General features: G+C 70.1%; 52 protein-coding genes and 1 pseudogene (2 of these 53 only partly in view). 30 read left to right on the top strand and 23 right to left on the bottom strand.

The annotated features are described in order from the left end of the window. The 3 genes in view from DEJ35_RS07435 to DEJ35_RS07425 are tightly spaced (at most 6 nt apart) and all read left to right on the top strand, a layout consistent with a single transcriptional unit that may run on beyond the window. Nucleotides 1–427: the final stretch of an RNA polymerase sigma factor gene (locus tag DEJ35_RS07435; protein ID WP_027465462.1), read on the top strand. It extends 833 nt beyond the left edge of the window; 427 of the gene's 1260 nt are visible here — the last part of the coding sequence; the start codon falls outside the window, past its left edge; it ends in the stop codon at nucleotides 425–427. A 6-nt stretch (nucleotides 428–433) separates the two neighbouring features. After that, entirely contained in the window at nucleotides 434–1693 is a 1260-nt protein-coding gene (locus DEJ35_RS07430; protein WP_111090885.1) for a MurT ligase domain-containing protein, read from the top strand. Further along, nucleotides 1690–2463 (top strand): type 1 glutamine amidotransferase, encoded by a 774-nt coding sequence (locus tag DEJ35_RS07425; RefSeq protein WP_111090884.1) that lies wholly within the window; start codon nucleotides 1690–1692, stop codon nucleotides 2461–2463. Before DEJ35_RS07430 ends, DEJ35_RS07425 begins: the two co-directional genes overlap by 4 nt. Before the next feature lie 94 nt (nucleotides 2464–2557). On the opposite strand, the gene DEJ35_RS07420 is transcribed toward DEJ35_RS07425, so the two are convergent. Beyond that, on the bottom strand, nucleotides 2558–2782 hold the full coding sequence (locus DEJ35_RS07420; protein ID WP_017886093.1) for a hypothetical protein: 225 nt from the start codon (nucleotides 2780–2782) through the stop codon (nucleotides 2558–2560). A 167-nt stretch (nucleotides 2783–2949) separates the two neighbouring features. Between DEJ35_RS07420 and DEJ35_RS07415 the strand changes: the two genes are divergently transcribed. Continuing rightward, nucleotides 2950–5076, top strand: coding sequence for a type IIA DNA topoisomerase subunit B (locus tag DEJ35_RS07415; protein ID WP_110859578.1), 2127 nt, complete (start codon nucleotides 2950–2952; stop codon nucleotides 5074–5076). Between the two features lie 311 nt (nucleotides 5077–5387). Here DEJ35_RS07415 and DEJ35_RS07410 read toward each other — a convergent pair whose 3' ends face one another. Then, a complete protein-coding gene (locus DEJ35_RS07410; RefSeq protein WP_110859579.1) occupies nucleotides 5388–7874 on the bottom strand; it encodes a DNA topoisomerase (ATP-hydrolyzing) subunit A in 2487 nt (828 codons plus the stop codon). A gap of 43 nt (nucleotides 7875–7917) precedes the next feature. Here DEJ35_RS07410 and DEJ35_RS07405 point away from each other — a divergent pair, with 43 nt between their 5' ends. Next, a complete protein-coding gene (locus tag DEJ35_RS07405) occupies nucleotides 7918–9084 on the top strand; it encodes an alkaline phosphatase family protein (RefSeq protein ID WP_181430135.1) in 1167 nt (388 codons plus the stop codon). Between the two features lie 33 nt (nucleotides 9085–9117). Here DEJ35_RS07405 and sepH read toward each other — a convergent pair whose 3' ends face one another. After that, complete coding sequence (sepH, locus tag DEJ35_RS07400) at nucleotides 9118–10146, bottom strand: septation protein SepH (protein ID WP_181430134.1); 1029 nt, start codon at nucleotides 10144–10146, stop codon at nucleotides 9118–9120. 298 nt (nucleotides 10147–10444) lie between these two features. Here sepH and DEJ35_RS07395 point away from each other — a divergent pair, with 298 nt between their 5' ends. Next, on the top strand, nucleotides 10445–10744 hold the full coding sequence (locus DEJ35_RS07395; protein ID WP_017886098.1) for a DUF4193 domain-containing protein: 300 nt from the start codon (nucleotides 10445–10447) through the stop codon (nucleotides 10742–10744). A gap of 105 nt (nucleotides 10745–10849) precedes the next feature. Here DEJ35_RS07395 and DEJ35_RS07390 read toward each other — a convergent pair whose 3' ends face one another. Further along, the gene (locus DEJ35_RS07390; RefSeq protein WP_110859581.1) at nucleotides 10850–11281 is read right to left on the bottom strand and encodes a DUF3093 domain-containing protein; all 432 of its coding nucleotides are present in this window, start codon (nucleotides 11279–11281) and stop codon (nucleotides 10850–10852) included. 63 nt (nucleotides 11282–11344) lie between these two features. Between DEJ35_RS07390 and dut the strand changes: the two genes are divergently transcribed. The 5 genes from dut to dxs all read left to right on the top strand — a co-directional run bounded on the left by dut (nucleotide 11345) and on the right by dxs (nucleotide 18506). Further along, a complete protein-coding gene (gene dut / locus DEJ35_RS07385) occupies nucleotides 11345–11836 on the top strand; it encodes a dUTP diphosphatase (protein ID WP_071403948.1) in 492 nt (163 codons plus the stop codon). Then, nucleotides 11833–12555: a DUF3710 domain-containing protein gene (locus DEJ35_RS07380; RefSeq protein ID WP_232536646.1), complete on the top strand. Its 723-nt coding sequence runs from the start codon at nucleotides 11833–11835 to the stop codon at nucleotides 12553–12555. Before dut ends, DEJ35_RS07380 begins: the two co-directional genes overlap by 4 nt. Nucleotides 12556–12698: 143 nt before the next feature. Beyond that, on the top strand, nucleotides 12699–13403 hold the full coding sequence (locus tag DEJ35_RS07375) for a DUF3159 domain-containing protein (RefSeq protein WP_258370793.1): 705 nt from the start codon (nucleotides 12699–12701) through the stop codon (nucleotides 13401–13403). Between the two features lie 128 nt (nucleotides 13404–13531). After that, on the top strand, nucleotides 13532–16369 hold the full coding sequence (locus DEJ35_RS07370) for an aconitate hydratase (RefSeq protein ID WP_111192450.1): 2838 nt from the start codon (nucleotides 13532–13534) through the stop codon (nucleotides 16367–16369). A 199-nt stretch (nucleotides 16370–16568) separates the two neighbouring features. Then, on the top strand, nucleotides 16569–18506 hold the full coding sequence (gene dxs, locus DEJ35_RS07365; protein ID WP_111192448.1) for a 1-deoxy-D-xylulose-5-phosphate synthase: 1938 nt from the start codon (nucleotides 16569–16571) through the stop codon (nucleotides 18504–18506). Nucleotides 18507–18621: 115 nt separating this feature from the next. Here the strand turns inward: dxs and DEJ35_RS07360 are convergent, their stop codons facing one another. The 4 genes from DEJ35_RS07360 to DEJ35_RS07345 all read right to left on the bottom strand — a co-directional run bounded on the left by DEJ35_RS07360 (nucleotide 18622) and on the right by DEJ35_RS07345 (nucleotide 23979). After that, a complete protein-coding gene (locus DEJ35_RS07360) occupies nucleotides 18622–20760 on the bottom strand; it encodes a 3-hydroxyacyl-CoA dehydrogenase NAD-binding domain-containing protein (protein WP_111192446.1) in 2139 nt (712 codons plus the stop codon). Between the two features lie 2 nt (nucleotides 20761–20762). Further along, entirely contained in the window at nucleotides 20763–21980 is a 1218-nt protein-coding gene (locus tag DEJ35_RS07355; RefSeq protein ID WP_110859586.1) for a thiolase family protein, read from the bottom strand. Nucleotides 21981–22108: 128 nt separating this feature from the next. Further along, entirely contained in the window at nucleotides 22109–23398 is a 1290-nt protein-coding gene (locus DEJ35_RS07350) for an HRDC domain-containing protein (RefSeq protein ID WP_375342436.1), read from the bottom strand. Further along, nucleotides 23395–23979 (bottom strand): DUF3000 domain-containing protein, encoded by a 585-nt coding sequence (locus DEJ35_RS07345; protein ID WP_181435540.1) that lies wholly within the window; start codon nucleotides 23977–23979, stop codon nucleotides 23395–23397. Before DEJ35_RS07345 ends, DEJ35_RS07350 begins: the two co-directional genes overlap by 4 nt. Before the next feature lie 23 nt (nucleotides 23980–24002). Between DEJ35_RS07345 and DEJ35_RS07340 the strand changes: the two genes are divergently transcribed. Then, nucleotides 24003–25226 carry an alpha/beta fold hydrolase gene (locus DEJ35_RS07340; protein WP_181435539.1) on the top strand — a complete coding sequence of 408 codons (1224 nt, stop codon included), beginning with the start codon at nucleotides 24003–24005 and terminating at the stop codon, nucleotides 25224–25226. A gap of 129 nt (nucleotides 25227–25355) precedes the next feature. Here the strand turns inward: DEJ35_RS07340 and DEJ35_RS07335 are convergent, their stop codons facing one another. The 8 genes from DEJ35_RS07335 to DEJ35_RS07300 all read right to left on the bottom strand — a co-directional run bounded on the left by DEJ35_RS07335 (nucleotide 25356) and on the right by DEJ35_RS07300 (nucleotide 34980). Next, on the bottom strand, nucleotides 25356–25889 hold the full coding sequence (locus tag DEJ35_RS07335) for a hypothetical protein (RefSeq protein WP_111192444.1): 534 nt from the start codon (nucleotides 25887–25889) through the stop codon (nucleotides 25356–25358). Further along, nucleotides 25886–26611: a hypothetical protein gene (locus DEJ35_RS07330; RefSeq protein ID WP_111123046.1), complete on the bottom strand. Its 726-nt coding sequence runs from the start codon at nucleotides 26609–26611 to the stop codon at nucleotides 25886–25888. Before DEJ35_RS07330 ends, DEJ35_RS07335 begins: the two co-directional genes overlap by 4 nt. Continuing rightward, complete coding sequence (locus DEJ35_RS07325) at nucleotides 26608–27024, bottom strand: DUF6188 family protein (RefSeq protein ID WP_111090875.1); 417 nt, start codon at nucleotides 27022–27024, stop codon at nucleotides 26608–26610. The genes DEJ35_RS07330 and DEJ35_RS07325 overlap by 4 nt, the downstream gene beginning before the upstream one ends. Next, complete coding sequence (locus DEJ35_RS07320; RefSeq protein ID WP_111090874.1) at nucleotides 27021–27431, bottom strand: DUF6188 family protein; 411 nt, start codon at nucleotides 27429–27431, stop codon at nucleotides 27021–27023. Before DEJ35_RS07320 ends, DEJ35_RS07325 begins: the two co-directional genes overlap by 4 nt. A gap of 165 nt (nucleotides 27432–27596) precedes the next feature. Continuing rightward, nucleotides 27597–28121, bottom strand: a complete 525-nt coding sequence (locus tag DEJ35_RS07315; protein ID WP_110859592.1) for an Imm26 family immunity protein — start codon at nucleotides 28119–28121, stop codon at nucleotides 27597–27599. After that, a complete protein-coding gene (locus DEJ35_RS07310) occupies nucleotides 28118–33466 on the bottom strand; it encodes a DUF6531 domain-containing protein (RefSeq protein WP_111192442.1) in 5349 nt (1782 codons plus the stop codon). The genes DEJ35_RS07315 and DEJ35_RS07310 overlap by 4 nt, the downstream gene beginning before the upstream one ends. A 147-nt stretch (nucleotides 33467–33613) precedes the next feature. Beyond that, nucleotides 33614–34072, bottom strand: coding sequence for a SufE family protein (locus DEJ35_RS07305; RefSeq protein ID WP_111090872.1), 459 nt, complete (start codon nucleotides 34070–34072; stop codon nucleotides 33614–33616). After that, entirely contained in the window at nucleotides 34069–34980 is a 912-nt protein-coding gene (locus DEJ35_RS07300; RefSeq protein WP_111090871.1) for a sulfurtransferase, read from the bottom strand. The genes DEJ35_RS07305 and DEJ35_RS07300 overlap by 4 nt, the downstream gene beginning before the upstream one ends. A 140-nt stretch (nucleotides 34981–35120) precedes the next feature. Here DEJ35_RS07300 and zapE point away from each other — a divergent pair, with 140 nt between their 5' ends. The 12 genes and pseudogenes from zapE to DEJ35_RS07255 all read left to right on the top strand — a co-directional run. Continuing rightward, a complete protein-coding gene (gene zapE / locus DEJ35_RS07295; RefSeq protein ID WP_111192440.1) occupies nucleotides 35121–36143 on the top strand; it encodes a cell division protein ZapE in 1023 nt (340 codons plus the stop codon). A 210-nt stretch (nucleotides 36144–36353) separates the two neighbouring features. After that, entirely contained in the window at nucleotides 36354–37628 is a 1275-nt protein-coding gene (locus DEJ35_RS07290; RefSeq protein ID WP_110859596.1) for an ammonium transporter, read from the top strand. 97 nt (nucleotides 37629–37725) lie between these two features. Then, on the top strand, nucleotides 37726–38787 hold the full coding sequence (locus DEJ35_RS07285) for a DUF6177 family protein (RefSeq protein WP_111192438.1): 1062 nt from the start codon (nucleotides 37726–37728) through the stop codon (nucleotides 38785–38787). After that, nucleotides 38784–39140: a hypothetical protein gene (locus DEJ35_RS07280; RefSeq protein ID WP_110859598.1), complete on the top strand. Its 357-nt coding sequence runs from the start codon at nucleotides 38784–38786 to the stop codon at nucleotides 39138–39140. Before DEJ35_RS07285 ends, DEJ35_RS07280 begins: the two co-directional genes overlap by 4 nt. Before the next feature lie 45 nt (nucleotides 39141–39185). Beyond that, entirely contained in the window at nucleotides 39186–39545 is a 360-nt protein-coding gene (locus tag DEJ35_RS07275; RefSeq protein ID WP_111192436.1) for a DUF6507 family protein, read from the top strand. Continuing rightward, on the top strand, nucleotides 39542–41542 hold the full coding sequence (locus DEJ35_RS07270; protein WP_111090867.1) for a hypothetical protein: 2001 nt from the start codon (nucleotides 39542–39544) through the stop codon (nucleotides 41540–41542). Before DEJ35_RS07275 ends, DEJ35_RS07270 begins: the two co-directional genes overlap by 4 nt. A 16-nt stretch (nucleotides 41543–41558) precedes the next feature. Beyond that, on the top strand, nucleotides 41559–42308 hold the full coding sequence (locus DEJ35_RS07265; protein WP_111090866.1) for a hypothetical protein: 750 nt from the start codon (nucleotides 41559–41561) through the stop codon (nucleotides 42306–42308). A 500-nt stretch (nucleotides 42309–42808) separates the two neighbouring features. Next, nucleotides 42809–43648 carry a hypothetical protein gene (locus DEJ35_RS17025; RefSeq protein ID WP_146238512.1) on the top strand — a complete coding sequence of 280 codons (840 nt, stop codon included), beginning with the start codon at nucleotides 42809–42811 and terminating at the stop codon, nucleotides 43646–43648. Nucleotides 43649–43981: 333 nt separating this feature from the next. Next, nucleotides 43982–44239: a hypothetical protein gene (locus DEJ35_RS17020; protein WP_146238513.1), complete on the top strand. Its 258-nt coding sequence runs from the start codon at nucleotides 43982–43984 to the stop codon at nucleotides 44237–44239. Nucleotides 44240–44241: 2 nt separating this feature from the next. After that, on the top strand, nucleotides 44242–44730 hold the full coding sequence (locus DEJ35_RS17015; RefSeq protein WP_146244683.1) for a hypothetical protein: 489 nt from the start codon (nucleotides 44242–44244) through the stop codon (nucleotides 44728–44730). A gap of 221 nt (nucleotides 44731–44951) precedes the next feature. Then, complete coding sequence (locus DEJ35_RS17010; RefSeq protein WP_146238515.1) at nucleotides 44952–45299, top strand: hypothetical protein; 348 nt, start codon at nucleotides 44952–44954, stop codon at nucleotides 45297–45299. 137 nt (nucleotides 45300–45436) lie between these two features. Continuing rightward, nucleotides 45437–45544, top strand: a pseudogene (locus DEJ35_RS07255) (hypothetical protein); the annotation flags it as partial. 119 nt (nucleotides 45545–45663) lie between these two features. Here DEJ35_RS07255 and DEJ35_RS07250 read toward each other — a convergent pair. Beyond that, the gene (locus DEJ35_RS07250) at nucleotides 45664–46635 is read right to left on the bottom strand and encodes an aldo/keto reductase (RefSeq protein WP_111046145.1); all 972 of its coding nucleotides are present in this window, start codon (nucleotides 46633–46635) and stop codon (nucleotides 45664–45666) included. A 133-nt stretch (nucleotides 46636–46768) separates the two neighbouring features. Here DEJ35_RS07250 and DEJ35_RS07245 point away from each other — a divergent pair, with 133 nt between their 5' ends. Both DEJ35_RS07245 and DEJ35_RS07240 read left to right on the top strand, forming a co-directional pair. Next, entirely contained in the window at nucleotides 46769–47161 is a 393-nt protein-coding gene (locus DEJ35_RS07245; protein WP_111090864.1) for a ChaB family protein, read from the top strand. A gap of 69 nt (nucleotides 47162–47230) precedes the next feature. Beyond that, nucleotides 47231–48199, top strand: a complete 969-nt coding sequence (locus tag DEJ35_RS07240) for a beta-ketoacyl-ACP synthase III (RefSeq protein WP_027465501.1) — start codon at nucleotides 47231–47233, stop codon at nucleotides 48197–48199. A gap of 92 nt (nucleotides 48200–48291) precedes the next feature. Here the strand turns inward: DEJ35_RS07240 and DEJ35_RS07235 are convergent, their stop codons facing one another. Next, on the bottom strand, nucleotides 48292–49164 hold the full coding sequence (locus tag DEJ35_RS07235; RefSeq protein WP_181435538.1) for a hypothetical protein: 873 nt from the start codon (nucleotides 49162–49164) through the stop codon (nucleotides 48292–48294). 38 nt (nucleotides 49165–49202) lie between these two features. On the opposite strand from DEJ35_RS07235, the gene DEJ35_RS07230 reads away from it, so the two are divergent. Continuing rightward, nucleotides 49203–49850: a hypothetical protein gene (locus DEJ35_RS07230; protein WP_110859606.1), complete on the top strand. Its 648-nt coding sequence runs from the start codon at nucleotides 49203–49205 to the stop codon at nucleotides 49848–49850. Between the two features lie 17 nt (nucleotides 49851–49867). Here the strand turns inward: DEJ35_RS07230 and DEJ35_RS07225 are convergent, their stop codons facing one another. The 5 genes from DEJ35_RS07225 to DEJ35_RS07205 all read right to left on the bottom strand — a co-directional run bounded on the left by DEJ35_RS07225 (nucleotide 49868) and on the right by DEJ35_RS07205 (nucleotide 54244). Further along, a complete protein-coding gene (locus DEJ35_RS07225) occupies nucleotides 49868–50788 on the bottom strand; it encodes a hypothetical protein (RefSeq protein WP_110859607.1) in 921 nt (306 codons plus the stop codon). Nucleotides 50789–51083: 295 nt separating this feature from the next. Continuing rightward, the gene (gene fliW / locus DEJ35_RS07220) at nucleotides 51084–51452 is read right to left on the bottom strand and encodes a flagellar assembly protein FliW (RefSeq protein WP_111090863.1); all 369 of its coding nucleotides are present in this window, start codon (nucleotides 51450–51452) and stop codon (nucleotides 51084–51086) included. Then, nucleotides 51449–52330, bottom strand: coding sequence for a flagellin (locus DEJ35_RS07215; RefSeq protein WP_111192434.1), 882 nt, complete (start codon nucleotides 52328–52330; stop codon nucleotides 51449–51451). The genes fliW and DEJ35_RS07215 overlap by 4 nt, the downstream gene beginning before the upstream one ends. A 2-nt stretch (nucleotides 52331–52332) precedes the next feature. Then, on the bottom strand, nucleotides 52333–53754 hold the full coding sequence (flgK, locus tag DEJ35_RS07210) for a flagellar hook-associated protein FlgK (RefSeq protein WP_111123035.1): 1422 nt from the start codon (nucleotides 53752–53754) through the stop codon (nucleotides 52333–52335). Between the two features lie 4 nt (nucleotides 53755–53758). Then, nucleotides 53759–54244 (bottom strand): flagellar protein FlgN, encoded by a 486-nt coding sequence (locus tag DEJ35_RS07205; protein WP_111192432.1) that lies wholly within the window; start codon nucleotides 54242–54244, stop codon nucleotides 53759–53761. A gap of 443 nt (nucleotides 54245–54687) precedes the next feature. Here DEJ35_RS07205 and DEJ35_RS07200 point away from each other — a divergent pair, with 443 nt between their 5' ends. The 3 genes from DEJ35_RS07200 to fliD form a co-directional block, all read left to right on the top strand. Beyond that, a complete protein-coding gene (locus DEJ35_RS07200) occupies nucleotides 54688–55503 on the top strand; it encodes a sigma-70 family RNA polymerase sigma factor (RefSeq protein ID WP_111090861.1) in 816 nt (271 codons plus the stop codon). A 118-nt stretch (nucleotides 55504–55621) separates the two neighbouring features. After that, complete coding sequence (locus DEJ35_RS07195; RefSeq protein ID WP_181420034.1) at nucleotides 55622–56461, top strand: flagellin; 840 nt, start codon at nucleotides 55622–55624, stop codon at nucleotides 56459–56461. 106 nt (nucleotides 56462–56567) lie between these two features. Then, on the top strand, nucleotides 56568–57671 hold the 5' portion of the coding sequence (fliD, locus tag DEJ35_RS07190) for a flagellar filament capping protein FliD (RefSeq protein ID WP_258378443.1). The gene runs 285 nt beyond the window's last position; only the first 1104 of its 1389 coding nucleotides appear in the window; the start codon lies at nucleotides 56568–56570; its stop codon lies beyond the right edge, outside the window.

The raw sequence follows: 57671 nt of genomic DNA, 5'->3' as shown, positions 1-57671 counted from the left end.
GCAGGACCTCGGTCGCGAACCCACTCCGGAAGAGCTCGCCCGCGAGCTCGACATGACCCCGGAGAAGGTCGTCGAGGTGCAGAAGTACGGCCGCGAGCCGATCTCGCTGCACACGCCCCTGGGCGAGGACGGCGACTCGGAGTTCGGTGACCTCATCGAGGACACCGAGGCGGTCGTACCGGCCGACGCGGTGGGCTTCACGATGCTGCAGAAGCAGCTCGAGAGCCTGCTCGACTCCCTGTCCGAGCGCGAGGCGGGCGTCATCCGCATGCGCTTCGGCCTCGGTGACGGCCAGCCGAAGACGCTCGACCAGATCGGTGACACGTTCGGCGTGACGCGTGAGCGCATCCGTCAGATCGAGTCCAAGACGATGGCGAAGCTCCGCCACCCGTCGCGGTCGCAGTCGCTGCGCGACTACCTCGAGTAAGCCGGCATGCGCTTCTTCATCCCGATCCTGATCGGGCGGATCCTCCGCGCCCTCGCCCGTGCGCGGGGCGGCGGGTCCGCCTACCCCGGGTACATCGTGCTCAAGCTCGTGCCGGACTTCCTGCAGCACGTGACGAAGCAGTTCCCGAACGGCGTCGTCTTCGTGCTCGGCTCGAACGGCAAGTCGACGACGACGCACATGATCTCCGACATCGTCCGGGCCCACGGGTTGCGGGTCTTCACGAACCCGTCCGGCGCCAACCTGCCGCAGGGCATCGCGTCGGCCCTGCTGTCCGAGGTCTCGCTGACCGGCCGGCTCAAGGCCGACATCGGCATCCTCGAGGTCGACGAGGCCTTCGCCGTCGAGCTCGCCGGCATCCTGTCGCCCTCGACGGTGACGATGCTCAACGTGCAGGTCGACCAGCTGTACCGGTTCTTCGAGACCGAGCGCGTGGCGACGATGATGCTCGACACCGCCGCACTGTCGACGGCGAACGTCATCACGAACCACGACGACCAGTTCCTCGACGGCTACACGGGCACCCCCGGGCAGCGCGTCCTGCGGTTCGGTGCGAGCGACGAGGTCATCGCCGCGGCGCCGAACGGCCTGCAGAACGCCGACTCGTTCGACGCCGGCGACCGTGCCCAGCACACCGCCGACGCCGAGGTCGTGGCCCACACGGGCGACGGCGCGACGATCCGCTTCGACGGTGCCGAGATCCCGGTCCGGCTGCCCGCCCGCGGCCTGCACTACGCGGTCGACGCCGCCGCGGCCACCGCGACGGCGAGTGCGGCCCTCGGCGCGCAGTTCCGCGCCGACGCCGTGACCAAGGCCTTCGGCACGATGAAGCCCGCGTACGGCCGTGGCGAGCGACTCCCCATCGCGGGTGAGTCCGCCGAGTTCACGATGTTCAAGAACGCCGCGAGCCTGCAGCTCAACCTCGACGCCCTGCCGGACCAGCCCGAGCAGGTCCTCATGGCGATCGACGAGGGCACGCCCGACATCTCCTGGATCTACGACATCGACTTCTCGAAGCTCGACCACGTGGACGTCGTCTCCGGTGACAAGGCGTGGCAGATCGCGATCGCGCTCGAGCACGCCGGTGTCCGCATCGGCCGGGTCGAGCCCGACGTCGAAGCAGCGATCGAGCACATGGAGCAGCTCGGCTCGACGACCCGCGGGACGAAGAACTTCATCGTCAACTACGAGATCATGATGATCGCCCGCAAGGCCCTCGGCCACCCGGACATGGAGAAGACCGCATGACGGCCGACCGGTTGACCATCCTGCACGTCTACCCCCGGCAGATGGGCGTCTCGGGCGACCGTGGCAACGTCGCGGCCCTGGTCCGCCGTGCGGCCGCCGCGGGCATCGAGACACAGGTCCTCGAGTACGCGCCCGGTGACGAGCTTCCGACCACGGCGGACGTCGTCGTGATCGGCAACGGACCGCTCAGCGCGATGCGTTCCCTGGGCGACGACGTCACACGCATCGGCGGAACGCTCCGTGCGTTCGCGACCGACGGTGTGCCGGTGCTCGCCGTCGGCGGTGGGTTCGACCTCGCGACGAACGAGGTCGTGCCGGCCGAGGGCGTGCCGGTCGCGGGCTTCGGGGTGTTCGACGCCCGTGCCGTCCGCGGTGCCGAGCGCCGTGTGAACTACTTCGTGCTCGAGACCCGGTACCCGCTGCTCGCCGGAGCCTCGAACCGCCTGGCGGGCTTCGAGGACCACGCGACCCGCATCGAGCTCGCAGCCGGGATCACGCCCTTCGCCGATGTCGTCTCCGGCGGCGGCAACCAGGCCGGCTCCCCGGTCGAGGGCGCGATCGTCGGGAACTCCTTCGGCACGCACACCCAGGGCCCGGTCCTGCCGCTCAACCCGCAGTTGACCGACGGTGTCCTCGCCGCAGCGACCGCGCGGCTGGGCCGCGAGTACGCGCCGGACGCGGAGCAGACGGCGACGATCGACCGCTACGCACGCGAAGCGCGCGCCACCGTCGACCGCTACGTCGACAAGGCGTTCAAGCGCATCGCCTGACGGCCGCTCGCTGCGGACGTCGAACGCGACCACGCAAAGACAGGAGGCGCGGTGCCAGCTGGCACCGCGCCTCCTATCCCTGTGTCGGTCGCGACTACTTCGACTCGTAGAGTCGGCTGCTCTCGTCGTGCCACTCGATGGCGGTCGCCGCGAGCTTGTCCTTGAACTCGGCGCCGTGGTGGGCGCAGAAGTAGAGCTCGCCGCTCGACATGGTGGCTCGGATGTAGGCCTGCGCCCCGCAGCTGTCGCAACGGTCGGCGGCGGTCAGCTGGTGGTTGCTGACTTCGTCGATGGAGGGGTCCTGCACGGTCTGGGTCATTGCTGTGCTCCTCACGGATCGCAGGTGGTGCCGGGTGGTTGCACCATTTCAACACGTGATCCCTGAGAGCGACGCATTGTCGGGGCCTGTTTCGCTCAGCGCGGATCGCTTGGCCCCAGTGCGAGTGTCCACACGGTGCTGTCGGTGCCGCTCGGTAAACTCCGACGGTGAGCTCCGACTACTCCGCACGCCATCTCTCCGTCCTCGAAGGGCTCGAGGCGGTCCGGAAGCGGCCGGGCATGTACATCGGCTCGACGGACTCGCGGGGCCTCATGCACTGCCTGTGGGAGATCATCGACAACTCGGTCGACGAAGCCCTCGCGGGACACGGTGACGAGATCGGTGTCGTCCTGCACGCCGACGGCTCGGTCGAGGTCCGGGACACCGCCCGGGGCATCCCCGTCGACGTCGAACCGAAGACCGGCCTGACCGGGGTCGAGGTCGTGTTCACCAAGCTGCACGCCGGCGGCAAGTTCGGCTCGGGGTCCTACGCGGCCTCGGGCGGCCTGCACGGCGTCGGCGCCTCGGTCGTGAACGCGCTGTCGGAGCGCCTCGACGTCGAGGTCGACCGGGGCGGCAAGACCTACGCCATGTCGTTCCACCGGGGCGAGCCCGGCACCTTCGACGACAGCAAGGGCATCGGCCCGGACGCACCGTTCGCGCCCTTCACCTCGGGCAGCGAGCTGCGCGTCGTCGGCAAGGTCAAGAAGGGCGTCACCGGCTCCCGGATCCGCTACTGGGCGGACCGCCAGATCTTCACCGCCGACGCCCGCTTCAGCACCGACGACCTGGTGACCCGTGCACGGCAGACCGCGTTCCTCGTGCCCGGGCTCGGCATCACCATCACCGACGAGCGCGCGGCGTCGATCGACGCCGCAGCCGCCCGGGCCGAGGCGACGGGCACCACCGTGGCCGCCGGGCCGGTGGTGGAGCGCTTCCGGTACGAGGGCGGGATCGGCGAGTTCGTCGAGCACCTCGCCGTCGACAGCCCGCTCACCGACGTCTGGCGCGTGCAGGGGACCGGCACCTTCACCGAGACCGTGCCGATGCTCGACGACAAGGGCCACATGGTCTCCACCTCGGTCGAGCGCGAGTGCGAGGTCGACCTGGCGCTCCGCTGGGGCAGTGGCTACGAGACCGTGTTCCGCAGCTTCGTCAACATCATCGCGACGCCGAAGGGCGGCACCCACCAGGCCGGCTTCGAGTCGGGCGTCGTCAAGGCCGTCCGCGCCCAGGTCGAGGCGAACGCCCGCAAGCTCAAGGTCGGGCAGGACAAGCTCGACAAGGACGACGTCCTCGCCGGCATGACCGCCGTGCTGACCGTGCGGTTGCCCGAGCCGCAGTTCGAGGGGCAGACGAAGGAGATCCTCGGCACCCCGGCGGTCCGGAAGATCGTCGACCAGGTGGTGTCGAAGCGCATCACCGAGATCCTCACCTCGACGCAGCGCACCGAGAAGGCACAGTCGGCGGCCCTGCTCGAGAAGGTCGTGTCCGAGATGAAGACCCGCATCTCGGCGCGGGCACACAAGGAGACGCAACGCCGCAAGAACGCGCTCGAGAACTCCTCGCTGCCCACGAAGCTCGCCGACTGCCGCTCGCAGGAGACCGAGGGCACGGAGCTCTTCATCGTCGAGGGTGACTCGGCCCTGGGCACCGCGAAGCTCGCCCGCAACAGCGAGTACCAGGCGCTGCTGCCGATCCGCGGCAAGATCCTCAACGTGCAGAAGGCGTCCGTGTCGGACATGCTCTCGAACGTCGAGTGCGCGTCGATCATCCAGGTCATCGGTGCCGGTTCGGGCCGCACGTTCGACATCGACCAGGCCCGCTACGGCAAGATCATCATCATGTCGGACGCCGACGTCGACGGCGCCCACATCCGCACGCTGCTGCTCACGTTGTTCTTCCGGTACATGCGGCCGATGATCGAGCAGGGCCGGGTCTTCGCAGCCGTGCCGCCGCTGCACCGCGTCGTCGTGGTGAACCGCGGCAAGCCGAACGACACGCTCTACACGTACTCCGAACAGGAGCTGCAGACGGTGCTGAAGAAGCTCGAGAAGACGGGCAAGAAGTACCAGGAGCCGATCCAGCGGTACAAGGGCCTCGGCGAGATGGACGCGGACCAGCTGGCGGAGACCACGATGGACCGCGCGCACCGAACTCTGCGCCGGGTGAACGTGACCCATGCCGAGGGTGCCGCGAAGGTGTTCGAGCTGCTCATGGGCAACGACGTGGCGCCGCGCAAGGAGTTCATCCTGGCCGGCGAAGGCCTGGACCGCGACCGCATCGACGCGTAGCGCGTCGCCCGCCCGGGCCGCGCAGCGGCCTGGCGTGCTCACGCGCTGAGCGACAGTCCACGCGGCCGCCGGTCCGTGAGGTGTCGCTCAGCGCGAAACGGTGCCGCGTCCGCGACACGGTGACGGCGGACGGGAGGCCCGGGGCGGCGCCGCCCCGCGCCTCCAGGCCACGACGTCACGCGCCGAGCGACAGTCCACGCGGCCGCCGGTCCGTGAGGTGTCGCTCAGCGCGAAACGGCGCCGCGTCCGCGACACCTCGCGGACAGCCGGCGGCCGTCGGCGGACGGCCGGTGGCGGACGCCGGCGCGCGCCTACGCCTCGCCGGCGGTGCCGTCGAGCGTCGCGGCGCTGCCGCCGATCGAGCCGATGACCGCTTCGAGCGGGGCGCCCGACCCGTCGCGCTTCGACAGCCAGTCGGGCAGGGTCCGTGCGGCGCCGTCGGTGCCGACGGCGTGCGGCGGCGCGATGCCCGCCCATCCCACGGTGAGCCCGTCCTCGCCCTTCAGGAACGCGTGCGCCCGGACACCCTGGGTGGCACGGCCCTTCGCCGGGAACTCCGACAGCGCGGAGACCTTGGCGCGACCGGCGTCGGTGCCGGGCAGCGCGGTCGAGGTGGTGGACACCGTGGCGACCACGGCGTCGTCGGAGCGTGCGACCGAGCCGAACCAGATCACCGAGGCGCCGTCGGCGAGGGCCATGCCGGCCACACCACCGGCGGGCAGCCCCTGCGCCCTGACGACGGACGCCGGGAACCGCAGCAGCTGCGCGTTGGAGCTGATGAACACGAGGTCGTCCGATTCCGGCGCCTGGGCCGCGCCGACCACGTGGTCGCCGGGCTTCAGGCCGATCGCGACGAACTCCGGCTTGTCGGGCCACGCACCCGGCACGACGCGCTTCACGACGCCGTGTGCGGTGCCGATCGCCAGCGAGTCCGACGACGCGCCGGACAGGTCGACGATCGCCACGACCGTCTCGCCCTTGGTGAGCGCAAGGAAGTCGGTGACCCGGACGCCGGCGTCGAGTCGGACCGCCGCGGGCGGCACGGCGGGGACGTCGACGGGGGAGAGCCGGAGGACCCGCCCGGTCGAGGTGATCGCGCCGATCTGCCCCCGCACCGTGCTCACCACGGCGGAGCGGACGGCGTCGTGCTTCGAGCGCTTCGGTACGCGGACGATGCCGAGCTCCGACGTCGGGATGTCGACCCGGATGAGCCGTCCGGTGGTCGAGAGCAGCACGCGGCAGGGGGAGTCGGCGATCTGCAGGGACTCCGGGTCGACCGCGGCCTTCCGACCGCCCTTCACCGGGGCGTCGGCCTCGGTGAGCAGCGTGCGGCGCGGGGTGGCGAACCTGTCGGACACCTCGGTCAGCTCGAGGGCGACCTGCGCGCGGAGTCGCTCGTCGGACGCCAGCAGTTCTTCGAGGGCGGCGATGTCGGCGAGCAGCTGGTCGCGCTCGGCCTCGAGCTCCATCCGCGAGAACTTCGTCAGGCGGCGCAGGCGCAGCTCGAGGATGTACTCCGCCTGTACCTCGGACAGGTCGAAGACGTCACGCAGGCGGTTGCGCGCCGCCTCGGAGTCGTCGGAGGTGCGGATGACCTGGATGACCTCGTCGATGTCGAGGATCGCGATGAGCAGGCCCTCGACCAGGTGCAGCCGTTCCTTGCGCCGCGCCAACCGGTACTGCGACCGGCGTGTGACGACGTCGAGCCGGTGCTGCACGTAGACGTCGAGCAGCTCGCGCAGCCCGAGGGTGCGGGGCGACCCGCCGACCAGCGCGACGTTGTTGATGCCGAAGCCGTCCTCGAGCGGGGTGTGCTTGTACAGCTGCTCGAGCACGGCGGTGGGGTTGAACCCGCTCTTGATGCCGATGACGAGCCGGAGCCCGTGGTTGCGGTCGGTCAGGTCGTTGACGTCGGAGATGCCGACGAGCTTCTTGGACTGGACGCCGTCCTTGATCTTCTCGATCACACGCTCGGGGCCGACCAGGTAGGGCAGCTCGGTGACGACGAGCCCGACCTTGCGCGGGGTGAGGTTCTCGACGCTCACCTTCGCGCGGGTGCGGAACGAGCCGCGGCCGGTGGCGTAGGCGTCGCGGACCCCGGAGAGCCCGACGATCGTGCCGCCGGACGGCAGGTCGGGGCCGGGCACGAACTCCATGAGCTCTTCGAGGCTGGCCTGCGGGTTCATGAGCAGGTGCTTCGCGGCCTCGACCACTTCGCCGAGGTTGTGCGGCGCCATGTTCGTCGCCATGCCGACCGCGATGCCGGAGGCGCCGTTGACGAGCAGGTTCGGGAACGCCGCAGGCAGGACACCCGGCTGCATGATCTGGTTGTCGTAGTTCGGGACGAAGTCGACGACGTCCTCGCCCAGGCCCTCGGTCATCGCCATCGACGGTTCGGCCAGCCGGGCCTCGGTGTACCGGGCTGCTGCGGGACCGTCGTCGAGGGAGCCGAAGTTGCCGTGGCCGTCGACGAGCGGCACACGCATCGTGAACGGCTGGGCCATGCGGACCAACGCATCGTAGATCGCGCCGTCGCCGTGCGGGTGCAGCTTGCCCATCACCTCGCCCGTGACGCGGGCGCTCTTGACGTGTCCGCGGTCGGGCCGCAGCCCCATCTCGGCCATCTGGTACAGGATGCGACGCTGCACCGGCTTCAGGCCGTCGCGGGCGTCGGGCAGCGCCCGCGAGTAGATGACGGAGTACGCGTACTCGAGGAAGGAGCCCTGCATCTCCTCGGAGACGTCGACGTCCTCGATGCGCTCACCGTCGGGCAGGCCGACTACGTCCGTGCGTGCCATGGCACCTTTCTGGAGAACCGGAGTCGTCTGGAAGACTCGTGGAATGGGAACAAGCGTACCGACGGCCCCCGACGCCGTCGCGAACCTCGCCGACGTCTTCCCGAGTTGCCTCGTGGCGCTCGGCGCTGCGGACGACGCGTGGTTGCGGAACGACGGCCTGGAGGCCCGGATCACCCTCCGCCCCGCCCGCGCGGCGATCGTCGTGCTGGTCGACGGCCTCGGTTCCGCCGCGCTGGCGGCGCGCGCCGGGCACGCCCGCTGGTTGACCGGCGCGAAGGGCACCGGCACCGCGAAGAAGCTGCGGAGCGGGTTCCCGACGACGACCGCGGCCGCCCTGAGCACCCTGACCACCGGCCGCTCGCCCGGCACCCACGGCATCGTCGGCTACAGCGGCTGGAACCCGGACACCGGTGCCGTGATGAACCTGCTGGGCGGCTGGGACACCGAGGTCCCCGCGGACTGGTTCCTGACCCGGACCCTGTTCACCCGGGCCGCGGAGCTCGGGCTCGACCCCGTCGTCGTCGGGCCGGACCGGTACCGCTCGTCCGGGATGACCGCGAACGTGCTCGGCGGCGCTCGGTACGTGTCGGCGGACACCGTTCCGCAGCGCGTGGACGCCGCACTGGCCGAGACCACCACCGGCCGCTCGCTCGTCTACCTGTACGTGCCGGAGCTCGACTCGATCGGGCACAAGTACGGCTGGCAGTCCGACCGGTGGACGGCCGCCCTCGAGCTGCTCGACGGGGAACTCGCCCGGCTCGACGCCCGCGGCGCCGACGACGTCGGGGTCCTGGTGACGGCGGACCACGGTGTGCTCGACGTGCCGGACCACGCGAACATCGCCATCGACCCGCTGCTGCTCACCGACGTCGTCGGCATCGCGGGCGACCCGCGCTGCCGCCAGCTCACCGTCGCACCGGGCACCGACGTCCGCGCCCTCGTCGGCGCGTTCCGGGCGCGCTACGGCAAGAAGGCCTACGTCGCCAGCCGTGCCGAGGCGATCGAGGCCGGGTGGTTCGGGCACGTGTCCGACCAGGTGCTGCCGCGCATCGGTGACGTGCTCGTCGTGGCGCGCGGCTCGTGGGCGTTCAACGACGACCGTGCCCTGCGCGAGGACGAGACGCCGAAGCGCATGATCGGCCAGCACGGCGCGATGACCGACGAGGAGACGATCGTGCCGCTCCGGCTCGCCGGCGCGTTCGCCCTCTAGGACGTCAGCGCCAACGGTCGGTTGGCGTGCGGATCAGGCGGGGTCGTCGTCCGGACGGGTGCCGAAGACGATCTCGTCCCAGCTCGGCATCGAGCGGCGGTTGCGCTTCTTGCGTTCGCCGCGGCTCTCGGACTCCGGCGCCGACGCCGGACGGGCGTCGGCGGACTGCGGTGCGGTGTCGTGCGCCCCGCCGTCCTCGAAGCCCTGCAGCGGGATGTCGACGACGCTGATGGAGGTACCGCGGGCGGGCTCGTCGCGCTGTTCGCCGAAGGACGCTGCTTCGCGCTCACCGCGGCGACGGCGCAGCGCCTCGAGCAGGTCGGCGGTCTCGTTGCCGGGAGCGCGCTCTTCTACAGCGGCCTGGCCGATGCGGGGCAGCGGTGCACGGAGCGGCGCGTGCTGGGACGGCTCGGGCTCGGCGGCCGGCTGCTCCGGCTCGTCGACGCGGAAGGCGCCGGAGTCGAAGCGGGTGCCGTCGTCGTCCTGCTGTTCGAACTCGACCGCACGCAGGCGCGGGGCGATGCCCTCGTCGTCGGTGTGTGACAGCCGGTGGGCGTCACCGTTGTCCGGCGCGAGGGTCGAGGTCTTCGGGTCGAAGTGCCACTGGGCGTCGTGCTCGACCTCGCCCGCGGTGTAGCGGACGCGGACCTGCCAACCGCTCTCCGGGTGCTTCCAGGAGCCCCAGGTGATCGCGGTGGCCTCTCCGGCCTCGAGCTTCGCGGTGATCGCGGGGCCGAAGGTGTCGGGGGACTCGTCGTCGACCGGGGTGACCGGCACGCGGTGCGAGGCGTCGAGGATGAAGGCGCGCTCGGCGAGGACCGGCCCCTCGAAGCGGCGGACGTACTCGACGTCGACGTCGAGCGCGGCGGCCACGTCGGCGGCGTCGGCGCCGCCACGGATGCGTGCCTGGACGTCCTTGGGGGAGACCCGCTTCTGCGGACCGGCGTCGGGGTTCGCCTGGCGCACCTGTCCTGCCAGCGACGACGTGACGGGCAACCGGAACTCGGTGCCGCCGTCGGTCGCCAGGAGGAGTGCGCCGGACTCGACTCCGATGACTCTCACGTCTTGCATGGTTCCGCCTTCCCAGCGTCGCGTACGGTCCTGCTGTCGTACCCCGTGAGTATGCAGGGGCGACTGGCGGTTTCCGGGGAGGCGCACGGGCGTGCCGCGGACATCCGCACGGCCGATCGCGAGGACGCGGCACTCCGGCAACGGGTGTCGGGAATGTCCGGTTCCGGTCGTGGGTTGCACAGCCAGCACGACCCGCCGCAGCACTCGGTTTGCGCTCTGGCGGGGCGTGGTGCAAACTGTCGCCGCCGATCACCCGGCGACGACCTCTCGATACGAGAAATGGATGGGCATGGCCACCGATTACGACGCCCCCCGGAAGACCGACGACAACTCCGACTCGGAGTCGATCGAGGCCCTCAAGGAGCGCGTTCCCGACAAGATGTCGGGGGTCGTCGACGATGATTCCGACAACCCCGGCAGTTTCGAACTCGCCGGGCAGGACCTCAGCGACGTCGACCTCGACGTCGTGGTGCTGCCCCCGCAGGTCGACGAGTTCACCTGCGTCGAGTGCTTCCTCGTGAAGCACCGCTCCCAGCTCGACCACGAGTCGAAGCTCGGACCGGTCTGCGCGGAGTGCGCTTCGCTCTAGACGCAACGATCAGCGAAGGCCCCGCATCCTCCAGGGATGCGGGGCCTTCGTCGTGTGCTGCGAGGCGGGGCCGAGCCGCGCCTCCAGGCCGTTGGTCGTGGTTCGTCAGGACCGCAGCGCCTCGACGACCTTGCCGGGGTGCCGGACGCTGACCAGCCAGTAGGGCGTCGGGTCGGCGTCGTCGCGCACCTCGACCTTGACGACGCCGCGGACGTAGCCGCGGAAGAGCGTCCACGCGCGGGCGTCGAGTGCCGGCCCGCGCTGCTCGGTGGCCGCTGCGCCCTCGAACGCCTCGGTCGTGCCGACGAGCGTGCGGGGGAGGTGGGCCTTGCCCGCGCGGAACTCGGTGTCGGTGACCTCGATGGTGGGTGCGAGTGCCCACAGGAGGACCAGGACCCCGAGCTCCATCCCGATCGCCACGAGGACGCCGGCCAGGACGCTGATGGGGAGGAAGACGAGCAGGGTGGCGGGGATGACGAGCGCCGTCGCCAGGTAGAGGGCGGGCGGGGCCCAGAGTCGTTCGCGGTACAGGGTCACGGGTCCATTCGATCACGAGCGAGCGAGGTCACGGAACGGTCACGGCTGCACTACCCTCGTCACGTGACCGAACCAGTCGACGTCCTCTGGACCGGGGAGCACGCTCCCGGCCACGCCCACCCCGGCGACGCGGGTGCCGATCTCGTCTCCACCGAGGCCTTCGTGCTGCAGCCGGGGGAGCGACACCTGGCCGCCACGGGTCTGCGCATCGCGCTGCCCGAGGGGTACGCCGCGTTCGTGGTCCCGCGGAGCGGCCTGGCGGCGAAGCACGGCATCACGATCGTGAACAGCCCCGGCACCGTCGACTCCGGCTACCGCGGGGAGATCAAGGTCGCCCTGCTCAACACCGACCAGACGGAACCGTACGAGGTGCACGTCGGCGACCGCATCGCCCAGTTGATCGTGATGCCGGTGCCGCAGGTGACCTACACCCGGGTCGACGACCTGCCGGACAGCGTCCGCGGACAGGGCGGGTTCGGCTCGTCGGGCTACGGTGACCGGAGCGACGCCGTGACCGGTGCCGCCGCAGACGCTCAGGAAGGAACGCGCGCATGAAGTTCGGCCGACGCAAGCGGGACGAGGTCGAGGTGGCGGACGCCGTCACCGACGACATCGAGGTCGCGGACACGTCCCCCGAGGTCGACATCGCGACGGATGCCGACGCGGACCTCGACGAGGTCGACGCGGTCGCCCCGACGGACAAGTCCGCTCCGGAGGACCGGGCCGAGAACGGCCCCCACGACGAGACCGAGGCGAACCTGGTCCGCCCCTACGTCGACCTGGGCGGGGTGAAGGTGCTCCCGCGCGAGGGCCTGCACCTGCGCCTCGAGGTCGAGGAGGGCTCGCAGCGCGTCGTCGCGGTCGGGCTCGACTACGACGAGTCCACGCTGCAGGTCCAGCCGTTCGCGGCGCCCCGGTCCACCGGTCTGTGGCACGAGATCCGCGCCCAGATCGCCGAGCAGATCGAGCGCCAGGGCGGGGTCGTGACCGAGGTCGACGGCCCGTTCGGTCCCGAGCTCCGCGCGTCCGTCCCGGTCGCCGTGGACGGCGACGGCGGCACCGCCGGCTCCCGCCCTGCCCGCTTCGTCGGCGTCGACGGCCCGCGCTGGTTCCTGCGCGGCGTGATCGCCGGCAAGGCCGCCGAGCAGCCCGACGACGCGAGCGAGATCGAGGAGCTGTTCCGCAGCGTCGTCGTCGTGCGCGGCACGACGCCGATGCCGCCGCGCGACCTCATCCCGCTGCACATGCCCAAGTCGACGCAGACCGCGATCTGACCGACTGACGACCAACCCCGCCTGGAGGCCCGGTGCCGGACCACGACGACACCCCACGACCCGAGACGGCTGGCTCCCACCCCGCTGCACCGGCGGCTGAGCCGTCGGCGGTGCCGGCTGCGCCACCGGCGGCCGAGCCGTCGGTGGCGCCGTCCTTCTCCGCGCAGTTCCGCGACGCCGTGCAGAACGCCGGCATCGCGCGCGTGGCACCCGGTGAGGCACCGTCCGGCCGGGCGCTGCTCGGCGCGGTCGGCGGGGTGCGCGGGCTCGCCGAGTCGGTGCTGCCCGGGTTCGCGTTCCTGGTCGTCTACGCGATCACCAAGGAGCTCGTGCCGAGCGTCGTGATCCCGGTGGCGGTCGGCCTGGTCTTCGTGGTGCTCCGGCTGCTGCAGCGGCAGTCGGTGACGATGTCGTTCGCGGGCATCCTCGGCGTCGCGGTCTCGGCCGGCCTCGCGCTCATCACCGGCCGCGCGGAGAGCAACTTCATCCCCGGGATCGTCATCAACGCCGTCTGGCTCGTCGGGCTGCTGATCACGCTGGCGATCCGCTGGCCGCTCATCGGGCTCGTCGTCGGCTTCCTGCTGCCGGCGAACGAGGACGGCTCGCACGTCGACTGGCGCGCCGACCCGGTGAAGCGCCGCGTGCTGACGGTCGCCACCTGGATCTGGGTCGGGCTGTTCGCGGTCCGGCTCGCGGTGGAGGTCCCGCTGTACCTGACGGCGCAGGTTGAACTGCTCGCCGGGCTGAAGCTCATCCTCGGCGTGCCGCTGTACGCGGCGGTGCTCTGGGTGACGTGGCTGCTGGTCCGCACCGTGTTCGTCCGACGCGACGACGTCGCCCCGGTGTAGAGTTCTCTCGACATCAAGATAGTTCTCGCAGGGCGCGCACGCGTTCTCGGGATTAGGTTTGCCTTGCTGGTGGGACGGTCCACGGCCCGCGAGGATGAGGGCAAACCGATCAGTAGGGAGGCGGCACGGTGGCTGCAGTCAATAGCTTCGGCTCGAAGGACACACTGTCGGTTGGGGGTGTCGACTACGCGATCCACCGGATCGACTCGGTTCCCGGGCACGAGAAGTTGCCCTACAGCCTGAAGGTGCTGCTCGAGAACCTCCTCCGCACCGAGGACGGCAAGAACGTCACCGAGGGACAGATCCGGGCGCTCGGTTCCTGGCGGCCCGACGCGGAGCCCGACACCGAGATCCAGTTCTCGCCGGCGCGCGTCGTCATGCAGGACTTCACGGGTGTGCCGTGCATCGTCGACCTCGCCACCATGCGCGAGGCCATGGCGGACATCGGCGGCGACCCGAACAAGATCAACCCGCTGTCCCCGGCCGAGATGGTGATCGACCACTCCGTCATCGCCGACCTGTTCGGCAGCACGGATGCCCTGCAGCGCAACACCGACCTCGAGTACGAGCGGAACGGTGAGCGCTACCAGTTCCTCCGCTGGGGCCAGACCGCGTTCGAGGACTTCAAGGTCGTCCCGCCGGGCACCGGCATCGTCCACCAGGTGAACATCGAGTACCTGGCGAAGGTCACCTACACGCGTGACTTCGACGGCGAGACCTACGCGTACCCGGACACCCTGGTCGGCACCGACTCGCACACCACGATGGTGAACGGCCTCGGCGTGCTCGGCTGGGGCGTCGGCGGCATCGAGGCCGAGGCCGCGATGCTCGGGCAGCCCGTGTCGATGCTCATCCCGAAGGTCGTCGGCTTCAAGCTCTCGGGTGAGATCCCGGCCGGCGTGACCGCGACCGACGTGGTGCTCACCATCACGCAGGAGCTCCGCAAGCACGGCGTCGTCGGCAAGTTCGTCGAGTTCTACGGCGAGGGCGTCGGCGCCGTCCCGCTCGCCAACCGCGCCACCATCGGCAACATGTCGCCCGAGTTCGGTTCGACGGCAGCGATCTTCCCGGTCGACGACGTCACGCTGGACTACCTGCGGCTGACCGGTCGCGACGAGGCGCAGATCGCCCTGGTCGAGGCGTACTCCAAGACCCAGGGGCTGTGGCACGACGCCTCGGTCGAGCCGAACTACTCCGAGTACATGGAGCTCGACCTCTCCACGGTCGTGCCGTCCATCTCGGGCCCGAAGCGTCCGCAGGACCGCATCGAGCTGTCGAAGGCCAAGGACCAGTTCGAGGTCGACCTCGCCAACTACGCGAGCATCGACCACAGCGAAGAGGACAAGGCCGTCGCCGACACGTTCCCGGCGTCCGACCCGGTGGCCGCGGGCCCCGGCGACGAGCACGCCGTGGACGACCTGCAGGACGCCCCCGGGTCCGAGGTACCCGTGCACGCATCGAGCGCGCCCGGCACCGTCTCGAAGCCGACCTCGGTCGCCATCGCCGACGGCGACCCGTTCACGATCGACCACGGTGCCGTCGCGATCGCCGCGATCACGTCGTGCACGAACACGTCGAACCCGTCGGTCATGATGGCCGCGGGCATCCTCGCCCGGAACGCCGCGAAAAAGGGCCTCACCGCGAAGCCCTGGGTGAAGACCACCCTCGCGCCCGGGTCGAAGGTCGTCACCGACTACTACGAGAAGGCCGGTCTGACCACCTACCTCGAGCAGCTCGGCTTCTACACGGTCGGCTACGGCTGCACCACCTGCATCGGGAACTCGGGTCCGCTGCCCGAGGAGATCTCGCAGGCCGTGCAGGACAACGACCTCGCCGTCACCGCGGTGCTCTCGGGCAACCGCAACTTCGAGGGCCGGATCAACCCCGACGTCAAGATGAACTACCTGGCGTCCCCGCCGCTGGTCATCGCCTACGCCCTCGCCGGGTCGATGCACTTCGACTTCGACAAGGACGCCCTCGGCACCGACCAGGACGGCAACGACGTCTACCTGACCGACATCTGGCCCGACGCGGCCGAGGTGCAGCAGGTCATCGACGAGTCGATCGACACCGAGATGTTCACCCACGAGTACGGCTCCGTGTTCGAGGGCGACGACCGCTGGAAGAACCTGCCGACCCCGACCGGCGACACCTTCGAGTGGGACCAGGAGTCGACCTACGTCCGGAAGCCCCCGTACTTCGAGGGCATGACGATGCAGCCCGACGCGGTGTCGGACATCTCCGGCGCCCGGGTGCTCGCGAAGCTCGGCGACTCGGTCACGACCGACCACATCTCGCCGGCCGGTTCGATCAAGGCCGACAGCCCCGCCGGCCAGTACCTCGCCGAGCACGGCGTCGACCGCAAGGACTTCAACTCCTACGGCTCGCGTCGCGGCAACCACGAGGTCATGATCCGCGGCACGTTCGCGAACATCCGTCTGCGCAACCAGCTGCTCGACGGCGTGGAGGGCGGCTACACCCGTGACTTCACGACGCCGGACGGTGCGCAGTCGTTCATCTACGACGCCTCGCAGCACTACCAGGAGCAGGGCATCCCGCTCGTCATCTTCGGTGGCAAGGAGTACGGCTCCGGCTCGTCCCGTGACTGGGCCGCCAAGGGCACGAACCTGCTCGGTGTCCGTGCGGTCATCACCGAGAGCTTCGAGCGGATCCACCGCTCGAACCTGATCGGCATGGGCGTCGTCCCGCTGCAGTTCCCGGCGGGCGAGACGGTCGAGTCCCTCGGGCTCGACGGCACCGAGGTCGTCTCGATCTCCGGGCTGACCGAGCTGAACGAGGGCAGCACCCCGAAGACGGTGCACGTCACCGCGACGCCGAGCGAGCACTCGCCGGCCGGCAAGCAGCCGATCGAGTTCGACGCGGTCGTCCGCATCGACACCCCCGGCGAGGCCGACTACTACCGCAACGGCGGCATCTTGCAGTACGTGCTCCGCTCGCTCGTCTGAGCGTCGTGCGCACGGGCCGCTGACGCGACCGACGACCGGCCTGGAGGCGCGGTGCCAGCTGGCACCGCGCCTCCCGCGCGCTCCGCGTGATGCGACGCGCCAGCGGCGCGCGGTGCCAGCGCCGACCGAGCCTGCGAGGTCGGTTGAATGGGAGCGCACGAGAATAGAGTGGCCCGACAGCCCCACGAAAGGAGCGCCCGTGAGCCTGCTCGCCAGCATCACGTCGCCGCGCGACCTGAAGCGTCTCTCCGACGCGCAGATGACCGACCTCGCCGCCGAGATCCGACGCTTCCTGGTCGCCGAGGTCGCGAAGACCGGTGGGCACCTCGGGCCGAACCTGGGCGTCGTGGAGCTGACGCTCGCGATGCACCGCGTGTTCGACTCGCCGAACGACCCGTTCGTCTTCGACACCGGGCACCAGTCGTACGTGCACAAGCTCGTCACGGGGCGCCAGGACTTCTCGAAGCTGCGCGAACGCGGCGGCATCGCCGGCTACCCGCAGCGGAGGGAGTCCGAGCACGACATCGTCGAGTCCTCGCACGCATCGTCGTCGCTGTCGTGGGCCGACGGCATCTCCCGCGCGTTCGGGCAGACCGGGCAGACCGACCGCACCGTCGTCGCGGTGGTCGGGGACGGTGCGCTCACCGGCGGCATGACGTGGGAGGCGCTCAACAACATCTCCGATGACAACGACCGTCGCCTGGTCATCGTCGTCAACGACAACGGCCGCTCGTACGCCCCGACGATCGGTGGCATGGCGCGGTTCCTGAGCTCCGTGCGCACCCGCCGCGAGTACCGGGCCCTGTACGAGGGCACGCAGGCCGTGGCGGCGCGGTTCGGCGCTCCGGGTCGTGCGGTGTACCGAGGCATGCGCGGGGGCCTGCACGGCTTCCTGTCGCGGCTGACGAACAACGAGGCGTTGTACTCGAACCTCGACATCAAGTACATCGGCCCGGTGAACGGGCACGATCAGCAGGCGATGGAGGCGGCGCTCCGGCAGGCCAAGGAGTACGGCGCTCCCGTGATCGTGCACGCGATCACCGAGAAGGGCCACGGCTTCGAGCCCGCCCTGCGCGACCAGGCCGACCAGTTCCACGCCGTCGGGCACATCGACCCGGCGACCGGGGAGTCGCTCGACGCCGCGTCGGGTCCGTCGTGGACGTCCGTGTTCGCGTCTTCCCTGGCCGAAGCCGGCGCCTCGGATCCTCGGATCGTCGCCATCACGGCGGCGATGCTCCGGCCGACGGGGCTCCACCTGTTCCAGGAGCAGCACCCCGACCGGGTCTACGACGTCGGTATCGCCGAGCAGCACGCCGTGACGACCGCCGCGGGCCTCGCCTACGGCGGTCTCCACCCGGTCGTGGCGCTCTACGCGACGTTCCTGAACCGCGCGTTCGACCAGGTGCTGATGGACGTCGCCCTGCACAGGGCCGGCGTGACGTTCGTGCTCGACCGTGCCGGGATCACCGGCCCGGACGGCCCCTCGCACCACGGCATGTGGGACCTCGCGCTGCTGCAGGTCGTGCCGGGGATCCGGATCGCCGCGCCCCGCGATGCTGCGACCCTTCGCGAGGAGTTCCGCGAGGCGATCGCCGTCGACGACGCCCCCACCGTGCTGCGGTGGTCGAAGGGGCAGGTCGGACCGGACATCCCCGCGGTCCGTCGTCTCTCCGATGGTGTGGACGTCCTGCACGCCGCCGCGGACGACGTCGAGGACGTGCTCTTCGTCGCCGTCGGGTCGATGGTGCCGGTGGCACTCGAGGCCGCGGCGCTGCTCGAGGCGCAGGGCATCGGCGTCACCGTCGTGGACCCGCGCTGGGTGGTGCCGATCCCGGTGTCGCTGATCGAGCTGTCGCGCACGCACCGGCTCGTGATCACCATCGAGGACGGCGTCCGGGTCGGCGGTGTCGGGACCCGGCTGCGGCAGGACCTGCGGGCCGCCGGGGTCGACACCGGGGTGAACGAGCTCGGGCTGCCCGACGCGTTCATCGACCACGCGACGCGATCGCAGATCCTCGCCGACGCGGGGCTGACGGCGCAGGCCATCGCCCGCGACGTCATCGACCAGGTCGTCGGGACGAAGTTGCCGCAGGCGAAGCCCGCGCGGTCCCGCGAGTCCGCGGCGTCCGACCGCTGACGGCTCGGCCCGGTCCGGTCCGGTCAGGTCCGGTCAGCAAAACACCGGTGTTCGCGCTCCACGCCGCGGTTTGCGGGTGTTCGGTGCGCGAACACCGGTGTTTTGCGTACTGGCTCTAGCGGGAAGCGGGGCCGACGATCCGGGGCTGGTGGAACGTGCCGCCGAAGACACGCTCGGACGCACCGGAACGGTCGAGGTACGGGCTGATCCCACCGGCCTGGAACGGGTAGCCGGCGCCGAGGATGAGCCCGAGGTCGATCTCCTCGACGTGCTCGACGACCCGGTCCTCGAGCATGCGGTGCAGCTCGTCGGCCAGGGCGTCCTCGAACCGGCGCTGCATCTCGTCGGCGTCGACGGGCTTCGCGTCCTTCTTGGACGGGGCGACGAGCTTCACGGCGGCGGGGTCGTACCCGGTCACGTTGCCCTTCTTGTCGCGGGTCAGGATCGTCCCGTGCTCGGCGATCTTCTTCAGGCCGTCGCCGGGGTAGAAGCGCTCGGGCCAGGCCGCGTGGTGCGAGTCGAGCACGTGCGCGCCGACCGGCAGCCCGACGAGCTCGAGCAGCTCGAACGGTGACATCGGCAGGCCGAGCGGCGCGGCACCCTGGGCGACGGTGTCGAACGAGGTGCCCTCTTCCACGCCGCGCATCGCCTCGCCGAGCACCCGGGCGAGCACGCGGTTGACGACGAAGCCCGGCTGGTCCGCGGTGATGATCGCGGTCTTCTTCAGGGTCTTCGCGACGGCGAGGGCGGTGACGAGGGCCTCGTCCGAGGTCTTCGCCGCGCGCACCACCTCGAGCAGCGGCATCACCGCGACCGGGTTGAAGAAGTGGAAGCCGACGAGTCGCTCCGGGTTGGTGAGGACCGATGCCATCTCGTCGACGGAGAGCGACGACGTGTTCGTGGCGAGGATCGCGTCGGGTGCGATGACCTGCTCGATCTTCCGGAAGACCTCCTGCTTGACGGTCATCTCCTCGAAGACCGCCTCGATCACCCAGTCAGCGTCGGCGAAGGCGTCGTAGGACACCGACCCGCTGACGAGCGCGGTGATGCGGTTCGCGTCGTCGGGGGAGATCCGGCCCTTGTCGAGCAGCTTCGCGACCTCGCCGCGGATCCGCTCGACGCCGGCGTCGACGCGCGACTGGTCGACGTCGGTGATGACGACGGGGACGCCCAGGCGTCGGGCGAACAGCAGCGCGAACTGCGACGCCATCAGCCCGGCGCCGAGGACGCCGACCTTCGTGATCTTCTTCGGATCGACACCCTCGGGAGCGCCGACGGGCTTCTTCGCACGCTTCTGCACGAGGTCGAAGGCGTACATCGACGCGGCGAACTGGTCGCCCGAGATGAGGTCGGCGAGGGCCTCGTCCTCGTCGGCGAAGCGTTCGTCGAGCGAACCCGACTTGGCGGCGGCGACGAGGTCGAGCGCCCGGAACGGCGACTTCGGCACGGTGCCGATCTTCGACGCGACCTGGCCGCGGGCGACCTTGACGACGGTGCCCCAGGCGGCCTTCTCGAGCATGCCCGGCTCGTTCTTCCGCACCACCTTGGTCGTTCCGGTGATGACGCCGTCCGCCCACGCCACCGCCGAGGGCAGGAACGTGACGGACGGGACGAGCACGTCACCGATGCCGATCTCGACCGCGGCCGGACCGTCCATCAGGCGGTTGTTCTTGAGCGGGTTCTCGACGATGACGCGGAGCGCGCGCTCCGGGCCGATCAGGCGGGGGAGCAGCGTCGCGCCGCCCCAGCCGGGGATGATGCCGAGGAACACCTCGGGGAGCCCGATGCCCTGCGCCGCGGACGAGAACGCCCGGTAGGTGCAGTGCAGGGCGATCTCGAGCCCACCCCCGAGCGCCAGGGTGTTCACGAACGCGAACGACGGCACCCCGAGGTCGGAGAACTTGCGGAGCGTGGCGTGCCCGAGGGCGGCCAGGTCATGGGCGGCCTCGCGCGACGGGACCGCCGCTGCCTGGGACAGGTCGGCCCCGGCGGCGAAGCAGTACTCCTTGCCGGTGATCGCGACGCCCTGGATCGTGCCGGCTGCGGCCTCGGTCTTGAGGGTGTCGAGCACGCCGGACAGCTCACGGAGCGTGCGCGGCCCGAGGGTGTTCGGCCGCTTGTAGTCCTTGCCGTTGTCGAGCGTGATGAGCGCCAGTGTGCCACCCGAGGGCGTCGTGACGTGCTTGACGAACGAGTGCGTGACGACCTCGTCCTCGCTGAGTTCGGCCAGTCGGTCGTTGTCGACGATGGTCATGGTCACGCCCCCTTCCGAGCCGAACGCTCGGCCGACTTGCTGTGGTTCGGGTTCTCCCAGATGACGGTGCCGCCCTGGCCGAGCCCGATGCACATCGTGGTGATGCCGTACTTGACGTCCGGTCGCTCGGCGAACTGTGCGGCGAGCTGGTTCATCAGCCGGACACCACTCGACGCGAGCGGGTGGCCGACGGCGATCGCGCCGCCCCAGGCGTTCACGTTCGGGGAGTCCTGGGCGATGCCGTAGTTGTCGAGGAACGCGAGCACCTGGACGGCGAACGCCTCGTTGATCTCGAACAGGCCGATGTCGTCGATCGACAGGCCGGCCTTCGACAGGGCCTTGTCGGTCGCGGGGACCGGGCCGACGCCCATGACCTCGGGCTCGACGCCGGCGAAGGCGAACGAGACCATGCGCATCTTCGTCGACAGTCCGTGCTGCTTCGCGCCGTCCTCGGACGCGAGCAGGCTCATGGTGGCGCCGTCGTTCAGACCGGCGGCGTTGCCGGCGGTGACCCGTCCGTGGGGCCGGAACGGCGTCTTCAACGCGGCCAGCGCCTCCAGGGTCGTCCCCGGCCGCGGCGGCTCGTCGGTGCTGACGACGTCCCAGCCGTCGCCCTTGTTGACCTCGACCGGGATCACGTCCGGCTGGAGCTTGCCGTTCGCCCAAGCGGCGGCGTAGCGCTGCTGGGACTGGACGGCGTAGGCGTCCGTGCGGTCCTTCGTGATCGCGGGGAAGCGGTCGTGCAGACGCTCGGCGGTGGCGCCCATGACGAGGGCGTCGCTCGAGACCATGCGCTCCGCGACGAAACGCGGGTTCGGGTCGGCGTTGAAGCCCATCGGGTGCCGGCCCATGTGCTCGACACCACCGGCGATCGCGACGTCGGCGGCACCGAAGGCGATGGCGCCGGCGAGCGTCGTGACGCTCGTCATGGCACCGGCGCACATGCGGTCGATCGCGTAACCGGGCACCGACTTCGGCAGACCCGCGAGCATGCCGACCGTGCGCCCGAGCGTCAGCCCCTGGTCACCCTGCTGCGTGGTCGCCGCGACGGCGACGTCGTCCACCGCTGCGGTGTCGAAGGTGTTCCGGTCGAGCAGTCCGCGCATCGCGTGCACCGCGAGGTCGTCCGACCGGGTCTTCCAGAACACCCCCTTCTCGCCGGCTCGTCCGAACGGTGTGCGAACGCCGTCCACGAACACGACGTCTGATGCCTTTGGCAATCCGGGCCTCCCAGATCCTCATCGATCGGGCCGGAACGCAGGTCGCTCCGGCCTGGCCGGGCCTCGCCCGGCGACCCTCCCGACGCTATGCCCCCAGCCTGGGCGGCCGCATGCCGGTTGGGCAGTTCCTACGACTCGTCGTCGTCCGTCGCCGCGGGCCGCTGTGCAGCAGCGACAAAGGCCGACGCGATGATCGACGCGAGTTCCTCGACCTGCCACGGGCGGGCGTCGTGCTCGGCGAGGGCCGCTCCGACCAGCTCGGTCGACGGCGGCGACGGCGGGGCCCACGACACGAGCCGGAGCGTCTCCGGCGTGAGCAGGTTCTCGAGTGGGATGTCGAGTTCCTCGGCACGCTTCGTGACCGCGGCGCGCGCGGCCTTGTACCGGCGGTCGGCGGCCGGGTTGCGGTCCGCCCAGGCGCGGGGCGGCGGGAGCGTCGCCTCGCCGGCACCGCGCAGGCGGGGGAGGTCCTCGGTGGTGCGGCCCTCCTCGACGGCGGCCCACCAACGGTCGAGCTCGGAACGGCTGGCGCGGCCCGTGAAGGTCTTCAGCGCACCGAGTTCGGCGCGGGACTCGGGTGCGGCGGCCGCCGCGGCGACGACCGCCGAGTCGGGGATCGTGCGCCCGGGGGCGATGTCCGCCTGTCGGGCGTACTCGTCACGGGCGAGCCAGAGCGACCGGGCGATCGCCAGTGCTCGCGCACCACGGAGCGCGTGCATGCCGGACAGCCGACGCCAGGGCTCGGCCCGGGCGGGCTTCGGCGCGCGGTGCAGGACCGCGTCGAACTCCTCTTGAGCGATCCGGGTCTTGCCGGCCTCGTCGAGCTTCTCGGCGAGGGCGTCGCGGAGGTCGGGCAGCAGCTCGACGTCGAGCGACGCGTAGACGAGCCACGACTGCGGCAGGGGACGGGTCGACCAGTCGGCGGCCGAGTGCGCCTTCGCCAGGGTGATGCCGAGCAGCTGCTCGACGACGGCGCCGAGGCCGACACGGGGGAAGCCGGCGATGCGGGCGCCGAGCTCGGTGTCGAAGATGCGCGTCGGGACGAGGCCGACCTCCTGCAGGCACGGCAGGTCCTGCGAGGCGGCGTGGAACAGCCACTCTTCGTCGACGATGGCGGCCTGCAGCTCGGAGAAGTCGCCGATCGGGATCGGGTCGAACAGGAACGCGCCGGCACCGCGGCGGAACACCTGGATCAGGTAGGCGCGCTGCGAGTACCGGTAACCGCTGGCGCGCTCGGCGTCGACCGCGACGGGGCCGTGGCCGGCGGCGATGGCGGCGACCGCCTCGAGGTAGTCCTCGCGCGTGTCGATGACCTTGACGGCGTCGTGCGATGCCTCGAAGGCGGGGCTGGCGGCGGCGGCCGGAGCGGCCGAGCCAGCAGCGGCGCCAGCGGCGTCCTGGGGAGTGGGGTCGGTCACTTGGCGAGCCTCCTCGGGGCCAGCAGGGTCACGCCGTCCGAAGCGGGAGGCAGACCGGCGAGCATGGCGACGATGTCCTGCCAGGCCCGGACGTGTGCGGTGAGGTCGTCGCCGCGTGGTGTCCACGACGCGCGGAGTTCCAGCTGTGCGCCGTCGCCCTGTGCGGCGAGGTCGCCGTACCCGCGCGAGATGATCTTGGTGGCCGTGCCCGAGGCGTGGTCGTACGTCGCGCCGTGCGACTCGAGCGCGTCGACGAGCCAGCTCCAGGTGACGTCGGCGACGAACTCGTCGACGCCGATCTCCGGCTCGAGCGGCGCCTGAGCGAACGAGACGACACGGAACGGGCCGCCGCCCCAGCCCTCGGGTTCTTCGGGGTCGTACAAGGCGATGAAGCGGCCGGTGCCCAGGTCCGACTCGACCCCGTGCGCGGTACCGGACACGTCCGCCGCCAGGGCGATCGAGAACGGTGCGATCCGGGTCGGCGACGGGATCTCGGTGACGGTGGTCTCGGCACGGCCGCTGCCGCCGGACACGAACGCGCGGAGCCGCGCGAAGGCGTCGGGCTCTCGGGTTTCGGACACACATGCAGACTAGGCTCCGGGCCATGTCCCGATCCGCGCGACCCGCCGAGGACGTCGTCCAGGAGACCGCTCGATCGGCCGGGTTGATCGCACTCGGCGCCGGTCTGGCAGCAGCCGCGGTGGGGACGGCCGTGATCGGTGGCTTCGTCGCCGCCGTCGCCCGCGCCGTCGTCACCCCCGACCGGAAGCGCAACGAACGCGTCCCGATCCACGCCGTCGATCCGGTCCGGAAGACCGTCACGATCGAGCGCACCGCGGACACCGAGTTGCAGGGCCGCTACTCACTCTGGTTCGGTGGCGGCACCGGACACATGCGCGTCGGCGAGGTGCTCGGCACGACCGACACCACCGTCACGCGGCGCATCATCGCGATCGACGCCGGCGACCCCACCGCCGCCCGTCGCGGACGCTGGGGCGGCTGGTTCTACCTGACCCCCGGCGAACTTGACGTGCCCGTCGAGGACGTCGACATCCCCACCCCGAACGGCCCGGCGCCCGCCTGGGTCGTCCGCGCCGACGACCCGGCAGCGCCCTGGGCCGTCCTGGTGCACGGCCGTGGCGTCACGCGCGCCGAGACGATCCGCGCCGTCCCCGTCTTCCGCGCCGCCGGGTACTCGGTCGTACTCGCCTCGTGGCGGAACGACGGTGTCGCCCCGCCGAGCGTCGACGGTCGCTACGGCCTCGGCAGCACCGAGTGGGAGGACGTCGACTCCGTCCTCCGCTGGCTCTCCGCGCAGGACGCCCAGAGCGTCGTGCTGATGGGCTGGTCGATGGGTGGCGCCGTCGTGCTGCAGACCCTGCTGCGCTCGCGCTTCGCCGGCCTGGTCGACGGGGTGGTGCTGGAGTCCCCGGTGGTCGACTGGCACGCGGTGCTGAAGTCGCAGAGCCAGCTCCTGCGACTGCCGCGTCCGGTGCGCAAGGTCGCGCAGCGCCTGCTCCGCACGCCGGTGCTGCACCGGCTCGCCGGGCTCCAGGCCCCTGTGGACCTGCGCGAGCTCGACATGGTCACGCGCTCCGACGAGCTCACGGTGCCGATCCTGCTGCTGCACAGCGACGACGACGGGTTCGTGCCGTCCTCGGCCTCGCACGACCTGGCCCGCGCGCGGCCCGATCTGGTGCGGCTCGAGATCCAGACCACGGCCCGGCACACCAAGCTCTGGAACCACGACGCCGACTGGTTCGACGCCCGGATCCTCGCGTGGCTGACCGAGGTGGTCCAGCGGCGCGGGGCGACCAGCGCGCGGTAGACGCGACCGAAGGGCGGACGGGAGGCGCGGTGTCAGCTGGCACCGCGCCTCCCGTCCGTCGATGCGTCGGTTCGGTCGCTTCGTGAGCAGAAATGGTCGGGTCACCGTCGCGCACTCGACCCGTTCCGCTCACGAAGCGGGTGGCGCGGCATTCGTTCCGTTCGTCGTCTGCTGGCGTGGCCCGAACTCCTCGAGACGAGTCGCCGGTCGGCCGGGCTGCGCTGGGCCGTGCGTCCGGTCGAAGGCATCGCTCATCGTCGTGAGCGGCGGTCGGACCGTCACGGTCCAGTCGCCACTGTCGAACGCGTCGATCCGGACGACCAGGTTCGACTCGTCGGTCAGGTCCGAGCCGGGGAGGTAGCCGAGGAACTCGCCGTCGATGAGCTGCCGCATGCTGTCAGCGATCTCCATCGCCTCGGCATGGCTCAGCATGAGCCCGGGTTCTGCCGCCGCGTCGACGCGGCGTTCGAGTGGGAGCGCTTGGACCGGCTTGTCAGGGGACGTGACGGCGTACAGGGTCGTGAGGACCCAGACGAGCTCTGGTGAATCGAGCTCTGGTGTTTCGAGCTCTGAGAAGAACTGCACCAGGTCGGGCAGCACAATGCGAGCAGCGGGGATCCGGTAGGTGACCATCCCGAGGTCGCCCGGCACTGTCGTGGTCATCCGTTCTCCTCGGTCGTCTCGGTCTGGGGCGAGAGGCCGCCGACGCTCATCGCAGCGAGGACGTCGGTCCTGCCGGGCGTAAACGCCGTGATTCCGACCGAGATGTCAGCCTGCACGATGCAGAACCCCGGCTGCTCGTCGCCGAGCGGCACGAGCGCACGGGCGAACCCGTCGAGTCCGCGGACGTCGAAGCCCTTCTCCGCGGCCATCGTGTACTTCGTCAGGAAGGTCCGTGCCGTCGCCAGCGCGCCCTGCTCGAAGATGCGGACCCGTTCCTCGGTCGGACACTGCGATGCCACCTCGAGCGCCAGTTCGGCCCCCGGAGCGTCTGATGCGCGGAGGCGCGCGCACAGCTCCTGGACGGTGATGTGGACGACCCCGACGGAACGGTCGATCGCCGTGGCTGCCACGAGCGTTCGGTCCGTCGCGCGCAACACGACCGTCACGAGTTCATCGCCGTGCTCGACCTGACAGATCAGGACGAGCTCGTCCCCGAGGGCTTGGAGTGGGTCGATGAACGGTACGAGGTTCGGCTGCTTTGTCGAATAGCTCCTCCGGATGACCGCTGCGAACGAGCGTGCGGACACGTCGGAGACGAGCACATCCGTGTCCGGCCCGACAGTGGCGAGGACCTCGACGACACGGTCCGGGAGCTCCACGGTCGATTCATCGGTGACCGCTCGGAGATGGTGGATCGAGATGGCCGGGGGCGCGTCCGTCACCGTCGGATCTCCGCGGACGACGGGCCCTGTCGGTACCGGACCTCGCCGTCGGGCAGGACGTCGATGTCGACCCGTGCGCGCCCCGGTTCGCTGTAGTGCCAGGACGGACCTCGGCGGTTCGACCAGCCCTCGAGCAACTCACCCGAGGCGAACCGGATGGCGATCCGCGCGCCCGTGACTGCACCGTCCGAGACGACCTTGTTGTGCAGGGCAAGGAGGTCGAGCAGGGACGGTTTGTCGCCGGGATCGAGGAACGCGTGCTCCCCGTCAGAGCCTGTCAGCGCGAAGTCGGTCTCGAACCGGAGCGACGCACCGCTCGAGAAGCGGATCGTCACGTCTGGTCCGATGCTGATGAGGTCGACGGTGTCGCCGGCGATGCCCAGCGCGAAGGGCTGGCGCGGAACGCCGCTCATCCTCGATCTCCTTCCGTGCCCGTGCTCGTGCTTCCGGTCGGCGGCTCGGTGCGGGCCGGGCGACCCTTCGGCCCGGAGACCTGCCAGGACTCGAACTCGGCATCGGTACCGGCGACGAGGGTGTCCCCGCCGTCGAAGATCAGCGTCAGTACGCCGTTCTCGGTCGAACTCCGAACGAGCTCGGCACCGAACAGCCGCAGGACCGGGAGCAGTGAGTCCTTGCGGTCGGGATCGACGACCGCGGTGCTTCCGGACCGGTCGGTGACGGTGCACTCGGATTCGAGCTGGACGCGGTAGCCGTTGCCGAACCCCAGCTCAAGCCGGAAGTCGACGCCTATGAGGTCGAGCGTGCCCGCGCGCTCGACGGTCATCGCGCCCCCGGTGGGGTCTGCCGTGTCACGGGTCACGATCGTTCACTCGTCCGAAATCTGCGCGGAGCCGACGACAGAGGGCCGGCGGAGTTCATTCCGCGTCGCATCTGTGAACCCCGGAAGTTCAAGACGGTCGACGTTCCTCTTCCTCATCCAGATCATGATCTCCCTGGTTGATTCAGGATCGTCGTTCACGGACTGCTAGTCGCCGAACAATTCGGACGACGTAGGAGTTGGACGATATCGAACTTCGTCGTAGGCCGGGAGCCACGGTTCCAGACCGAAGTGAGCACGAACCGCCTTCTCGAGGACGATCGGGGAATCGATCGTGAGCCGCGGGACCTGGGTAGCCTCCTGTCCCGTTGCCCGGCGCATTCTCGTTCCGTCGAAGTTCGTCACCCGGACTCCGTCGTAGTCGTCTGATCCGAAGCTGTAGGCGGGCAGGAAACGTGCCTGATCCGGAGCGCGGTTGCCCACTATCTGCCACATCCCCGGTCGGAATCGGGCGTCGAACGTCATCCGGGCCAGGAGTGGCGGAGTTGCGGCCACCTCGCTGAGGTCGAGGCTCTGAACTGCATCTTCAGGAACGACCAGATCGAAGACGACGACGTAGAACGAACTCTTGTACTTGCCGATCACTTGTCCGAGGGCAGCCCTGCCGTCGCCGAGGGGCACTGTGAAGATGTCGCCGATCGAGACCCTGTAGACCTGCTGTTTCGTACTCAATACGGGCTTCCTCCTGCCGCGTCGTAACGCTTGTCGCTCATCTGGTGGCGCTTGTTGGACAGGCCGCCATCCGGGTTGCCCTTGTTCGTGGGTCCGCCTTCGTTGCGAATGTGGAACTCTTCTCGACGGTCCAGGTCGACTCCTGGGTGCCCCCTGTCGATCCTCTCAAATCTGAACGCCGCATCCGGGTGTTCTCGTGCGTGAGCGGCCTGGCGCAGGAGGAAGTGGTCTTCACTCTTGGTCTGTCCGATGTAGGGCTTCAGGCCGTCGGTGATGTCCGTGCGCCGGTAGATGATGCCCGGTGGTACCGGCGTCTCGTCGCCGAGCTTCGCCACGGACGTCGGCAGGTGGACCTTCGACATCGTGCCGCCGGTGGCCGCCGACGTCGCGGCACCCTCGGCAGCGTTCCGGAGCAGGCCACCGGGGGTCACCGGCTGGCCGCTCACGGCGTAGTTCACGACGTTCTCGACCGCGCCCTCTGCGGCGTTGCCCAGCAGGTGCTTCCCGATCAGGGCACCGGCACCACCGCCGACCGCACCGAATGCCCCGCTGACGGCGACCTGGCCCCAGTTCACCTCGCCGGTCGTGGCCTTCTGGATGATCGTGTCGGCACCGGCGCTGATGAGCATCATGCCGACCGGACCGCCGACGCCGGTGGCGACGAGCACCCCGCCCGCGACGACCATGGCACCGCCGGCGACGTACTCCCAGTTGTCCGCGAACCAGTCACCGGTCGCGGCTGCGGCACGTGCGAGCGGCCCCTGCTGCGCCGCCGCGTAGGCCTCGAGCTCGGCGTCGGTGACGGGCGCGAGACCGAGCGGATCGATGGCGTGCAGCGGATCGTTGCCGGCGAACGAGTACGGGTTGCCGGCCCAGGCTGCTCCGGCGGGCGCGCTGATCGGGTCGACGGACAGGAAGCCGCGCGACGACGAGTCGTAGGCGCGGGCGCCCATCCACTCCAGGCCGGCGACCTGCAGCGAACCGTCTGCGCCGAGCGCGATGCCGCCCGGCAGCGCCGAACCTTCTAGATCGGCGAGCGTCTGCCACGGGTCGGCGTCGTCGGCTGCCCTCGTGGTGCGCCGACCGCTGGTGATCCAACCGTCGTCCACCCCGGTCAGGCCGCCGGGAGCGCGGACGACCGGTGAGTCACCGACTGCGAGGACGGTCGGCGCGAACGCGGCGGTGTCCCAGTCGATCGGGACGCCGTCGACCTCGGCGAGTTCGCCGAGGGCGTCGACGTGGAGGTCGGTCGTGGTGCTGCCTGCCGCGGTGGTCTCCGCCACCCCGGTGAGGTGACCCTGCGGGGTCCAGCCGTACGTGGTCGTCACGCCGTCGGCTCGGAGCGCCTGCACCCGTCGACCTGCGCCGTCGTAGGCGTACTCCGCCTCGGGCGCCCCGTCCGGAGCGTCGACCCTGGTCAGCTGTCCGGCGGCGTCGTACGTGAACCGCCGGGCCCCGGAGTCCGTCCGTTCCTCGGCCAGACGACCAGCGACGTCGTAGACCCAGTCCGTGCGACGGGCGTCCTGGACGGACGCCACCAGCTGCGCGGCATCGTCGTGCTCGTAGGTGGTGCTCCCGCCGGGTCCGTCGACCCGGGTGATGCGCCCGTCGGCGTCGCGTTCGATCGTGCTGGCGTGCGTGCCGTCAGAGTCGATGCGCGCGTGCCGGACGACGTGTCCGTTCGCGTACTCCCAGGTCTGCAGCTGATCGCCGGCGCGGGCCTGCAGGAGCCGCCCCGCCGCGTCGTGCTCGTACCGGACCTCGCCGAAGGCCGAGTGGTCGACGCGGACGACCCGTCCGGTGGCGTCGTGCTCGTACCGGGTCGTGGACCCGTCAGGGGACTGCACCGAGGTGCGGAGTCCGTCGGCATCGTGGGTCCACCTGGTCTCGCGCGCGCCGGTGGCACGGCGGACGAGCCGGCCCAGTCGGCTGAACTCGAGGACGTGGGTGGCGGGGGAGTCGGGACGGGTCTCGTCGGTGATCGTCACCGTGCGAGCACGCGCATCGCGGTCGATGCGGCCGATCAACCGGTCACCGGCGTACTGCGCGGATTCACGCCCGGCCGCGTCGTACTCCCACCGCAGGACGCTGCCGTCCGGGTCCGTCTGGGTGAGCTGGCGCCCGGCCGCGTCGTAGGTCGCCGTCGTCGTGCGACCGAGCTGATCGGTGGACGAGGCCACCTTGTCGAGCTGCGTGTACGTGCGGAAAGTCACCCCACCCAGCGGATCGATGCTGCGGACGAGGCGCCCACGCTGGTCGTACTCGTACCGGGTGGTGCCGCCGAGCCCGTTCACCGCGGCGATGAGTTGTCCGGCGGCGTCGTAGCGGAAGGTCCGCTGGCCGAAACGGGTGTCGCGCGCCGACACGACCCGGCCCACGCGGTCGTACCGGTACCGGGCGGTGCCGACCCCGGGCACGTCTGCATGGACGACCCGACCCTGTCGGTCGTACTCGGTCCGGGCGACCTCGCCGGTCGGCAGGGTGCGCGCGACGACCCGTGAATCGGCGTCGTAGGTCAGCGTGGTGCGTGCGCCGGCGGGGTCGATCGCGCTGACCGGGCGGCCGCACGCGTCGTACTCGTACCGGGTGGTGCGGCCCGCCGGAGTGGTCACACCGACGACTCGTCCGGCCAGGTCACGCTCGATCCTGGTGAGTCCACCGTCCGCGTCGACGAGTTCGACCGGTCGGCCGCAGGCGTCGTACGTCGTGAGTTCGGCGGAGGCGTCTGTGTGCTCGAGCCGGGTCGGGCGCCCGAACTCGTCGGTCGTGACGGACACGGCGTCGAAGGCGTCGCGGACCGTGGAGACGCCGTCAGCGCGCGAGCGCCCCACCTCGGTTCGGACACCGGTCGGGTCGACCGTCGCACCGAGGGCTCCGACCGCGTCGTACTCGCGTGTCCAGGTGCCACCGGCCGGGTCGACCACGGCTTCGAGCCGGGAGAGCGCGTCGTGCACGAACGCCCACTCGGCACCGTCGGGCAGGGTCATCGTCGACACGTTGCCGAACGCGTCGAAGTCCTTCGTGACGACGCGACCGACCGGGTCCGTGGTCGACACGACCTCGCCGTGCGGGCCGTACGTGATCTCTGTGCGCGCGCCGGTGGGGTCGATCATCGCGGTGACCCGACCGCCGTCGCCGTGCTCGAGCCGCCACAGTCCGCCGTCCGGGTCCTCGCGTGCGGTGAGCAGTCCGGCGGCGTCGTAGCGGTACCGGGTCCGGCTGCCGAGTGGCGTGACGGCCTCGACGATCCGACCTCCGGCGTCGCGAATCAGACGTGCGGTGTCACCCACGGCGTTCTCGACTCCGACGAGCTCGCCCGATGCGTCGTGGTGGAACGTGACGGCGACGCCCGTCGGATCGGTCGTCCGGACGAGCAGGCCGTCCCGCCACTCGAGCACGGTTCGACCGCCGACGGGATCCGTGATGACGGCGGGATTCCGGTCGAGGCCCGCGTACTCGTACTCGACGAGCCCGCCGTTCGCGGTGACCACCGTGGTCAGTCGGTCCTGCTCGTCGTACCCGAAGGTCAGATCGGCACCCTCCGGCGTCACGGTCCGGACGCGCCGTCCCCGCTCGTCGTACCCGTGGACGGTCACCTGACCATCGCGCTCGGTGACCGAGACGAGGTTGCCGTGCGGGTCGTACGACATCGACTGACGCCGCCCGTCGGTGTCGATGATCCCGACGACCCGGCCCTTCCGGTCGGCGATCCACGTGTTCGTGTGGTCCCCGTCGACGTCGGAGACCGAGGTGACGCGCCCCGGCAGGTACGCGAACCGGACGCGTCGCCCGAACGGCGTGCGCTGCTCCAGGACCCGTCCGCGGTCGTCGTAGGTGTTCTCGCACTCGACCACACCCGTGGCAGCGGTCACGCGGTCGATCAGCCCGTCGTCGTTCCAGCGGTACCGACGGCTGCCGACGGCGTCCGTCGCACGGACGAGTCGACGAGCATCGTCGTAGTGGTATTCGACGCGTCGGCCGTCCGACGCCGTCGCCGACGCGACCCGATCGCCGGTGTACTCGATGTCGATGAAGCGACCGAACACGTGCGCGAGCCGCGTGACCCGGTCCTGCTCGTCGCGGCGCACCGTCACCTCGGTACCCGGTCCGCGACCGCTGCTCAGCCACAGTCCGGACGGCGTGAACGTCCAGCGACCCCCGGCGTTGTCCTGGACGACCAGCGAGTCTCGCTCGGCCCGGAGCCACAGGTCCTCGCCGACGCCGCGGCTCCACCCGTCCCCCTGCCGCGGGAAGTCGACCTGCCGGCCGTCGTCCAGCACGACCGAGGCGGCCTTGTCGCTGACCTCGAGCCGGGTGTCGAGGATCGAGGACCACCCGAGCCCGAACACCCCGGAACGGCCGTCGAGCGAGTTGTACATCCGGGTGAGCCGGAGCGACGCCCCCTGCCCGGCGAACGACAGGTCGGTCTCGGGCTCGAGGAAGTTGCCCGTGGCGGTGTTGACGGGATCGTCGGCGAACCCGTTCGTCGGGGGCGTCCCCATCGCCGAGAACGGTCCGATGGTGAAGTCGTCACGTCCGGCGTCAATCCCCGCCGCGGACAGGGCCGCCGCGATCGCCGCGTCCGACAGCGTCGCGGGCCCGGCACCACCACCGGCGGCCTCGAACTGCGCGGCGACGGTGCCCGCCCAGTCGGCGTCCTGCCCGTTCGCGGTGAGCCAGTCGTTGACGGCGGTGAGGAGCGACTGGGCGTTCAGCGTGCCCCAGCAGGGGTTGCACTCTGCCTCGTAGTCGCTCAGGGCGTTGCGGAACGTGGAGACGGCGCCCGACAGGTCGGAGTCGAGCGTGCGGGTGTTCGCCTCGAAGGAGCGGAGGTCCTCGGGGACGGCCGACGACGTCCCACCGCTGGTCCCACCACCCGCGGGGATCTCCCGCCCCTTGACGCTGACCTCGTCCGCCTGCAGACGCGGCTCCGGTTCCGGTTCCGGCGGCTTCGGGTCGTCACCGCCGCCGAACCACGTCGAGATCTCGTGTCCGGCGCCGACGAAGAAGTTCTCTTCGCGTTCTCGCTTGCGGGCGTCCCACGCCTTCGCCTGCTTCCGCCGGTCGTCCTCGTCCTTCGCGGCGTCGCGGAGTTCCTGCACGAAGCCCGACAGGCTCTGCAACGACTCGACGAGCTTCGTCGCGCTGCGTGCGCCGATGTCGGCGTTGTCCGCGAAGACCTCGGAGAAGTACCCCCGGAACTCCGCACTCGCGGTCGTCACCGACGCCGACCGCGATCCGGACTGGCCGCCGATCGACGACGCGAGCGCCGTCGACGCCGATTTGAGCGTGTCCGCCGCGCTGTACGAGTAGCCGGTCGGATCGTTCCCGTGGATCTTCGCCATCGTCAATTCCCCCCATGGTGCTGACCGGCCCATCCTGTCACGGCCAGCGACTGAAATGCCAGAGGACCGCATGCATCGGAAACGAGCAACGGACGGGAGGCGCGGTGCCAGCTGGCACCGCGCCTCCTGTCCGTCAACGGGTCGCGTCTACGCGACCGCCGCCTGCACCTGACGCTGGACGCGTCCGAGCATGCCCACCATGCCGCGGATCCGCAGCGGGCTGACCGCCTCGGACAGACCGATGGTCAGCGGGTAGTCCGTCGGGACGGCGAGCACCTGCTCGACGGTCAGGCCGGACAGTCCCTGCGCCAGGATCGAGGCGAAGCCGCGGGTGGTCGGCGCCTCGCGCGGGGCGGTGGCGTGCATCCGGACCACGTCCGGGGCGTCGCCGTCCTCGCCCACCGTCACGGTGATGAAGACGGGGGACTGGCACTCCTCGACGCGTTCGAGCTCGTCCTCGTGCCCCTGCAGGCGTTCGGGCAGCGCAGGCAGCTCGTTCGAGAACTCGAGCAGGAGCTGCAGGCGGTCCTTCTGGCCCAGGGCGAGGAAGTCGTCGCGGATCTCGGCGAGGGTGGCGGGGAGTGGTGCGTCGGTGCTGTCGTTCATCGGTTCGGAACAGTACCCGGCTCGGATCCCTGCACGATGGGGACGCGGACGGCGCTGCCCCACTCGGTCCACGAGCCGTCGTAGTTGCGGACGTTGTCGTAGCCGAGCAGGTGCTGCAGGACGAACCAGGTGTGGCTCGAGCGCTCACCGATGCGGCAGTAGGCGATGACCTGGTCGGCGTCACCGATGCCGGCGCCGTCACGGTAGACGGCGTCGAGCTCGTCGCGTGACTTGAAGGTGCCGTCGGGGGCTGCGGCCGTCGCCCAGGGGATGTTCACGGCGGTGGGGACGTGGCCGCCGCGCAGCGCACCCTCTTCCGGGTAGTCGGGCGCCGTCGTGCGCTCCCCGCTGTACTCCGGGGCGCTGCGGACGTCGATGAGCGGCTTGCCGAGGTGCGCGAGGACGTCGTCCTTGAAGGCGCGGACGGGCTCGTCGTGGCGCTCGACGACGGGGTACTCGACGGGCGTGACCGGGGTCTCGTCGGTGGTCAGGGCGCGGTCCTCGGCGATCCACTTGCCGCGACCGCCGTCGAGCAGGCGGACGTCCTCGTGGCCGAACAGGGTGAACACCCAGAGGGCGTACGCCGCCCACCAGTTGTTCTTGTCGCCGTAGATCACGACGGTGGTGTCGCGGCCGATGCCCTTGCCGCCGAGGAGCTCGGCGAAGGCGGCACCGTCGATGTAGTCGCGCTGCACCGGGTCGTTGAGGTCGGTGTGCCAGTCGATCTTCACGGCGCCCGGGATGTGCCCCGTCTCGTAGAGCAGGACGTCCTCGTCGGACTCGACGACCACCAGGTCGGGGGCGCCGGCCCCGGCGTCGAGTTGCTCCTGCAGCCACTCGGTGGAGACGAGGCGCTCCGGGTGCGCGTAGGCGGCGAACTTCTCGGACGGGTCGACCGGTGCGGTCATCGGGGGTACCTCCAGGGGGTGCGGGGGAGCGTGGTGCTGGGGAGCGTGCTGCTGGCGCCGGACTAGGATCGGGCGTCGGTGCCTGTGGGCAACGGTACGCGGACGTACCGTGCCCCTGACGCAACGTGACACCCCACGACATGCTTCCCGGAAGGGTTCCCCGATTGCCCGCTCACCTCGTCGACCGTGATCCCCAGGTGACCCCGCGGCAGATGGCCGCGGCGCTCGTGCCACCGCCCCAGTTCACGGACGCGTCGTTCGACTCGTACCGGCCGGACCCGGACTACGACTCGCAGGCCTCGGTCCGCGATGCCGTCGCCGCGTTCGTGGCCGCCGGTCCCGCGGAGGCCCCTCGGCGCGGGCTGTTCGGGCGCCGGAAGCAGTCGGCGGAGCCCGCGGCGAAGTCCGGCGTGTACCTGGACGGCGGGTTCGGTGTCGGCAAGACCCACCTGCTCGCAGCCGCTTACCACGCGGCCACCGGGCGGAAGACGTTCGGCACCTTCATCGAGTACACCGCGCTCGTGGGCGCCCTGGGGTTCCAGGGGACGGTCGACCTGCTCCGCGGCACCGCACTGGTGTGCATCGACGAGTTCGAGCTCGACGACCCGGGCGACACGATGGTGATGACCCGGCTCATCAAGGAACTGACCGAGACCGGCACCCGCTTCGCCGCGACGTCGAACACGCCCCCGGGAGCCCTGGGCGAGGGACGCTTCGCCGCGCAGGACTTCCTGCGCGAGATCCAGGCGATGTCGGACCGGTTCGACACCATGCGCATCGACGGCCTGGACTACCGCCGACGGGCCGTGGACGAGTCGGCGCAGGTGGTGTCCGACGTGCCCGCCGCGCTGCCGTCCGGCACCGTGACGCTCGACGACTTCGGCGCGGTGGTCGCGCACCTGGGTTCCGTGCACCCGTCGAAGTACGTCGCGCTGGTCGAGGACCTCGACGCCGTCGGGCTCACCGACGTCCGGGCGTTCACCGACCAGACCGACGCGCTGCGCTGGGTCGCCCTGGTGGACCGGTTGTACGACGCGCAGGTGCGCATCGTCGCCTCGGGTACCCCGCTCGACCAGGTGTACCCCGACGTGATGCTCGAGGGCGGTTACCGCAAGAAGTACCTGCGCGCGGCGTCCCGCGTGGTGGCGCTCACCCGCGCCTGAGCGTCCCTCGCCGTCAGACCGATCTGTCCACGGCGGTCTCCTGCCCCTCGCGCAGGGGACATCGGGCCGGCGGAAACACGACGTTTACAAACGGCGCGGTCGCGTTACATCCGCGAAACAGTTCGTGCTCCCTCGTGAAACCTCGCCTCGCCAGACTCTGTGACACCCGAGGCGGTCCAAGAGCCGCTCGTGCAATCGAGAGGTGAGCAGATGCTTGATCAGGGCAACACGACGTTCGTGTTGGTGATGGCTGCGCTGGTGTTGTTCATGACACCCGGCCTGGCCTTCTTCTACGGCGGCTTGGTGAAGGCCAAGTCCGTCATCTCCATGATGATGATGTCGTTCGGTGCGATCGCGCTCGTGAGCGTGCTCTGGGTGGTCTACGGCTACGCGATCGCCTTCGCCAACCACGGCGACGGCACGGCGGTCTCCGGCGTGGTCGGGTTCTTCAGCATCGACTGGAACCAGATCGGCCTCGGCCAGGCCTTCGAGGAGGCGCAGTCCTCGAACATCCAGGCGGCGTACCCGTCGATGGCCTTCGTCGGGTTCCAGGCGACGTTCGCGATCATCACCGTCGCGCTCATCTCCGGCGCCATCGCCGACCGTGCCAAGTTCGGCGCGTGGATGGTCTTCGCCGGCGTCTGGGTCACGGTCGTCTACTTCCCGGTCGCCTCGTGGGTCTTCAACCTGACCTCCGGTTGGGCCGCCACGTGGGGCGTCATCGACTTCGCCGGTGGCACCGCGGTCCACATCAACGCCGGTGCCGCAGGGCTCGCCCTGGCGATCGTGCTCGGCAAGCGCGTCGGCTTCGCCAAGGGCGCGCACAAGCCGCACAACCCGCCCTTCGTCCTGCTCGGTGCCGCCATCCTGTGGTTCGGCTGGTTCGGCTTCAACGCCGGCTCCGAGGGTGCTGCTGACGGCATCGCCGCGATCGCCTGGGTGAACACCCTCGCCGCCCCGGCCGCCGCCATCCTCGGCTGGCTGCTCATCGAGAAGCTCAAGGACGGCAAGGCCACGTCCGTCGGTGCCGCTTCGGGAGCCGTCACCGGCCTCGTCGCGATCACCCCGGCATGTGCCGCGCTGACCCCGGGTTGGGGCATCCTGCTCGGGTTCCTCGCCGGCATCGTCTGCTGCTTCGCGATCGACTGGAAGTACCGCCTGGGCTTCGACGACTCGCTCGACGTGGTCGGCGTCCACCTGGTCGGCGGCATCTTCGGCACGCTGTTCCTCGGCTTCTTCGCCAACGACACCGGCCTGATCTACTCCGGCTCGTTCGAGCAGCTCGGCAAGCAGGCCGCAGCAGCCCTCGCCGTCGGCGTCTACTCGTTCGTGCTCGCCCTGGTCATCGGGTTCGCGATCGAGAAGACGATGGGCTTCCGCGTCAAGACCGAGGACGAGGTCGCCGGCATCGACACCGCCGTCCACGGCGAAGAGGGCTACGTCCTCTACGAGCAGACCGACGACAGCCCGGTCAGCGTCCGCTAGACACGCTCCAGCACCGCACGACGACGGGCCCCGCGCACACAGCAGCGCGGGGCCCGTCGTCGTGTGCCGGGCCGCGCCCGACCGGTAGGGTTCCGGCGTGGACGACGTCACCCTCGCGCACCCGCTCGTCGACGCCGTCGGGCCCGGCTTCGTCGTCTCCGAGACCGATGCCGCGGTCGTGTCGCTGTCGTCCGCCCGCATGGGCCTGGTGCTCGAGACACGGGCCGCCGACGTCGCGTGCGTGCTGCTCACGCCGCCCACCAGCCGCGTCACCCCGGCGATGCTCGCGATGCTCCGGCGGACGAGCAGCGCGTGGGTCGTCCGCGAGGGCGACCGCTACCGCGCCGCCGGCTCCGCCGAGGTCGTCGACGACGTCGCGACCGCGATGCTCGCTCCGCAGTCCTCGCCGCGCACCACCCGGCTCGGTGCCGACGAGGTCCCGTGGGTCGAGCTGATCGTGTCCGTCCACCACCCCGCCACCGGGCAGGCCGGCATCGGCCGCACCGCCGAGCTCCTGCTCGAGGGAATCGCCGGCAGCGTGCCCACCGCCTGGGGCACGGTCGAGCCGGCCACGCTCGCGTGGCGCGTCGACGCCGTCACGGACTTCGCCCGTGGGCGCGCGCCCCGTCCGACCCGGCTCGTCGCCGTCGCCCCGGTCGACGGCGGCGTCGCGGCGGTGCAGCTCCGGATCGAACGGTCCGCCACCGGCGTCACCGAGGAGACACGGTTGGCACTGCCACGGCCGGGAGGCACGGTGCCGGTCCCCGGGAACGACTCGCCTCCGGTGGAGGGTCCGATCGTCGACGTCCTGGCCGACCTCGCGCGTCGACAGCGAGTGCTGCTCGCGACGGCGTGGCGGTCGGGCGGGCACGCAGACGCGACCCTCGCCGCTCGGCAGCGCGGCATGCCCGTCCCCCTCGGAGCGGTCGTCGGTGCCGCCGCCGTGCGGGACCTCGGCGTCGACACCGGTTCGTTGCCGGTGGGTGCCATGCCGGTCGGGACGCCGCGCGTGCCGTCGCTGCTGCTCGACTTCTCGCCGCCGACCGCAGGGCTGACCGGGGGCGCCGAGGTGGAGGCCCGCTGGCGGGGGCTCGCCGAGCTCGGCACCGTGCTCGGCCCCCGTGCCGTCGAACTGCTCGGGTTCGGGGCGGACCGATGAGCGCCGAGTGGACGATCCTCAGCGCCGAGCACGTGGATGCCGCTGCCGTGCTGACCGGGGCTGCTGCGGTCGACCCGACGCTCGGCATCCGCCAGCTCTGGCTGGGCGATGCGCTACAGCTCGTGTCGGACGACGGAGTGGTGCTCCTCACGCTCTTCCAGTCCCGCCGGCTCGACAGCGTCACCGACGCGGAGCGGCTGCTCGCCGGACCCTTGTCGGTGGCGGGTGATCGGCTATGGTGGACCGAGATCCACACGGCCGCGCAACCCCCGTTCCGGGGGACGGCCGAGCGGATCGTGCACAGCATCGCGGACGCCGCCGGGGGAACGGCTGCGTCCCGAGCCGTGCACTGACCACGCGATCGCTCTGACCGAGCGGGACGACGACCAGGGGGAGCCATGGGGAACGGCTGGCAGATCGAGCCCGCGGGCGTGCAGACGACGCTCACCGACACCGAGACCGCGGCGACGAACCTCTCGACCGCGTTCGACGGTCTCGCCGACGCGCACGCGGCGCTCACGACCGCCGTCGGCGACGACCAGGCGGTTGCCGGCGCCGTCGCGGCACTCATCGAGAGCCACTCGGCCCTCCTGACCCGCGTGGGCAACCACATCACCGCCGGTCTGGCCGGCGCTGCCACCGCGACCCTCGCCTACTACCACGGTGACGAGGAGATGGCCGCGACGGCGCAGGCAAACGCGATCCGGGCCTCCAGCACCGGTGATTTGTCGGCCTTCGACCTGGGTGGTGACCAGTGAGCGGCCAGTGCCGCGCCGACGGCCTGATCGACCCGGACGCGATCCCCGGCGCGAACATCGACGCGGCGAAGGTCGAGACCGCCGGCACGGCGTTCTCGACGTCGGCCACCGACGTCGAGACGCGCGGCGGCGAGGTGAAGACCGCCTGGGCGAAGCTCGGCAGCAGCTACACCACGCCGGACTCCACCGAACTGCTCGCGGTCATGGACGGCGTCGAGACCGACACCGCCGCACTCGCCGCGACCCTGCAGAAGGCGTCGACGTTCATCGGCGACTACGCGACGGCGGTCGCGCCCATCGCGAAGCGGCTCGTCGAGCTGAAGGCCGAGGCCGAGAAGTTCGTCGAGAAGGCGCTGAAGGGCAAGACCGTCGGCCCGTGGGACCCGGAGCACCCGGCCAACCAGGGCATCGTCGGGCTCGTCCAGAACTTCGGCGAGGTGCTCGACGACGTGCACCTGCCGTGGGACCAGTACACGCCGTACGTCGACGAGAACAACGAGCTGCTCACCAAGGTCGCCGAGCAGGAGACCAAGCTCTCCGCGGCTTCCGCCGAGTGTGTCAACGCGATCAACGGGCTGCGCACCGACATGTGCCTGGCCCCGGTGCAGGCCGTCGACTACACGGCGGCCGTCAAGGCGAACGAACCGATGCCGTGGGGGAGCACCGGGCGCGGTGACCAGTCGTGCCAGGAATCGTTCGACTCCGGCGTGTACGACGCCGCGAAGGGCACGGTCGAGGGACTCGGCGGACTGATCGGGTACAACTCGCAGACCGGCGAGTGGGGCGACGGCGACTGGGCGGCGCAGTCCTGGAAGGGCTTCGCGGAGTCCCTCGGACTGATCGTCCTGTTGGGCAGCCCGCCGCTGCTGATCGCCGCGGCGCTCCCCAAGGGCGTCCTGCCGGATGTCGTCGGCGACACCGCGCGGAACATCATGGACCAGCAGAAGACCCTCGTCGAGGGCTTCGTCGGGTCGCCAGAGGACTGGCGGGACGACCCCGCACACGCCGCCGGTGGTGCCGCGTTCAACATCGGCACGCTGTTCATCCCCGGCGCGGGCGAGATCGGCGCGGGCGCGAAGATCGCGGCGCTCGGGTCGCGGCTCGCGGTGCTCGGGGCCGACGGCAGCAAGCTCGCGCTCATCGGGTCCAAGGTCGCTGCCGCCGGCACCACGATCGTGCGGGTCGGGGATGCGCTGTCGAGCCTGCCGGGCAAGGCGTTGTCGGGGGTCTCGGACCTGCTGGCGCGCGGGCGTGGCGGGTTCGCGGATGCGCTCCGGGGGCTCGGGGACAAGATCCCGACCGTGAAGGTCAGCGTCGAGCACGCCATGGCGACGCCGGACGGGTTCGGGGTGGGGCTCGGACGGCCGCACATCGAGGTGGGAAACCCGGGTTCGGGTGGGCACTGGTTGCACTCGGTGGCGGATCACGTTGAGCCGTCGGGGACACACAGGGGTGGACACGGTGATCAGGTGGTCGAACCAGCCGCGCCGCCTGCTCGTGACCCCCACACGGCGATCGCTCCGGGGGACCAGCCGGTCATCGGACGCGTGGAACTCCAGTCTGATCACGCGACTGCGACGTGGGAGCTGCTGAAGCGCAACAAGCCCGGAATGGCCGAGCAGCAGTACTTCACCGGGATTCACCAACCAGGTGACGGAACTGTGCCGGAACTCGTGATCCGGACCGATGACGGGAGAAAGGTAGCCCTGGACGGCTTCCGAGTGGAGGCCGGTGAACGCGTCTTCATGGACACGAAGGGCGATCACTCGTTCTGGTACACGTTCAAGAAGTGGACGCCCGAGCAGTTGTTCGCGAAGGACGGCGCTGAGATCGACAAGGTGGTGTCGAACATCCGCCGGCAGCTTCAAGCGATCGAGGACGTCGGTGGCGGCCGACTAGAATACATCGTGACGGACAGACGCTTCGGCGAACTCCTCGATGACACGCTCGTCGACCAACGGCTCGACGTCGATGTGATCATTCGGTCGATGCCATGACGACGGACGGAAAGAATTGACCTCGATCTGGACCACGCAGCAGCCTTCGATCCGGGTCCAGTGGGGAACCCGGTCGTTCGACGCAACTGGGGTGATTGCGGCGTTGCGAGAGTCATTGAAGGTGTTGGCGCTCTGCGGACCGCCATTCGCTGGCCCTTGGACCCTCCTCGACCCCTCCTCCCAAGACGCGGACGGCTCGCGTGTCGACGAGCTCGCCGACTCCGATGTCGAGCTCCTCATCGAACGAGGAGTTGCGCGTAACCATGATGGTCAGCCATTTCCTCAAGACGGTTACGGTGTGACGTTGGTGAGCATGCCGAGCGAGGGTGTCGGGGCCTCCTTGCGACTGCATGTCGGCGCGTCGGTGACTCGGCACATCGTGAACGAAGTTGCAGTGTCACTTCGGGCGCTCGAACCAGGAGCGTCAGTAGACCTCCGGGACTCCTTCGGTAAGCATCAGGCCGAAGTCGTCCGGAGACTCGTCGAACTCTGGCACGCCGATCTCGCGCAGGTCTCCGTGCGCGACGCCAACCGGAGTCAGAAACGATTTGCAACCCTCATCGGTCTGACCAACTTCTTCCGCGGAGACCACAGTCCCGTTTTATCCGCGATCGACCTGCCGACGGCAGCCAAGACGACGGTCGCGGACGGGGGCACGTGGCTCATGATCGATGACGACTCCGACGACTTGGTGACAACAGTGGCGAGCATCGTGGCGACCGCCGATGTCATCGAGGATGCCGGCGGCCTCATCATCTCTTCTTGATCGCAGTCGTGGACTCGCATGACGGCGCGTAGCGGTGGCCAGACCATTCGGCAGATCGTGTTTCGAGGGACAACGGCCGGCGAGCCGCGGGCGATGATCACCCCGGACCCACGTGCCTGGAATGCGGCGACTCTCCGTCGCACATCCTCGTCGCTGGGCGGTCTGCTCACAGCAGCGTTCTACCCGTCGTGGGGATGAACTACGACGATGCGCCTGCCCCTCTGCGGGACGCACTCGAAGGCTTCTCGGAGGCTTCCGCGATCACAATCCGATCCGAAATCCGGAATATCCTCGATTCCGGTAGCAGCGCATGATCATCGGCGGGAAGATCCGAACACCTCGGTGTACCTGAGCCTGGAGATACAGCATGTTGGTCGCGCTGATCGTGGGTCGATATTCTTGATCCACTGGGGACGGGACGGTGTCGAGCACCTGCATCAAGTCCGCGTCACGAACCACGTCTCGCATGAGGCGGCAACAAGGGCCGGAGGCCTCGCCGATTGAGTTCTGTATCTGACGTCATCGACCAACAGAATGCGCTCGCGATCCTCACGTTCGACCGGCTGGGATCAGGGTGGCAACGTTCGACGAGTGTCTTCGTCAGTCTCGGCGTGACCGCGCGGATCGAGCGGGCCGTCGACACTGGCGTTGCAGTCATTCACACCCCTCCCGCTGACCTCGCGGAATTCGAGGCGTGGAGTCGTCTGCGCGAAGTCATGGCCGAACCAGAACAGGGTGCCTGGTTCACAGGGCGGCTGCGCCTCGATTCAAGTGGTGCTTACCAGTTCGAGTTCTCCTGGGACGACGAGCCCCGATGGCCACTGCTGATCGACATCGATGGACAGCTCGTGGACTCATTGCCGGTGGAGAATTCGGAATTGCGAGAAGACATGGTGATGCATCCGCGGCCTGCGGCTACGACACCACCATGGCTCATCGAGCGTCTCGGCGCATCTCCGCTGCACTTCTCTGACAGGTGGGACGCGCGACTCGAGCCGCTCGGAAGCAGCCCGAACTGGTCGATTGTCCGGGAAATGGTCCGTGACACGATCCAGCTGCTCGGCGATGATCGAGATGCCGTACTGGAACGTGATGTGATCACCGAAGCGGTTTACAGTGAATTGCTGGCATCGACACGGGTGAGTCAGATGATGCGCTTACTCCGAGATGCGGCGGCAGCTGGTGTGGTCGACGAGCCGGCGCAGCTGAATTCGGACGAGGGTGGCCCGTCGCGAGACGCGATCAGCAACGACCAAGCGTTCCATCGCAACGTCGTCGTGCTGCTGTCGCTCATCGACCAGCTCGCGGACCAGGAGATCGCGAACGTCGTGAAGTCTTGAGAAGCGCTCCGGGACCACTCCTCCTGGTACGACTTCAGGAATTGGTCGCTTGAGAAACCTGCTGTCAAGGACCGCGGCGAGATCCTGAGCACTGTCAAGCAAAGACGTCGGCAAATCGAGGCCATCGATCAACTCGGAGGCGGTGAGCCTGACTGCATTGTGACGGACGAGCGCTTTGCCGCACTTCTCGACGATGCCGTCGATCATGCGAACCCCGACCCGGATGTAGGAGATCAAATCGCTGCCCGACGGGCGGACCCGCGAGTACGAGGTGCCGAATCAAGCACATCCGACTCACCCGCTGAAGCTCGATGACTTCAGCAATGTCGATGGGTGCCCGACTGCACCGAGGTGAAGGGCAACTACGGGTGGTTGCAAAGCCTGTCGCCGGCCCGGAAGGCAGAGATGATCGAGGGATGGGCCAAGTCGGCCATGGCCAAACTCACCGCGCTTGAGGACCCAAACGTGCAGTTGGGATGGGTATTCACTCGGGATCCGGATATCGCAGCAGCATTCGCCCACGCGATTCGACGACTGAGGAATGTATCGGTAGAATACATCGAGATGCCTCGCGATTTCAAGGGATGGTGAGCGTGCAGACCAATGTCACCGACTGGTACCTCGTGGCAGACTGGGATGCAAGGCCCGAGTCTGCGGACGTGATCGCTCCGCGTCTGGTTGAGACTTCCGCCGCGATCAAAGTTGCGCTGCGTGTGTTCGATGGAATATGGACGTTCCACGAACGGAACGTCGATAGTGCAGATGAGAGGTCATGGTCGGGACTCGTCGCTTCGTCGCCGTACAAAGTCGACGGCGTTGCGGAACCGGCGCGGGGATTCACGCTTTCATTGGCTTCAGCGATTCCGGGTGGGTCAATGCTGCATGCATCGGTAACGGCTGGTGCGGCGTTCCAGACCATCATCAACAAACCGAACGAGTTCGCCGTAGACTTTCGTGCTCGCCGCTCCGGTGAGGCGGCAGAAATCGATCTGCCGATCCCCGCGGACGAACGGTTCCGAGACCTTGGCTTGAGGATCAAAGACATCTGGGATGCCTCGGATCTCCGCGTCGAGTTCGACTGAAGTAGACGGTGCTGGGACGACTGCTCGTCCGCAGCCGACCACGTCGACGGGTTCAGCGCGGAACAGTTCAACCTGCGACGTTCCGGGATCCGATTGGCGGGTACTACCTTCATGTAGTCGTCGATAGCCACACGGTCACAGTGATCCTCAGACGCGACACCTCCGCACCGCAGGGCTTCTTCATCAAGACCGCATTCCCAACGCCTCCGGAGGTGTGATGCATGCCTGACATCGAAGATCTGGGTGCAGTAGAACTTCGTCGAACCTTTCCTGCGCTTTCGTCTCTTCTCCCTGCGATTTTCTACCCCACCTGGGAGATGGACTATCGTGATGCTTATGAAGCATTCGATGATGCTCTTGAAGGATTTTCTGTGCAGTCCGCAACTGATGTACGAGCAGAGATCGACTCAGTACTCAGTACCGACATGGACGATGCGGCTGTGTCGGCTCTCATCCTCAAGCTGAACGCCAGCGTCGACCCGATGACCCACACCGGATTGGGTGGGCGGGCGTTCCTCGAGGAATTCGCGAACGCAGTCGTAACTCACGTGTTCCGGCCGTCGGCCTAGCGACATCCGCTTCAGCCGCGGTGACAACAACTGCTTGCGTTCACTCCCGGGGACCAGCCGGTGATCGGACACGTCGAACTGCAGTCTGACCACGCCACAGCTCTTGCCAGTCAAGAACTCCTCGATGCGCAGTCGATGATCTGATCATGACCTCGGTCAGCGACCACGTCGAGCGTCGCTGGGGCTCGGTCGACGCGTACCTGCGCGCCTTCGGCCTGCAGGACGACGAGATCGCGCGCCTCTGATGGCGACGCTGGTCGGATTCTGGACGTGACCACGCACTGGAGGCGCGGTGCGGGTCCGACCCGCACCGCGCCTCCAGGCAGATGGTCGCGTCAGCGACCCGCTGGTTCCGTCGGGGACGTCACCAGGCGTAGTCCTCCGGCGAGGTCTCGTGCCCCGGGAAGATCTCGTCGAGCCGGTCCAGCGCACGCTGGTCGAGGCGGATGTCGACGGCGCGGACCGCGGACTCCCACTGCTCCATCGTGCGCGGGCCGGTGATCGGCGCGGTGACGCCGGGCTGGTGCAGCAGCCAGGCGAGGGCCAGCTCGCCCGGCGTGTGGCCGAGCTCCTTCGCGAACGACTCGTACGACTGCAGCTGGTCGCGGTGCGCTTCGACGTACTCGGCGCTGCGGCCGGACAGCCGACGGGAGCCGTTCTCGGTCTTCTCGATGACGCCGCCGAGCAGGCCGCCCTGCAGCGGCGACCAGGGGATCACGCCGAGCCCGTACGCGCGGGCGGCCGGCAGGACCTCGCGCTCGACGTCGCGGACCACGAGGTTGTAGATCGACTGCTCGCTCACCAGGCCGAAGGTGTTCCGGCGCTTCGCGGCCTCCTGCGCCTGGGCGATGTGCCACCCGGCGAAGTTCGACGAGCCGACGTACAGGACCTTGCCCTGCTGCACGGCGACGTCGATCGCCTGCCAGATCTCGTCCCACGGCGTCGCGCGGTCGACGTGGTGGAACTGGTAGAGGTCGATGTGGTCGGTCTGCAGTCGCTGCAGGCTCGCGTCGAGCGACTGCCGGATGTTCAGGGCACTGAGCTTGCCGCCGTTCGGCCAGTCGGTCATCTCGCCGTAGACCTTCGTGGCGAGGACCGTCTTCTCGCGGCGACCGCCACCCTTGGCGAACCACCGTCCGATGATCTCCTCGGTGGCACCCTTGCCCACCGAGCCGCCGTAGCCGTTGGCGGTGTCGAAGAAGTTGACGCCGAGCTCGTGCGCCCGGTCCATGATCGCGTGCGAGTCGTCCTCGCTGGTCTCCGGGCCGAAGTTCATCGTGCCGAGCACGGCGCGGGAGACGGACAGACCGGTGCGACCGAGGTGTGTGTAGTCCATGAGACGGGTCTACTCGTGACGCGCTGTCGGCGCCAGGCCCTGTGAGTACCGGTCGGGGCTCGGAGCTGGTTGGTGCTTGGCGCTCGTTGTGCTGGTCGGAGTAGTCAGGGGGGACCACTCGAGAGGAGCAGCCATGCCAGCCAAGGACGAGGTCCCGAGCACCCTGCAGCGGTCTCCGGAGCACGCGCAGGAGATCTTCGAGAAGACACTGGACTCGGCGAACGAGACGTACGGCCCGGGCGAGCGGGCGCACCGCACGGCCTTCGCCGCCGTGAAGCACGAGTACGAGAAGGTCGGCGACCACTGGGAGGAGAAGGAGTCCTCCGGGCCGTCCGACACCGGTGCCGCCGGCTCCCGCGGTTCCGGGAAGACCGAGGGCGGTGTCGACGCGAACGCCTCGAAGGCGCATCTGATGGACGTCGCGAAGCGGCTCGACGTCAGCGGCCGCTCGAAGATGACCAAGGACGAGCTGGTCGAGGCGATCGGCAAGGCGAACGACCGCGCTACTGCAGCGGCGCGGAAGTGACCGTGGGTGCGGTGCTCCCCATTCCCCGGTCGGCATGCGGCGGTGGAGTGAGGGGGTAACGTGCCGACGATGAACATCCCAGCACTCCGCGGCAGCCGGATCCTCGGATTCGGACACCACCAGCCCGAACGCGTCCTGACCAACGATGAGCTCTCGACGATGGTCGACACGAACGACGAGTGGATCCGCACCCGCACCGGGATCCAGACGCGTCGGATCGCCGGGCCCGACGACACCGTGACGTCGATGGCGATCGAGGCCGGACGTCGTGCCCTCGCCGACGCCGGGGTGTCACCCTCGGCCGTCGGACTCGTCATCGTCGCCTCCACCACCCACCAGGACCGCGCGCCGTACACGGCAGGGCGGGTCGCCGCCGCACTCGGCATGACGAACGGCCCGGCACCGATCGACATCAACACCGCGTGCAGCGGGTTCGAGTACGCGCTCGGGCTCGCCGACCAGTCCATCCGCACCGGTTCGGCCGACGTCGCGCTCGTCATCGGGTCCGAGGTGCTGTCCGGCATCGCCGACTGGACCGACCGGTCGACGTGCGTGCTCGTGGGCGACGGGGCCGGTGCCGCAGTGCTCGGGGTAGCCGAGACGCCCGAGATCGGCCCGGTGTCTTGGGGGAGCGTGCCGCACCTGCTCGACGCCGTCCGTGTCGAGGGGTCGCCGGGGCGCTTCAACCAGGAGGGTCGCTCGATCTACCGGTGGGCCATCACCGAGGCCGAGGGGCACGCCCGCAAGGTCGTCGAGGCCGCCGGGCTCTCGATGGACGACATCGAGGTGTTCGCGTTCCACCAGGCGAACCTGCGGATCATCGAGCCGCTCGTGACCGCGCTCGGCGGGGAGTCGAAGTTCGTCATCCGCGACGTCGTGGAGTCCGGGAACACCTCGGCCGCGAGTGTGCCGCTCGGGCTGTCGAAGGCGTGGGAGCGTGGCGACCTGCCGGAGGGGGTGCCGGCGCTGCTGTTCGGCTTCGGTGGTGGGTTCGCCCACGCCGGGCAGGTCGTGACGACGCCGGTGCGGTCCTTCTAGGGCAATTGCACGAACGGCCCGGGCCCGGCTGCTCAGTCTCCGTGCCCGGGCCCCTCTTCGTCGTCGTGCCGGGACCTTCTCGGTCGTCGCGGTCAGCGCTTCGAGCGGGGGTCGTCCTGTCCCGGCTCGGTCCGGAGGTCCTGGTCCTTGCCCGCGCCGCGCTTCCACGGCAGGGCGCGCCGGGTCTTCTCGGCAGGCGGCGTGACCGTCAACACGATCGGGAACTCCGCCGGCGGCATGCCGAACCCCGTCCGCGACGCCTGGATCACCTTGCGCCCCAGGGCGTGGTTCCCCAGACCGCCGACGGCCGCTCCGATGCCGAACGGGAGCGCGCGGCCGAGGACCGAACCACCCTGCCGGATGGCGAAGCGCTTGATGAACTGGTCACGCACCTGTCCGCCGATGCCGTTGACGACCTGCTTCGGCAGCGAGGATGTCACCATCTCGCCCCAGAACGCCGTCCGGGCCTGACCGCCGGCGGCCTGTCCGGCGAGCTGCTTGATGAGCTGCGTGCCCGGCGCGCCGAGGATCATCGCCATCACCAGCGTGCGGGCGCGCTCCGGGTCGTCCAGTGCGATGCCGTGCACCTCGGTCACCGACTGTGCGAACAGCGCGGTGGTCTCGAGGAACCCGACCGTCTCGGCGCCGCTCAGTCCGAGTGCAGCGGCCATCCCGACTCCGGGGATCACCGCACTCGCACCGACCGCGGCGCCGCCGGTCGTGACGGCGGCCAGGTACTGCCGCTCGAGGATCTGGATCACCTCGGCGGGGGTCGCGTCCGGCTTGCGGCGACGGATCGCGTTGACGTGCGCGACCACGACGGGGCGCTGCACACTGATGACCCGATCGAGCCACTTGGCCCAGCCCGTGGGCTGGACCTGCTGCGTTCGGGGGTCGGAAGAGGTGGGGGAGACCGGTGCGGTCGGCAGGGGCACGATCGACTGGTCCTTCGGGGCACGGGCCATGCGTTCACCGTACGCCGGGCACGTGAGAGGCTCGCTGGGTGGACACCGACCCCGCGCAGCGAGCACTCGACGACGCCCGTCGTGCGGCCGGGTTCCTGACCGTCCGGCAGGTGGCCGCCCTCGCGCCCGAGGTCCGGGTGCTCGATCCCGCGTCCGTCCTGATCGGGGTGGGCGTGTCGGTCCTGCCCGGGGTGGAGCTGTACCCGTCGACGACGCTCGAGACCCGTCACGGTGGGGTGATCACGCTGGCCGCCGGTGCCCGCCTGGGCCCCGGACCCGTGACCGTCGTCGCGTCGGCGGCGACCGTGCACATCGGCGAGGGTGCCGAACTCGGCCCGGGCCCGGTGACCATCGTGGCCGACGGGTCCGACGTCGTGATCGGTGGTCGGGCTCGCCTGATGGCCGGGTGTCTCGTCGAGGGGCCGGCGCGGATCGGCGCGGGCGCGCAGGTGCTCGGGCCGGTGTCCGTGCGCGACGTCGAGCTCGAGGCCGGCGGCGACCACCGCGAACCCGACCCGGACCACCGCGGCGGCGTGGTCAAGGGCACCGGGCAGGTCCGGCGCGTGCGCGTGGGACTCGGCGAGGTCGTGGTCGGTGGGGTGGTGCACGCCGGTGGGCCGTCCGGTCGGCCGAGGATCGAGCGGCAGCGCACGTACCACCCGGATGCGCCGCGTCGTCCGCGCTGATCGTCGAACAGGCACCCTCAGCACCGGACACCAGCGCGCCGGAGGGCAGCCCGCACCCGGTCGGGCTGCATCAGGTCGGCCCAGGAGAGCCGCACGACCGCTCGGACCTCGGGGAACGACCGGATGAAGTCCTCACGCCGCTTCTCGCGCCAGTGCGCGTCCGCCGTCGATCGCCCGTCGAGCAACACCGGGTCCTCGTACTTCGCACGGCCGTCGACCTCGACCACGACGCCCTGGTCGGGGAACCAGAAGTCCACGACCGCCGTGGCTGATCCGGCCCGGGCGAACACGTGCTGCTGCATCGGCTCCGGCACACCGAGTTCGCGGAAGCGCACGCGGCACACCGACTCCGCCGGCGACCCCGACAGCGCCGACCCCATCCCCACGGCGATCCCCGCCTTGGTCCGGGCGAAGGCCAGCGATGCGTGTTCCGCGTCCAACGCCGCACGGTCGGCGAGCCGACGGGAGAGCACGGCATCGACGACGGGGAGTGCTTCGAGCAAGGAGCGTGTCGCAGCGACGTCGATGGCGGTCCTCGCGGCCGTCGTCGTGGGTGTCGCCTGCTGATCGACGAGGACCGCGGGCGGCCGCCCCTGTGCACCGTGCCGGACGAACCACGCCGTGACACGGGTGTGTGTCGTGGTCGGATCGGTGACGTGCACCTTGGGCGGTGCCGCCCCGATCAACGGGAGTCCGAGGACCGCGCACGCAGACTGGTGTGAGACGACATCGGTCGCTCGGAGTCGGTGCGCCGAGGCACGGACGAGCACGTGGTGCTGCTCACCGGGATGCATCCCGTCGAGTGCGTCCGGGCGGACGAGGACGCCGGGGCGGAGGCGTGCGTACCGTCCGCGGTGGACATCGCGCTCGAGTGCGCGGCGTTCGGCGGAGGTCGTACCCGTCGTGCGGATCAGTTCGACGTCGTTCGCTCTGGACATGGCACCAGGCTCGCCGAACCTCGTGGTCCAGCTCGCGCCATCGCCCGATCTGTGGAGAGCCGGGCGGCGACGACGACCTGTGCAGGACTGACCAGCTGCAATGCGTGTGCATCTTGCGACGATCCACGCGTCGAACGACTCGCGTCCTGTCGCTACATGCACACGCAACCTCTGCGTGTACATCTTCCGACGATCCACGCCGGGAACGACTGGTGGAAGGTCGCAGAACCGGTGCGAAGCCGCGCCGCGTAGCCGCGAAGCCGCGCCGCGAAGCCGCGAAGCCGCGAAGCCGCGCCTACACCCGCGCGAGCTCCGCCCGCAGCGGCAGGTCCTGCTCCTCGAGGATGACCTGCGCGCCCACGGCGGTCCGGGCGTTCACGACGATCGGCGCGAGCAGGTTCACCGTGGTGCCGGACGCTCCGGGGTTCGCGACCACGAGCAGCATCGCGTCGGTGGGGTCGGTCAGCCCGAGCCCGGCGGCCTGCTCGTCGGTGAGCTCCGGCGCGTACGACGGCAGGTGCACCGCGGCATCGAGCAGGAACAGCCGCGCGTCGTCGCCGACGAGCGTGAACAGCCCTTCGGCGCCGTCGACCGGCGAGAGCTCGAAGGCCGCGGCGGGAGCGAGCCCGAACGGCGGGACGGCGAAGGTCAGGGAGATGCTCATCGGAGGTAGTCCATCAGGGTCGGCTGCAGGACCTTCGCGGTGACGGCGAGGGCTGCCTGGTAGTTGGTCTGCTGCACCTGCAGGTCGAGGACGGCCTTCGCGAGGTCGACGTCCTCGATGCCGGCGCGGCGGCTCTCGAGCGAGACGGTCGCGGACTTCAGCGAGTCCTGTGCCGCGAGGGCGGCTGCGTGCCGGACGCCGACGTCGGCCTGGGCGCCGCGGACGGTCCCGAGCGCCGTGTCGACGTCCCCGATGCGAGCGTTCACGTTCACCCCGTTCTGCAGGTCACTGACGATGGAGTCGATCATGCCGAACACCGAGTCGTCGCCGGATCCGAAGACCGCGGTGCCGGTGGTGTCGACCCGCACCGTGGTGCCGTCGCCGACCCGACGGGACACGTCGGTGCCCGATGCCGCCCAACCCGTCGCGGGGTCGTAGGCGACAGCGGCGGTCGACGATCCCGCGAACACCGAACGGGTGCCGTAGGTGGTGTTCGCACGGGCCTCGAGGTCGGCCTTGAGCGACCGGAACTGCGTGACGAACGCGTCGCGGTCGGTGTCGCTCATGGTGCCCGAGTTCGCGGCGCGCACCGTGAGGTCGCGGACGTTGTTGAGCACCGAGTACACGCCGGACAGCGCGCTGTCGGTGGTCGCGAGCCACGCCGCGGCGTCGTTCGCGTTCCGCGAGTACTGCGCGGCTGCGGCCTGCTCCTTGCGCACCTGCATCGACGACGCGGTGCCGACCGGGTCGTCCGAGGGCTTCTGGATCGCACGCAGCGTCGTGGCCTGGTCGGTGAGCTCGGCGACCCTGGCGGCACCGGCCTGCAGCCGGGCCGACGCGGCCGCCATCGACATCTGGGTGGTCACACGGGTGATCACGATCAGCCCCTCCCGACGAGTCCGACGCGGTTGATGATGGTGTCGAGCATCTCGTCGACGGCGGTCAGGACGCGCGCCGCGCCCTGGTACGCGTGTTGGTAGCTCAGCAGGTTGACGTTCTCCTCGTCGAGGTCGACGCCGGCGCTCGACTGCTGCTGGTTGCGCGCGTTGGTGAGCGCGAGTCCGGTCATCGTCGATTCCGACGTCGCCGACCTGGAGGCGGTGCCCACCCCCGCCACGAACGTCGCCCAGACCTGGTCGGCACCGTCCGACGACGCCCCGAGTCGCGCGAGCGCGTCGGCGAACGAGTCGTCGAGTTCCCCCGCCGCGTTCCGCGTCGCCAGGCCGCCGGCGTCCGTGGGGACGACGCCGAGCGCCTGGGCGGCGGGGACGCCGGTGGCCAGGGAGAAGAACGGTGCGCCGGTGGTGCCGGCCGGCGTGGTCCCGGCGGCGTGCAGGGCGTTCACGGTGGTGGCGAGCCGCGTGGCCACGGCGTCGTAGGACGCGGAGGCCTCGGCGAGTGCGCCGCCCGTGCCGGTGCCGGACGCGGGTGCGAGGACCGCGAGGGCTCCACCGATCGACCCGCCGCTCAGCCCGACCGCCCCGGCCGTGCCGGTGGTCCAGGTCAGGGTGACCGCGGTTCCGTCGGAGAGACGCTCGCCGCCGCCGAGGGCGACCGCGCGGGCGTCGGTGCCCTGCACGAGCGGGTTGCCGCCGAGGAGCACGTCGACGGTGCCGTCGGCGTTCGTCCGGGTGGTGCCGCCGGCGAGCGTGGCGATCTGCTGCGTGAGCTGGTCGCGCTGGTCGAGCAGCTCGTTGGCGTTGCCGCCCGAGGCGAGCGCGGTGCGGATCCGGCCGTTCAGGTCGGCGACCTGCTCCGCGGCGCCGTTCAGCTGGGCGACCTGCCCGGTCAGGGTGCCACGCACCGAGGACCACTGCGCGTCGACGGCCTTCGAGCCGGCGGCCAGGGCGGCGACGACGGTGCCTGCGGCTCCGAGCACGGCGCTGGCGGCACCCGGGTCGTCGGGGTGGCTGGCGAGCTCGCTCCAGGACGACCAGAACGCGTCGAGCTTGGCGCTCAGGCCGTCCTTGCCGGGCTCGTGCAACCCGGTCTCGAGGGCGGAGAGCGCCGTGGCGCGGGCATCGGCGTAGGCCGACGAACCGGCGGCGACGCGGACACCGGCGTCGAGCGTCAGGGATGCCAGGCGGGCGATGCCGTCGACCGACACGCCCTGGCCGGCGAGGGCCGCGGTGCCCCGCATGAAGCCCGTCTGGGTCGCGGGGATCGAGTTCTGCGTGACGCGCTGCCGCGTGTAGCCGGCGGTGCCGGCGTTCGCGATGTTCTGGCCGGTGACGTCGATGCCGGCACGGGCGGCTGCGAGGCCGGAGTAGGCGGTCGCGAGGGATCCGAAGGTGCTGACCACGGTGCTACAGCGTCCCCTCGAACAGGCGGGCGCCGTCCTGGCCTGCGCCGGACGTGCCACTGGCGTCGTAGGTGGCGGCACCGGTGACGGTCCCCGCCAGGGTCTCCTCGGTGGCCTGGGCGGCGGCACGCAGGAACCGGTCGTTCTCGTCGCGCAGGGCGCCGATCTGGGTGGTCAGCTCGATCATCGCGGTGAGGTGCGACGACAGGATCTCGCCCCACGGCCCGTTCGGTGCCGCGGCGACGACGTCCCGCAGGGGAGCGTCGGCGGGGACGCCCCACTCCTCGGCGACCTCGGCGCTCTGCGCGGCGCGCTCGAGACCGGTGCTGCGGAGCCGGTCGAGGACCTGCTCGACCTCGCGGCTGGCGTGCGACACCCATCGGGAGCGGCCCGCGGTGAGCAGCAGCTGCTCCTCCTCGAGCTTGAAGGTGAGCAGTTCGAGCAGCTCGCGTTCGCGCCAGAGCACGGCGGACAGGTCGTTCACGCTCATCAGCTCCTCCCAGGTGGTGGTTCGTCGGGGTGGTCCCCGGTCCGTCATCCTGCGGACACCGGGACCTATCGACTCGGTGACCGCGACCGTAAGCCCCGGCGGCCGAGTGCCGTCACCCGTACTCGTCGACGCTGTGACCCGATGACCCCCGTCGGGGGACAAGAACGACCGTTCCCGACCCCGAGTCCCCCCAAATGCCGACCGGAAACGGGGCCTGACACCCCCGCACTGGGGACGGTTGAGCACCTGTTCAGCGCATTGCCAGCCGATACATTCAGAACGCACCCCGGGGGACACCCGGAACCGCTCGGCAACGATGCGGGGTGCACCGCTCGGAGGGACCCGGGCGGGTCTTCGGCGTACGCACCGGCCATCCGAGGCCGGCGTCCGTCGCGCCCACGGACGGGTGAGCCGACACACGTCAGGTCGACCAGGGGAACAGCATGGACCGCACCGAACGCAACGCGATGATCGTGGAGCACCTCCCGCTCGTGGGCTACATCGTGGCCGACGTCCGCTCCCGGGCGACGCACCTGGACCGCGACGACCTCGCCGCCGTCGGATCGCTCGCACTCGTCGCAGCCGCCGAGGCCTTCGACCCCACCCTCGGCGTGCCGTTCGGCGCCTACGCCCGCACCCGGGTCGCCGGTGCGCTGGCCGACGACATGCGCTCGGCCGACTGGGCCTCCCGCGGCACCCGGAAGCGGATCCGCGAGACCCTGGCCACGCAGGAGGCCCTGTCCGCACGCCTCGGCCGGAGCGTCGGTGCGCAGGAGATCGCCGATGCCATGGGCGTCGACAAGCAGACCGCCGTCGACGCGATGAGCGACGCCGCCCGAACCGTCGCGCCGCTCGACGAGACCGTGCACGACCTCGTCGCCGCGGACCTGCCGCTCCCCGGGGACGACCTGCTCGAGACCGAGAAGCGCCGGTACCTCCGCGCCGCGGTCGAGGCCCTGCCGGAACGGATGCGCTTCATCGTCGAGGCCGTGTACTTCGGCGACCGCTCGGTCACCGACGTCGCCGCCGAGCTCGGCATCACGCACTCGGCCGTCTCGCAGCAGCGCTCCGAGGCGATGCGCCTGCTCCACGACGGTCTCGCCGCCCACTACGGCGACGGCACGACCGTCGAGCCCGCGAGCCGCACCACCGCGGCCCGCCGCAGCGCCTACCTCGCCCGTGTCGCCACGAACGCCGCCGCCGGTGTCGCCCGTGCCGTGCACGACGCCGCGTCCGGCCCGGCCGTCGCGGCGAGTTGAGACGTCGGCGGAAACTTCTCCGCCGATCCCCTAACGACTCCCGGCAACCGGTCGAGAGTCATCCATGTCAGCCCACGGACGGGCCGACGCACGACCCACATTCACGGAGGAAACCACCATGGGTATGTCCATCAACACCAACCTCTCGGCACTCAACACGTACCGGAACCTCAACGCGACGCAGAACGACCTGTCGAAGTCCCTCGAGAAGCTCTCGTCGGGTCTCCGCATCAACCGTGCTGCCGACGACGCTGCCGGTCTGTCGATCTCCGAGGGGCTGAAGTCCCAGGTCGGTGGCCTCACGGTCGCCGCCCGCAACGCGCAGGACGGCATCTCCGTCGTGCAGACCGCTGAAGGTGGCCTCACCGAGACCCACTCGATCCTCCAGCGCATGCGCGACCTGGCAGTGCAGGCCGGCAACGACTCGAACAACGAGGACTCCCGCAAGGCGATCACCACCGAGGTCGGCGAGCTCACCAAGGAGCTCACCCGCATCTCGGAGTCGACCAACTTCAACGGCATCAACCTGCTCGACGGCTCCGCCGGCACCGCAGGCGTCCTGAAGTTCCAGGTCGGCGCGAACGGCGACGCGGCGAGCCAGATCGACGTGGACCTGTCGAAGTCGAACGTGGAGTCCGTGTCGACCGCGGTCGGCGCGCTCACCTTCGACTCGGCGACGAACGCTCAGGCCGCCATCACCGCGATCGACGAGCAGATCAAGTACGTCTCCTCGGCTCGTTCGAGCATCGGTGCCGTCCAGAACCGCTTCGACCACGCCATCAACGTGACGAACGTGGCCAAGGAGAACCTCACCGCTGCCTCCTCGCGCATCACCGACGTCGACATGGCGGAGGAGATGGTCAAGTACACGCGCGACAACATCCTCAGCCAGGCCGGCACCTCGATGCTCGCACAGGCGAACCAGAGCACCCAGGGCGTGCTCTCGCTCCTGCGCTAGCCATCACGACGTCCGTCCTCCGGGCCCGATCGGGTGTCCCGGAGGACGGACGTCGCCATCCTGACCACCTCCACGACGCCAGGGAGTGTCGACGATGTCCTCGTCCGTGTCCTCGAGCACCAGCCTCGCGATCGACGGTCTGGTCAGCGGTCTCAAGACGACCGACCTCATCAACTCGCTGATGAGCGTCGAGGGGGTCCCGCAGACCCTGCTCAAGAACAAGCTCACCACCACCAACTCGTTCATCTCGTCACTGCAGACGCTCAACGGGTTGATCCAGGGGCTCGCCACGAAAGCCGCGGACGCCGCGAAGGCCTCGTCGCTCGACCTCTTCGCCGCGACGAGCACCGCGCCGAGCGTCACCGCCGTGACCGGTACCGGGGCGACCGCGGGCTCCATCAGCTTCACCGTCGGTTCGACCGCCTCGGCCCAGGTCGGGGTCACGGCCGCGATGTCGACGTGGTCGACCGGCGCGCAGCCGATCACGATCGTCGGTGCGGACGGCAAGTCGACCACCGTGACACCGGCGTCCGGTTCGCTCGACGACGCCGTGTCCGCCCTGAACAAGTCCGGTGCGGGCGTCACCGCGACGAAGGTCTCCGCCGGCACCGACGCCGACGGCAGCAAGCTCTACCGCCTGCAACTCACGTCCGCCAAGACCGGAGCGGCCGGCGGCTTCCAGGTGTACCGGGGCGGCGCCGACGACGTGGCAGCGGGCACCGCGACGAACGTCCTCACCGAGACTGGTGCCGCCGTCGTCACCGCGGCGACCGACGCCAGCGTCACCCTCTGGGCCGGCACCGCCGCCGCGCAGACGGTCACGAGCGCCACGAACACCTTCACCGGGCTCGTCCCCGGGCTCGACGTCACCGTGTCGAAGGCCACCACCGAACCCGTCACGGTGACGGTCGCGCAGGACACCACGAAGGCCCAGTCCGTGGCCTCCGGGCTCGTCGACGCGATGAACGCGATCGCCGCCTACTACAAGACGAACACCGCGGTGTCGAGCTCGACCAGCGCGACGTCCGGCACCACGACGACGAAGGCCGGTGTCCTGCTCGGCGACGGTGCGTCCCGCGACGCCGTGCAGCGGCTCACGAGCACGATGTCCGCCCCCGTCGACGGCAAGTCGCCGTCGACGATCGGCATCGTGATCACGAAGGACGGCAGCTTCACCTTCGACCCCGAGGTCTTCCAGAAGGCACTCGCC

Origin of the sequence: Curtobacterium sp. MCPF17_051 (assembly GCF_003234595.1) — a bacterium.
Lineage (GTDB): Bacteria > Actinomycetota > Actinomycetes > Actinomycetales > Microbacteriaceae > Curtobacterium > Curtobacterium flaccumfaciens.
Note: the sequence above shows the minus strand (reverse complement) of the source record. Positions and strands in the feature narration are given on the sequence as shown.

Excerpts from the sequence above, each read along its gene's own strand:
- DEJ35_RS07245 (WP_111090864.1), top strand. The coding sequence starts at position 46,769 with ATGCCAGCCAAGGACGAGGTCCCGAGCACCCTGCAGCGGTCTCCGGAG.
- DEJ35_RS07405 (WP_181430135.1), top strand. The coding sequence starts at position 7,918 with ATGGGAACAAGCGTACCGACGGCCCCCGACGCCGTCGCGAACCTCGCC.
- DEJ35_RS07275 (WP_111192436.1), top strand. The coding sequence starts at position 39,186 with ATGGGGAACGGCTGGCAGATCGAGCCCGCGGGCGTGCAGACGACGCTC.
- DEJ35_RS07420 (WP_017886093.1), bottom strand. The coding sequence starts at position 2,782 with ATGACCCAGACCGTGCAGGACCCCTCCATCGACGAAGTCAGCAACCAC.
- DEJ35_RS07380 (WP_232536646.1), top strand. The coding sequence starts at position 11,833 with ATGAAGTTCGGCCGACGCAAGCGGGACGAGGTCGAGGTGGCGGACGCC.
- DEJ35_RS07235 (WP_181435538.1), bottom strand. The coding sequence starts at position 49,164 with ATGGCCCGTGCCCCGAAGGACCAGTCGATCGTGCCCCTGCCGACCGCA.
- DEJ35_RS07305 (WP_111090872.1), bottom strand. The coding sequence starts at position 34,072 with ATGAACGACAGCACCGACGCACCACTCCCCGCCACCCTCGCCGAGATC.
- DEJ35_RS07280 (WP_110859598.1), top strand. The coding sequence starts at position 38,784 with ATGAGCGCCGAGTGGACGATCCTCAGCGCCGAGCACGTGGATGCCGCT.
- DEJ35_RS07225 (WP_110859607.1), bottom strand. The coding sequence starts at position 50,788 with ATGTCCAGAGCGAACGACGTCGAACTGATCCGCACGACGGGTACGACC.
- DEJ35_RS07395 (WP_017886098.1), top strand. The coding sequence starts at position 10,445 with ATGGCCACCGATTACGACGCCCCCCGGAAGACCGACGACAACTCCGAC.
- DEJ35_RS07325 (WP_111090875.1), bottom strand. The coding sequence starts at position 27,024 with ATGAGCGGCGTTCCGCGCCAGCCCTTCGCGCTGGGCATCGCCGGCGAC.
- DEJ35_RS07430 (WP_111090885.1), top strand. The coding sequence starts at position 434 with ATGCGCTTCTTCATCCCGATCCTGATCGGGCGGATCCTCCGCGCCCTC.
- DEJ35_RS07360 (WP_111192446.1), bottom strand. The coding sequence starts at position 20,760 with ATGACCATCGTCGACAACGACCGACTGGCCGAACTCAGCGAGGACGAG.
- DEJ35_RS07425 (WP_111090884.1), top strand. The coding sequence starts at position 1,690 with ATGACGGCCGACCGGTTGACCATCCTGCACGTCTACCCCCGGCAGATG.
- DEJ35_RS07410 (WP_110859579.1), bottom strand. The coding sequence starts at position 7,874 with ATGGCACGCACGGACGTAGTCGGCCTGCCCGACGGTGAGCGCATCGAG.
- DEJ35_RS07250 (WP_111046145.1), bottom strand. The coding sequence starts at position 46,635 with ATGGACTACACACACCTCGGTCGCACCGGTCTGTCCGTCTCCCGCGCC.
- DEJ35_RS07195 (WP_181420034.1), top strand. The coding sequence starts at position 55,622 with ATGGGTATGTCCATCAACACCAACCTCTCGGCACTCAACACGTACCGG.
- fliW (WP_111090863.1), bottom strand. The coding sequence starts at position 51,452 with ATGAGCATCTCCCTGACCTTCGCCGTCCCGCCGTTCGGGCTCGCTCCC.
- DEJ35_RS07300 (WP_111090871.1), bottom strand. The coding sequence starts at position 34,980 with ATGACCGCACCGGTCGACCCGTCCGAGAAGTTCGCCGCCTACGCGCAC.
- zapE (WP_111192440.1), top strand. The coding sequence starts at position 35,121 with ATGCTTCCCGGAAGGGTTCCCCGATTGCCCGCTCACCTCGTCGACCGT.
- DEJ35_RS07240 (WP_027465501.1), top strand. The coding sequence starts at position 47,231 with ATGAACATCCCAGCACTCCGCGGCAGCCGGATCCTCGGATTCGGACAC.
- DEJ35_RS07290 (WP_110859596.1), top strand. The coding sequence starts at position 36,354 with ATGCTTGATCAGGGCAACACGACGTTCGTGTTGGTGATGGCTGCGCTG.
- DEJ35_RS07335 (WP_111192444.1), bottom strand. The coding sequence starts at position 25,889 with ATGACCACGACAGTGCCGGGCGACCTCGGGATGGTCACCTACCGGATC.
- DEJ35_RS07200 (WP_111090861.1), top strand. The coding sequence starts at position 54,688 with ATGGACCGCACCGAACGCAACGCGATGATCGTGGAGCACCTCCCGCTC.
- DEJ35_RS17010 (WP_146238515.1), top strand. The coding sequence starts at position 44,952 with ATGCCTGACATCGAAGATCTGGGTGCAGTAGAACTTCGTCGAACCTTT.
- DEJ35_RS07310 (WP_111192442.1), bottom strand. The coding sequence starts at position 33,466 with ATGGCGAAGATCCACGGGAACGATCCGACCGGCTACTCGTACAGCGCG.
- DEJ35_RS07205 (WP_111192432.1), bottom strand. The coding sequence starts at position 54,244 with ATGAGCGTGAACGACCTGTCCGCCGTGCTCTGGCGCGAACGCGAGCTG.
- DEJ35_RS07340 (WP_181435539.1), top strand. The coding sequence starts at position 24,003 with ATGTCCCGATCCGCGCGACCCGCCGAGGACGTCGTCCAGGAGACCGCT.